Source organism: Paenibacillus sp. WC2504, from assembly GCF_052682475.1.
The window spans coordinates 690,120-747,790 of record NZ_JBQZFH010000001.1; the positions used below are offsets into that span (position 1 = coordinate 690,120).

Genomic DNA, 57,671 nt, shown 5'->3' on the forward strand with positions numbered 1-57,671 from the left:
TTTCTCTGCTGATTTCTCATCTGCTTTGGCAGCTTGTTCTTTCAATGTTTTTGCGAAGTTGCGCAGCGATTCCGTTTCTTTTTTGTAATCCGTGAGCAGCTCAGGCAACAGGCTTTGGATCGTAGCTGCATCGACAGCTTCGACAGCTTCCGCTAGCTTTTGTTGGCGCTTGAACGCTTCGGATGATTCTGCTTTAATTATATCACCAGAGATAGCTGTTCCCTCAAGTGGAAGTGCTTGGATGGTCGCGGTAGCGTCCGCGCCGTCTTTGATAACGGTGAACTTCATTGCTTCTTTACTTGGGAGCAATTGAGCCGCTTCGCCGTCAGGTAAAGTTGGAGCCGGTTGAGCAGGATCGAGTTTGAACATTTTAGTTTCCAACGTACCTGGCGTAGCTGGCTGAATTGTAGCTGCGCTTTTGATCACCATTGTTTTGGCAAAAGCAGGCTTCGGCATCTCGCTTTCAGCTTGTTTCCGATCCTCTAACGCTTGTTTCCATGCAGTCAAGCTCTCCGGAGCATAGTTGCTGACCAATAGCTTCAAATAGTTACGCTCATGAGCTGGTTGCAGCAACAGGCTGCCTGAGACCGAGTGCAGCTGAACCGCGCTGGTTGCCATTACCGGTGTTGCTGATGTGATTGCAGTGCTTGCTTTCGTATCTGTTGTAGTCGTGTCAGCCGCTGATGCGCTGCCTACTGCTCCGAAAGCCATTGTTACCATAAAAGCTAGCAGACTAGCTTGACTTGCGCGACGTTTCCATTGTGTTTTCATTGTAGAAAACTCCTCTCGATTTTGGGGTATGTAGGTGAGGTGCCTCTCCCTTACAACCTAAATGTACCGTAAGATTATGGACATCCTATCGTAACATTGTGGGAAATTATGTGTTGGCTTGAATCACCTGAACTAAAAAATGTAGTAAACTGTATGCTGAAACAGAATAAACAGGGGAGTGTCTACATGAAAGAAGTGCTGTTAGGGCCTGTCGAAAGTTTCACCAAGCTGCCCGCAGAAGTTGTGTTCGATAAGAACTTGTATTGGTTAATTCAAGCTGAGGATCAAGCAACGTACAGGCTCGTCTCCAGCCGATGCCCGCATGCGGGAGCTATTGTGGAGGCTGAAAAAGGGGAATTCGTATGTTCGATGCATGGCTGGACATTCGATCTTCACTCAGGCGCGTGCCTGAATGTGCCGACCAAAAGCCTTACGGCCTATGACGTTACAGTCAAAGAAGGCCAGCTTATTGCGCATGTGTAAAAACAAAAGGACCTGCCTTATCCGTTGAACGGTTAGGCGGGTCCTGATTTTTTTATAAATTCAAATGCAGCTTACGTGTGTTCAGCATACCGTCCAAACCGGTAGGGTCTTGGCTGACTTTATATTGTACAAAAGCTTCCGCCGCCTCTGAAGTGCGAATGCGCAGCGGTTTCGGATCCATTTCCATCAGCTTCACCATGACTTCGGCGACCGATTCCGACGTTTGGGGCACCGAGTTCCGTTTGGAGAAGGCGTCCAAATATTGCGTGATGATCGGTTTATATTCATCTTCCAGAATGCCGCCGGTTTGTTGGACATGCCCAAGGACCGTCTGGTTAAAATTAGTTGCAATCGCGCCGGGCTCAAGCAGCGTAACATCAATGTTGAAGGTTGGCTTGTAGTACGTAGCTAAACTTTCTAATAAACCTTCAACGGCAAATTTAGCCGAGCAGTAGATTTCATTGAAAGGTTGTCCCACTAGACCGCCAACGCTTGTTGTGGCTACCAAATGTCCGGCGTCTGATTTACGCAAAAGCGGAAGTCCAGCGCGGATCGTATGCATAACCCCATACACATTCGTATCATAAACCCGATGAATATCTTCCATCGTCGCTTGTCCTAATGCTCTTAAAAAACCAAAACCAGCGTTGCAGAACAGGACGTCCATGTAACCGTGATTCCGGTCGATCACAGCAAAAGCTTTCTCCAGCGACTCAGGGCTTGTTACTTCCATCTCTATAAAATGAAGATTCGCACGGTGCCCATGCTGCTCTTGATCACGCTCTACATGGCGTGTTCCAGCATAAACCGTCCAGCCTAATTCTGCAAATTTCAGGGCGGTCGCTAACCCAATGCCAGAGGAGGCGCCGGTAATCGCGATAACTTTGCTTTTGCTCATCATTCACCACTCCAAATGTTAATGTAATAAACTGTTTAATAACTATACAGTATGTTAATTCAACAGAATAGTCAAGTCATTTAAAAAATCCCAACATGAGTAAGGTCGGGATCTTCGTGCTATAGCGGCAGCTTCTCCAATAGCTTTTTGAGCTGCGCAAGCTCATCTTCGGTATATGGCGTGAAGAGCTGTTCAATTTTGTTATTATACGCTTCCAAGATATCGTTTATCAGCTTATTTCCTTTGTCCGTTACTTGCAGCAACAGGCTTCTGCGGCTAGTAGGGTGAGGCTTGCGAATCACTAGCTCCTGCTCTTCTAATTTATCCAGCAGCTGGGTAATCGCTCCCCGAGTTAGGCCAAATTCATTGGCCATATCAACGGCGATGCAATCCGGATGCTTGCGAAGAAACTCTAACGCATACATCATGATCGGTGAAATGTGAAAATGGGGAAGCACTTGCGTCAAATAGGAGGAGAGGGCATTTTTAATTTCGCGAAATTTGTACGTGATGAGGAGATCTTGGTTCATGGTTCAGCCGCCCTTTTTGTTTAGTATCTATACATTATAGCAAGGTCATACTTGGGATCCAAGCAGCTGGAAGGAAAAAAAGAGACCCACAGCAACGGGCTGCAGGTCTTAAGTATATATATTTTAAAGGGGGGTTGAGACTTATTATAGGCCCAGTTCATTAAAAGCAGATGAAAAACACATTTCATTTTCATTACATTTTTTCTAATGATAAAATAGAGAGATCAAGGAAGGGCGGGGAACGCTTTTGAAGCATTATTCCATGCGATCACATTTGACGGTAACGTTTGCTATCATGGCAATGATTCCGGTTCTGATTCTTGGCACCTTTCAGGTTTATCAAATAACGCATATTACGCAGGAGTCCAATAGGAACCAGCAGCTGACGACCTACCGTCTGGGGGACGCTGTGCAGGATTATATGTACTATCACCGCAATGCGGTTGAAACGCTGGCGGCCACGATTTCAGCCTCGGATGCGGCCTTTCGGACGCGCGAGAGCTTGACGTTAAAGCTGCAATCGCTGCAGCAGAACTTGGCTGGTTTCTCAGGTATTTATGTGGTTGATCAAAATGGTTTCATTAAGGCTACGCATACCACGGCCAATGATTCGCTGATCGGTACAGATGTGAAAGATCGGGACTACACCAAACGGGTGCAGACCGCCCATAACACCATCATCTCTTCGCTTTTCATCGGACCGGAAGGGCTGAACCAGCCGGCTGTCGCCATCGCAGTACCCATTTATAAAGGTAATAAACAGCCTGATGGCTTTGTGCTCGCTGTGCTGGAGCTTACGCCCATCAAAGAGCTTGTGACGAAGTACGATTACGGAAAAGAAGCATATCCCGTGGTACTGGATCATGCTGGCAAGCCCATTTATCATCCGAATGAGGCGTTGACCGCAACGTTGGCGGATTTATCGCAGGAGCCAGTCGTTGCAGACGCACGGAGTCAGAAGCAAGGCGAAGGAACCTATGCATTAAGCAATTCCAAGCAAAAAGAACTGATTACTTACAAAGCCATCCCCGATATCGATTGGATCGTTTGGGTGAGCAAATCCAAAGCTGCGGTTAATGCCGCTTTTACAGAGTCGCTAAGTATTACGATCTTCCTCTTGGTGGTTACGCTTATTTTGACGGTGCTGCTCGGCAGTCTTTTGGCGAAAAGGTTGAATGGCACCATCCATGCTTTGGTTGGATACACCCAACGCCTGGCAGGAGGAACATTCGTAGAGCCGGACAGCAAGGTCGTTCCGCAAGGGGCGCCTCTGGAGCTGCAATTGCTGGCAGATGATTTCTTCAAGATGGCGGAGCAGATCAAAGAGAATCAAGGCGCGCTGCTGCAGCTCAACAGTGAGTTGGAGGACCGTGTCGAAGAGAGGACCCAGCGGCTGCAGGATGAGCATGCGACTTTGAATGCGGTGCTGGAGAGCATGTCCGATGCCGTCGTATTGATCGATATGGCGCATCAAGTGGTATATGCCAATCATCGGATGGCTGAAATTTTCGCTATTCCGATGCCTGAGCTGGCGATTATGCAGGAATCGGCGTTGTTTGATCGTATTGCGCTGCTGCTGCCTGAACGTCAGGATGAACTGGAGAAGTTGACGGCGGGGCCGAGGGTACAAGGGACTTTTACGGTAAAAAGTGGTCAGGGTAAAAAACGTTTTATGATGGTATCGGCTTTTCAGGTGGCTAGAGAAGGACGGGTTTTTGGCCGAGGTTATGTGTGGCGCGATATGACGAAGGAACATGAAATCGATGCTTTGAAAAATGATCTGATCTCACTCGCCTCCCATGAGTTCAAAACGCCCATCACCAGCATACGCGGCAGTGTAGAAACGCTGCTACGAGTCGATGCGAAGTGGGAAGAAAGCTTTAAGCAAGAGCTGCTAGAAGGCATTCACGAGGATATCGGGCGTATTCAGGACCTGATTGACGACTGGCTGGATATTTCCAAAATCGATTCCGGCGCAATGCGAATCAACCCGCTGCCGCTACGTGTGGAGGCCGTTGTCGAAAGCGCGATGCGAAGACTTCCACAGCAGGCAAACGACATGCATACGCAATTTGAGGTGAACGTGGCGGAGGATACGCCGCTAATCTATGTAGATAAACTGCGAATGGAGCAGGTGCTCGTGAACTTGTTCACCAATGCCGTTCGGTATAATACGCAGCACCCGATTATCCGAATTTCGGCTCATGCGGATGAGCATTTTGTCTATTTAGATGTGCAGGACAATGGCATTGGTATCGCTGCGGAGCACGTGGACAAACTATTTGACCGGTTCTACCGGGTGGATGTTTCTTCGAGAAGTCAATCCGGAGGGACAGGGCTGGGGCTGGCGATCTGCAAAGGCATCATGGATGCGCACGGCGGAGAAGTCCATGTGGCAAGCAAGCTTGGTGAGGGAAGCACATTTACTCTCTCCATACCGAGGTTTCTAGGGGAGGAGAACGGACATGAACAAGAAGAAAATCATGATCGTCGATGATGAACCGAAAATTGTGCGTTTCATTGCGGCGAATCTCAAATCATTGGATTTTGAAACCTTGACCTGCCAAAGCGGGGCGGAGGCGCTGGAAAAAGCCGAGGAGTTCGATCCGGATTTAATTTTGCTTGATCTGATGATGCCGGGCATGGACGGATTCGATGTGTTAAAAAGGCTGCGCTCCTACTCCAGCGTTCCGGTCATCATGCTGACCGCGCGCAGCAATGGAGCGGACAAAGTGCAGGGGCTTAACCTCGGGGCGGATGACTATTTGACCAAGCCATTCTCCTTAGACGAGCTCTTCGCGCGAGTGAATGCCGTGCTGCGGCGCATGGATGGCCGCATGGCACCGCCGGTCACCACGAGCGAGATCACGCTCGGCCCTGTGACCGCGAACCTCGCCCAGCGCCGTATTTGGCTGGGCGACACCGAGGTGAAGTTCACGGAGACCGAGTACAACTTATTTGCGCTGCTTTTGCAGCATGCGGGGAAAGTCATGACCCATGAGCAGCTGCTCAGCGAGGTTTGGGGAAGCGAGTACCGCGACGAGGTCGAGTACCTGCGGGTCACCATCGCCCGCATCCGCCAGAAGATCAAAAGCGCAGCGGAAGGCGCTGCTGCCGAGCTGATTGTAACCTACCCGGGGGTAGGTTATATGGCGAAGCAGGAGTGAACGCAGAAGCCCCCTTGTCTGATTGTTATCAGATGAGGGGGCTTTTTGTTTGATGTTGGTGAGGGAGGGAACTACGGTCCTCTATTTTGACGATTATGGAGGGGGTGGAGCCGGGAAAGGAACTACAGGGCCTTATTTGCACGGAATTTCTGGGTTTCCCTTCGAAAGGGTGCAAATAGCGGATCGTAGTTCCCTCTCAGCTCGAAACTGGGTGCTTTTCGAAGAAATAGCGCCCTGTAGTTCCCATCCGGGAGGCAGTTTCGGTTGAAGATGAGTACAGACGTGCCAGAAAAGTTGGCCGAGAGCGCACAAAAGGCTGTCTCACCTCGAGAAAAGTAGCTAAATACAGTCGAGACAGCCGAATAGGCCGTCTCGGGGGAAGAAAGTGTGAATGGTGCAGCGAAAGTTGGCCGAGAGCGTACAAAAGGCTGTCTCACCTCAAGAAAAGTAGCTAGATACGGTCGAGACAACCGAATAGGCCGTCTCAGGGGAAGAAAGTGTGGATGGTGCAGCAAAAGTTGGCCGAGAGTCTCACTCCGAAAGCAGTTGCACATCAAGCGGATAATCCGGCACCACGAAGTCGCGGACAGCGCCAGAGACGAGGTCTACCACGGTCATCCCGTTCCAACCAGTATCTGCATAAGTGACACCGCCGGTGAGGTAGGCGTAACGCCTATCCGCGCTCGCGGCGACCATTTGGTGCATCCGCTCCAGCGGGATTATCTTCTCGGCGTACGTCTCGACGTCGAGCACCGTCAAGTTAGGCTTGCCGGTTACGCTTCCCGCAGCGCCAATGCCGACGATGAGCAGCTGCTTACCATCCGCTGTCAGGGCCACACCCTCTTGGTGCGTGTTGCCTGTCAGCGGCTTTGTCTCGTACTTGCCGCTAGTTGGGTCAAGCACGACCAGTCCTCGCCCCTGATACGGCAGGAGCAGGCGGCCATCAGTACGAACCGCCGCGTAATGCGGCTTCTCGAAGCCGCCTTTGCCGAAGGGAGCTACTTCCAGCGTGCGAGCTTTGAGCTGCAAAGGATCGACAGCGGTCACGGAGTAGGAATCGTGATCGATGCTGTAGACCTCCCTGCCGTCAAGGCTAGTCACCACATCGAATGGCCGAACGCCAACAGCGACACTGCCTGTCATGGCGAGTTTCTCTGCATCCATGATCTCCAGTTGGCTTTTCATCCCTCTGCCACCACCAGTCACGTACACACCGACATAGACGAATTTGCCGTCAGGAGATACGGCAATTCCCATACCGCCGGGACGGTATTCACCAAATTGAGGCTTGCCGATGGCGTCAGCTGCCTTATATGGTACTAACGCAACACGTTTGCGCTGCTGCGTATCCACGACAGCAACACCTTCCGCGGTGGATATGTAGGCGAGATGGTTAGGACCTTCAGCAATGGCAAAAGGGGCCTTGCCAACCGTCAGCTTTTCGAATTGACCCGTGGCTGGATCAAGGAAAGACATATAATCACTCTTGGAGTGAGTTACGAGTAGGCTTGATTTCCCTTTTGACACAGGCGGTTCAGGAGCAGGCATTGTTGTAGGTGTTGTTGATGGTGCTGGTGCTGGTTCTTGCGTTTGTGTAGGAGTTGGCGTTGGCGTTGCAGTTGGTATCGCAACAGGCGCAGGACGCGAACTGCAGCCAACCATGAAAAGAACTAACGTCAGCATCGAGAATAACGCACGATTTTTGAAAAGCATATATCAATCACCTCATTGGAATGAATGGTAGAACAAGAGGAGCACCTCATTCAAGGTACTCCTTCCCAATACGCTTCATAAAAATTTATTTCGCTACAGTCAAACTTACTCCCGCAGCCGTAGCCCACTTGCCTTCTGGAGCGACAGTATAAGTCATACCCGGCACAAGCTGGCCGTTATTTAGCAGAGCGAAAGTACCTACAGCACCTTTACGTGTGGTAATCGTGTATTCTGCTGTCAGTACAGTACCGTCTGTACCCGTCAAAGTAACACGGCGTGAAACGAAGATTTCATCCTTTGGATCCTGGGAAAGGGCCACATTAATCGTTTTCGCATCCACTGCGGAAGAAGATTGAATCGTTAGCGGCGCGATGTCTTTCGCTGTAAATGTAGCATTTTTCAAAGTAGCCCAGTCCGCAGAAACTGTGTAAGTCACGCCCGGCTTCAACGTTTCGCCGTTAGGCAGAAGGAATTTAGGCGCTTGACGACCATCCGTTGCCTGTGTGAAAGGCAAATAGGTGGCCGTCATCGGTGCACCTCCCTCAGGCGTAATTTGCACCACACGGTTCCGCATCGAAGAAAGAATTTGATAGGTCATGCCATTGTATTGGTTCTTCTCATCCACGATAAAGGCACCTGGACGACCTTTGGCATAGGCTGCAATGACATAACCGTAGTCCGCTACGCCATCAGTCAAATGGGACTCGACCTCAAAAACGTCATTGGCCACTTGCTGCGTGGAATCCAAAGCAATTTTCTCTGTGCTCGCTGTAAAAGTGCCTGCAAGCTCACCTTTATATGTTAGTGTGTAGGTCGTGCCGGCTTTTTGTGTTGGAACTGGAACGATGTACGTTGAAGTGGAACCTGTTTTTAAACGTGGAACGTTGTTAATAGCCAAACCATTGTCAAAAACAAAGTTTTTGGACGCAGGTTCAAGTTCTAATTCTGCCGTAGGAATCGGTGCAGAGAAGGTGACTTGCAAGGTAATTGCGTTCAAAACCACCAGCTTAGTCACATGGATAGGAGCTAATTGCTGCGCTTCGAAAATGAGTAGAGCGGCCTGACCACGTGTCACGGAGTTACCTGTCAATGACGAATAGCTCGGTAATTGCTGTACTGCGGCAGCATCAATTTTTAACACCTTCGCAATAACGTCTGCCAACTGCTCGGAAGAGATTGTAGAGCTGCCTTGGAATTGACCGTTAGTAGTAGAGATAGCTCCAACAGATTCAAGGGCAGCAGCGTAAGTGTAGAACCAATCTCCTTTTGTTACATCGCTAAATGTAGTCGTTGCTGCTGTGTCCACGTTGACGTGTAAAGCGAGTGCGGCCATTTTGGCGATTTCAGCGCGAGTTACAGCCTGATCAGGAAGAAAGCTATGATCCTCATATCCGGAAAGCACTTGTTGTTGAGCCAATTGTTCAATAGCAGCTTGTACTTTGGAAGAATTTGCGGCATCAGCGAAAGGGTTCGCGGCCAAAGCATTGAAAGGTAGAATTGCGGACAAGCCTACAGTTGCTGTAATGGTCAAAGCGGCGATTACTTTTTTGTTGTTTTTCATCTATAACACTCCTATTCAATATAATGGCGTTGCTAGGTTTACATAGTTGCTTTTTGCTTCATGTCCATGCGTCTGCATGGTACTTCTTGCGTCGTGCCTGCTTACAAGATCAAGCTTACACGTCAGAGCATTACAATCGAATAAAAAATCAGACCTGCACATTACAAAAACGTAAAAATCACATCACTACATGCCAAGCAAGCATAAAAAAACCTCACCGCTCAAAGAAATGAGCAGCAAGGCTGTAATTTAACGATTTGCGATTAAGGGACCGCATTAGATGTTTACATTCTGACATCCGTACGCTGCACAACGCTGTGCGAAGAGGACCCGGTAAGCCGCTCTGGGGAAAACACTTGCCGAACCGGCACAATGATCAGCACAGCAACCGCAGCTTTGATCGCGTCCCCGATGAGGAAGGGGTAACAAGCCGCTGCCATCGCTTTTGCAAACGTATAAGTCGGTACTTTGTACATCAACCACGGAACTCCGGCAAGGTAAAGAAGCAGAGAATCGAAAATCTCAAGCACGAGGAAGGCAGCTAGGTAGCCCATAAAGCCTTTCACACGAACACGCGGCAGGATCATACCAATCAGCATAGCGGAGAACGGCCAGATCATAATAAAACCACCCGTAGGTCCGAGCACGATGCCTAAACCTCCATTTCCATGAAGCAGAGGAAACCCGATTGCCGTCAGGATCACAACGAGAGCCATACTGAAGAAGCCGTAACGTGCTCCGAGCAAGCCGCCGGCAAGCATAACCGCTAGCGTTTGCAGAGTAATAGGGACAGGTGTAAAAGGTAGTGAGATGCTTGCAAAGCTGAATAAGACAAGAATTGCTGCAAAAAGTGCACTGAAAACAACGCCGCGCAAAGTGAGTTTCATATTGTCCATCGCTCCTGTTTCTGTTATTGTTTATGTATTGTCAACTTCAATTTATATCAATGGTTAACAATAAATCATTCAGATCATAGCACATCTTTTATGAAAGTGGAAGGACATTTTATATATGGCAAATCGAGAAATTGTGGCTTCTTTGCGGAATGCCTCCGTCGTCTATCGAACACAATCGGAAGAAGGGAGGCGGGTATGGTCGGACGTCTCTTTAGATATTCATAAGGGTGAATGGATGGTCGTCATCGGGCCGAATGGCAGCGGCAAAAGCACCTTAGCGAGCAGTTTACTGGGCTTAAGTCCCCTCTCAAGCGGTGAATTGATCCGCAATGAGTCTGGGCAAATTAGAGGCGTGCTTCAATTGCCGGATGCTCAGTTCGTAGGAGAAACGATTCAAGAGGAATTCGATTATCTGCCTGGTAAACAGGATTTAACAATAGAAGAACGCAAAGCCTGGTATCTCCAAAGCTTGTCAGCTGTGGGCTTGTCGCTCCCGCTCGAACGAGCGCTTTCCACTTTATCCGGGGGGCAAAAGCAGTTGGTTAATTTGGCGGCTGCCCTTGCGGTTCAGCCTGAAATCTTGGTACTGGACGAACCAACGGCGATGCTGGATCCAGCGGCAAGACAAGGAGTCCGACAGGCTGTGCGCGAAGCCCATCAGCGAGGTACTACCATTGTATGGATTACGCATCGGCTGGAAGAAGTGGCGGATGCGACGCGCGTCATCGGGTTTGGTGACGGACGGATCACGTTTGATGGGGGACCCCGGGCTTTCTTTTATGGAGAGAGTGAAGATAAGTCGTTAGAGAGGTCGCCATGTACCGAGTTAGGTCTCGACTCGCCCTATGTGGTGAAGACAGCTTTCGGTTTGCTAAAGTACGGCTGTGAGCTTCGCCTGCTTCCCTTGGATATGGATGAGCTGGCAGAGGCGGTGGCAAATTCATGTCTATAGCCCTGCAAAATATTCAAGTCAACGCCCCGGACGATCCTGGTCAGCAGCTGTTGAAAGATATCCGTTTTGAGCTTTCAGACAGCTCCGTTACAGTATTAATCGGACATTCAGGCTCGGGAAAATCGACGCTCCTTCAGGTCATGGCAGGTATTTTGGAGCCAGCTTCAGGAGTTATTACTCTTGATGACCAGCCTTTGTGGCATAAAAGAAAGGTAGACCAAGCGCATCTTTTGCGGCTGGGTTTGATTTTTCAATTCCCGGAGCAGCAGCTGTTCGCCAGCAGCATTCGCGGGGAATTCGCCTACTCGCTGCGCCCTTACCGGCTTGCGGAGGACGAGCGCGAGCACCGCATCCGAGCCGCTTGCGCCGACCTCGACCCCCGCGGCGTCTTCGCCCTGGAACGCTCGCCGTTTGGCCTAAGCGGTGGCGAGCAGCGCCGGCTGGCGCTGGCGACAACCTTCGCCACGGCGCCGGATTGGCTCCTCATGGATGAGCCAACCGCCGGCCTCGAGGCGACGGCCGTTCGCGAATTGCTGCGCATGATTCGCGAAAGGAAGCGTGGCGGCTACGTCATCGCCACGCACGACCTGGACACGTTCCTGCCGTTGGCAGACCGTGTCCTCGTGTTAGACCGCGGCGAGCTCGTCTTCGACGGGTCGCCGGCAGAGCTGTGCCGCGCGCCGGAGCTGCTCACGCGCGCGGGTGTCGGCCTCCCGAGCTGCGTGGAGGCCGCTCAAGCCCTTGCGCGACGCGGCATCGCCATCGCGCCGGATTTGCTCGCGCCGGAGCTGGCTGCGCCGGCGATCTTGCAGGCGCTGCGCGAGCGCAGCAGCGCAAGCCCGGGGCCGGCGCCGCAAGCGGCAGCGCCGAAGCCCGCGCGCGTTGCGCCAGCGGCGCCGCCGCAGGCCGCGTGGCTAGCGCGGGATCCGCGCGCGAAGTGGCTGCTCTACCTGCTGCTTGTCATCGGAACGATGCAGCTGCAGGTGTGGAGCGGCCTCGCGGCTTCTGCGCTGCTCTTGGGCCTTTCGTCCCTCGGGCTTCCACGCGCCGCGATTCGCGGCAGTTGGAAGATCGCCGTCCCGTTCGTGATCTTCATGTTCCTCTCCATTGTGCTGGCCGGCTTGGAGTGGAGGACGGCCGACGGGCCATTCCCGCTTGGCTTCGCGTCAGAGCGCGCGTGGAGCGCGGGCTTCGTCCTCACGCGCTTGTTCCTGATCCTGATGGCCGGCTACTGGCTGGCCGTGTCTACGCCGTATGGTCAGCTTGTGCAGGGACTGAATTGGGCGCTGTCTTTTTTTCGCAAAATGAAGCTGCCGGTGGAGTCATTTGCTTTGGCAGTCTCGCTCTTGTTTCGGTTCATCCCGCTTATTTTGCGGGAGTGGCAGCGATTTTCGGCGATAGTGAGGGCCAGAGGCAAAGCAGCGATCAGACCCGGCATGGTACGCATGCGAGATATCCCGGCGCTGGTTGTACCGCTGCTCCTCGCCATGTTTCACAAAGCTGAGCAAATGACCGTAGCGATGGAAATGAAAAAAATCGACGGCAAGCAGCAGCTGCTGAAAAAAAGCACACTGAGCTGGCAGCCCAAGGACACGTTGATCGTTATTTGGAGCGTAGTTGTTTTTGGTGTGCTGATCGTTATGCGTTACTAATAGGGAGAGAGCAGCTCATTCTGGAGGAGCTGCTCTTTTTGTGCTTGGCGGCTGTAGATCGAGGGGGAATCTTGAGGACGCAAGCCCCGTATACTATACTTTGACTAAGAAACTCGGACGGCGGTGACAAGCATGAAATTTTCTGATTACACCATCTATGAGCAGCAAATGCTGCGTAAAGTGAAGCTCTGGGAAATACGTCAACAGAAAACCCCAAATTTGCTTGAAAAAGCCTCGAAATCCGTCTCCACAAACATCAATAAGCTCATCCCGGAAAAGGTGCACAAAACGATCACGGCCACCGTCAGAGGGATGTTTCAGACGACATTGTTCGGGATGAACTATATCCCTCAGAATGACCCGCTTGTAGGCGCTTCTCTAGCTGAAAGTGATGCGAAAGCAGAGGAACTGCTGTCGCTTTATAAAAAGATTGCGGCTGCCGAGGGAGCAGGTACGGGAGCGGGAGGAATTCTGCTCGGCCTGGCGGACTTCCCGATTCTGATAGGGATCAAGTTGAAATTTCTGTTCGAGCTTGCGCACGCCTATGGCTACTCCACGAAGGACTATAGAGAGCGTTTGTTTATCCTGTATGTGTTTCAAATCGCGTTCTCTAGTCCAGCGAAAAAACCTGCTCTATTAGACACGATCAAGAATTGGCACGAGGTCGCAAGCGGCTTTCCGCCGTCTGACGCCTATATGGATCAAGTGGATTGGCAGCAGTTGCAGCAGGAATATCGGGACACTATTGATTTCCGTAAAATGCTGCAGCTTGTCCCCGGCATTGGAGCTGTCGTAGGCGCATGGGCGAATTTTGGCCTGCTGGAAGAGTTGGGCGTGGCGGGCATGAACAGCTTTCGCTTGCGTCGGTTAGAGGATAAAACCAGGTTGGAGGCTGAGGGTGAGCAGTGAACGGGTGGATTCCCGTTGGAGAAAATCCAATGAAAGTGCGAATTTCCTTGCTAAAATGCTGGTTTGGTTGGATGAAATCCAATAGGTAGGGGGAAATTGGCATCCTGTGGGCTGTTGCGGCGTGCTTCGTTGGATTTCATCCAACGGAACGCGGAAATCCGGCCTCAAAAAGGAGTTCTCATTGGAATTTATCCAATGAGAAGAGGCGAGGCATCGCCAGCCCGCGGTCCAACTCCTTAGCCCCTCCACGCGCTCGCCACGCCGTTCAATGTCTTGGTCCGCCACGTGCCCGCCACGCGCTCTCGCCCTACGTCCCGCATCCCCTCGCCCCGCGCACTTATGCCGCTGCACCCGCCCCCCATACCACACAGCCTTTTTTGACCAAGCTAGGCAATGTTCCAGTGATTTTTAGGAAAGAGGCACATATACTAATGATGAGCCAAACCATGTGTACGCCCTGAACGAGTATGTGATTTTTTTCACATGACAACCCTGGATGGTTTGGTCGATCTTTTTCACCAACGATGGTAGAGAAAAAAGATGATGTAATCGGAGGAGAGGATTCAGATGAGTAGACCGAAGGTGGTTATTCTGGGAGCTGGGTACGGTGGGCTTGTAACGGCAATAAGGCTGCAGAAGCTGATCAAAGCAGATGAAGTGGCGGTCACGCTGGTGAACAAACACGACTATCACTACATGACGACACATCTGCATATGCCGGCAGCCGGCACTGATCATCATGAGAATGCGCGTGTAGCAATTAAGGATCTGATCGATGAGCGGAAAATTCATTTTATCAAAGCAACGGTTCAGCAGATCGTACCTGAGGAAAAAAAGGTGGTTCTGACGGACGAAGTCCTCACCTACGACTACTTGGTCGTGGGGCTTGGGAGTGAGACGGAAACCTTCGGCATTCCGGGATTGCGCGAGTATGCGATGACAATTAACAGCATTAACAGTGTTCGCTTCATTCGTCAGCATACACAGTATATGTTCGCTAAATATAAATTGGATTCCAAGCATAAGGAATATTTGACAATCGTTGTTGGAGGCGCTGGTTTTACAGGCACGGAGTTTGTTGGGGAGCTGGCTGACCGAATTCCTGATCTTTGCCACATGTTTGACGTCGATCCTTCCCTTGTTCAGATCATCAATATCGAAGCATCGCCTACTGCTTTGCCGCCAGGATTGCCGAATGACCTCGTGGAATACGGCATGGACGTGATGCGCCGCAAAGGGGTTCAATATAAATTATCTACCGCCATCAAGGCATGCGAGCCCGGCGGCGTGCTGTTGGGAGACGGCCAATTCATACCTGCCGGCACGGTCATTTGGTCGGGAGGTGTTCGTGGGAATTCCTTGCTGCAAGATGCGGGCTTCCACGTCCAACGCGGCAGGGTCAAAGTGGATGACTACTTGCGTTCCTTGCAGTTTCCCGATGTTTTTATTACGGGTGATTGCTCGATTGTCATGAGCCCGGAAGGCACGCCATACCCCGCCAATGCCCAAATCGCCGTCCAACAAGGTTGTAATACGGCAAAAAATTTATACTATTCACTGAGTGGAAAGCCATTACGACCTTTTGCCTACGATTACAAAGGCACGGTCGCCTCGCTTGGTCGCGGAGAAGCAATTGGTATCCTGAAGGTCAAAAAAGTGAAAGGCAGGCTGGCCGCATTCCTCAAAAAAATAATCGATGCCCGCTATTTATTTCTCATTGGCGGTATCCCACTCATCTTCAAAAAGATGATTTTTAAGCAAAAACAAGCCACAAGGAAGCGTCATGTGAGAAATTAATTTTGCTGAAATACCCGAAAATCTAATGAATCAGACAATAAGCTAGTAAAACAGAGATACTGAAAGGATTACATCATTGTAAGCGGATTATCAAATGAATGCGGGGAGGGAATAATCTTTTTTAAGATTATTCTCTCCTTTACTATGAGCCAATAAGAGAGTAGTATCAACTCGTACGTTAACAGTTGAATATTTCGCTTAATTTTCTAATTAGAAAAGCGGGGGAACCATAGGTTTCAACGGGGTGAGTAAGGTGTGTCTTGTCGCATGCGGCAGCTACCTTTAGGGCAGATTTCTCGCAGCCCGAACCCGTCAGCTAACCTCGTAAGCGGTCGTGAGAAAGGAGAACATGTGGCTAAGCACAAGGTCTATCCTTGTGTTTTTTTGCGCCTAAAAAAGGGAAATCAAGCTGAAAACTAGGTTATTTGGAGGAATTTCACAGCATGACAAGTGACTCATTGAAAAAGATTGTATTCGGCAAACCGCTGAAATCAGCGGAGCTGGAATCTGAGAAAATGCAGGTATGGAAGGCTCTGCCCATCCTGTCTTCAGATGCCCTGTCTTCGGTAGCCTATGGCACGGAGCAAATTTTGCTAGAGCTTGCAACTGTTGGGGTTGCTGCTTTTGCTTTCTCATTGCCGATTGCAATCTCGATTATTGCTTTAATCATGCTTCTTGTTTTAAGTTATCGCCAAGTGATTGAGGCCTATCCAATGGGCGGCGGAGCTTACATGGTGGCCAAGGAAAATTTGGGCATGATGTCGGGAAGGCTCACCGGAGTTTCACTGCTGATTGATTACACGTTAACCGTTGCGGTTTCGATTTCAGCAGGCGTGCAGGCGATAACGTCGGCATTCCCGGTTACAGTGCCTTATATTGTCCCCATAGCCTTAGTGCTTGTCTGGTTGATGGTTTGGCTGAATTTGCGGGGCACTTCTGAATCCGGAACGGTGTTCGCGATTCCAACGTACTTTTTTATCCTGTGTATTTTACTGCTGATCGGCAAAGGGATCTTCGATATGCTGACAGGATCCATGAATATGCATGAATTCCAAGTTGTTCCCAGCTCGATGACGAGCTCATTGACTTTGTTTGTTATTCTAAAAGCCTTTTCATCCGGCTGCTCGGCCGTGACAGGGATTGAGGCGATATCCGATGCGGTGCCGCATTTCCGTACGCCATCTGTCAAGAATGCCAAGAGAACCCTGGCTTCGCTTGGTACACTATTGGCGATTGTCTTCGGGGGCGTCACCTTGCTGAGCTTGGGTTATGGAATTGCACCTGACCCGCATGGACATACTTCGGTCTTGTCGATGGTTACGGAGCAAGCGTTTGGCCGTGGCGTCATGTATTATGCCACACAGATTGGCACCATGCTGATTCTAGTATTGGCTGCGAATACGAGCTTCAACGGATTTCCTATTTTGGCATCCATTATGGCTCAGGATAAAAACTTTCCGCGCATGTTCTCGTATCGGGGAGATCGGTTGTCGTTTCACTACGGGATCGTAACGTTAGGTGTTTTGGCAAGTATCTTGCTCGTCATTTTCAAAGGAAAAACCGATGCACTTATTCCACTTTATGCGATTGGCGTCTTTTTATCTTTTACCCTTGCCCAAAGCGGTTTGGTCCGCAAATGGTTCAGAGAACGTCCGGCTGGCTGGATCGGCAAGTTCGTTATTAATGGGTTAGGGGGAATCGTTTCCCTTGCCGTTCTTATTATTTTCTGTATCACCAAATTTAGTGAAGGCGCTTGGATTGTTATTATTGTGACGCCGCTATTGCTTTGGGGAATAACCAAAATCAGCAATCACTATGATGATGTAGCCAAACAACTGCGCATTGATATCACACAAGAACGCGTATGCGTGAAGGAACCTGTAATCATTGTACCTGTTGCGGGCATTCACCGCGTTGTAGCGCAGTCTTTGAACTATGCCAAATCTTTATCTCCCAATGTCATTGCTTTCTACGTCTCGTTTTCGGATGAGGATGAAGAAGCGATGCAGGAGAAGTGGGATAAGTGGGATCCGGGCGTTCGGCTTGTCGTGTTCAAATCCCGTTATCGGACCATTTTGAAGCCGCTGGCTGAGTTTATTGAAAGAGTCGATACCCATGTTTCGGAAAAGCAATCGATCATGGTGATCCTGCCCCAGTTCATGCCGAAAAAATGGTGGCACCGCCTGCTCCACAACCAGTCTGCCGCACGTATTCGCTCGAAGCTGCAAGCCGATAAAGATATCGTCGTTGCGACGGTGCCCTATCATTTGCATGAGTAGAGGTGTACAATAAAGGGGTAAACCGGATGTAGAAATGGAACAGAGGTGAACCTTTTATGGCAAAAAAGAAATGGTCAAACACTACCGCTGAACCTAGCGCGCAAGATAAACCTGCGACACTCAAAGATTTGCTGCGCCCTGATATCGTAGCGGGGCTGAAGGCTCAGGCTGATGCGATGAAAGCTGAGGAGCAGGCTCGCAAAGAGGCTGCCAGAGCTGAAGCAGAGGCTGCGCGCAAGGCGGAGGAGAAACGGCTGGAGAATGATTTCGGCCACTTGCTCGAGAAGAGCAAGCTGGATTGGAGAAAACACAAATGAGGAAGCGCTTGGTGTGCTTCCTTTTTCTTTCGGGTGCGTTGATAGCGCTTACAGGTTGTGGGGTGGAGAGAGGGCCGATGAAGCTTGCGGACGAACCGGCTGTGTCGGGAAGGCCGGATTCTGTTGTATCTGCAGCGCCGGTTGTGCAAGGCGCCGTCACTCCGGTGCCCACTTCGAAAGTAATACCGACAGACATATCAGCGCCAACTGACGCACCACTCTTACCTGCAAAGTTGCCTTCGCTTGCCCAGACCTTAGTGGAACGCTATCATAAGGCAGTTCCGGCAAAATGGGGCGAGAACATCCCCGGCGTGCGGACACATCTGGTGACGCAGGATAAGGTGATCGCCCTGACCTTTGACGCTTGCGGCGGCAAAGAAGGCAGCGGTTACGATGAGAAGTTAATCGATTATTTGATCAAGGAGCAAATTCCGGCGACCTTGTTTGTTAATGCGAGATGGCTTGCCGCGAATCCGGACATTTTTGCCAAGCTGGCGGCGAACCCGCTGTTTGAAATCGAAAACCATGGGACCGAGCATCGGCCGCTCTCTGTGAATGGCAGAGCCGCATATGGCATCGCAGGAACCAAAGATGTAAGCAATGTGATTCGCGAAGTAACGGAGAACGCCGATGAAATCGAGAAGCGGACGGGTAGGCGGCCGCTATTTTTCCGCTCAGGCACGGCCTTCTACGACGATATCGCCGTTGACATTGCCCACGACCTGGGTTTTCAGTTGGCGGGCTATAACGTACTTGGCGACGCTGGAGCTACATTTAACACGGAGCAGGTCTACCATGCGCTTACTAAGGCCCGGAGCGGTTCCATCATTTTGGCGCATATGAACCATCCGGAGAAAGACACGGCTGAAGGTGTCATGAAGGCGATACCTGTTATGCAGAAGGCGGGCTTTCGATTTGTTCATCTGTCAGCCTATCCCGTAGAGTGAAATAGATGGACTTCCTATCGTTAATCTGCGCTGTTCATCACCTTTTTTTCATCTCAAAAAACTCGCACTCATTCCGATCATAGTAAGCTAAATCAGCAACACGCGATTGCAAAACCACGGTTGTTTCGCTGAAACGAAGGACGATCGCATTCGAATCGACAATATGATCGTCTTTGAAAACACGGACAAAAACGCCTTTTTCCACAGCTTCCTGAAAATCGGAATCCGTCACTAATCGTTGGTTACCGGCCATACTCAGCATTCTCCTTGCATGTATAAAATAGTTCTTCAATTGTACCACAACGCGCCAACAATCTCCCGTTCTCCACGAACGCCTACTCTTCGCCCGGCATAGAATGTAGCACCAAAGAGTCTATTCCTTGTCATTGACGAAATGGACTCCCAAATGCTGCATAGGCAGAGAGGATGCGTGATCCCGATGGACATTCAATTACTACCGATTCATTGGGTATATCTAGTATTTATTGGTTTTATTCTTACGTTTTTAATTAAACGCAGAGACACCACGATGATTTGTGTGGTTGGGATTTTTGCGCTGGGCTTGCTGGCAACGGAAACCCTAAGCGGTTCAGTATCCGGGGTGTTCAACAGCTTTATTTATGCAACCAAAGAGTTGATGGGAACGATTATGATTATCTCGATCATCGTAGCGATGAGCCGTGTGCTGATTCGCACGGGCATCAATGAAACGATGGTTGCTCCATTAACTCATTTTCTAAGGACGCCGGCGCTTGCTTTCTGGGGCATCGGGATTATCATGATGGTAACTTCCTGGTTCTTCTGGCCGTCTCCAGGTGTTGCACTCATAGGGGCGGTATTGCTGCCTGTGGCGGTACGTGTGGGTTTACCTGCATTAGGTGCAGCTATGGCGATGAACTTGTTCGGACACGGGATCGCGCTGTCAGGGGACTACATTATTCAAGGGGCGCCCAAATTAACAGCGGATGCCGCCGGGTTGCCGGTAACCGCGGTGATGGAGGCAAGTGTGCCGCTTGTTATTGTCATGGGGCTTGTGACAACGGTAACTGCGTTCTGGATGATGCGGCGGGATATCAAAAATGGGACATGGCGCGACGGTCTTGTGACGAGCGGTAACGGGGACAAGGATTCGCTGCTCTCCTCCGAGCAAGATGCCAAGTCCAGTATGTCTTCAAAAATGAGAAAAACACTCGCGGTTATCATCCCTGTACTCTTCGCTTTAGATGTGATTGCGATGTTCGTCCTTAATCTGCAAGGTGGGGACGCGACCGCGCTTGTCGGTGGAACCGCCGTGTTCATTCTCATCGGCGTTACGCTGCTGGCTCATCGCAGCAAAGGGCTGGAGCAAACGACTTCCTACCTCATCGAAGGCTTCGTCTTCGGGTTCAAAGTCTTCGGTCCCGTGATTCCAATCGCCGCGTTCTTTTATCTCGGCGACGCTGCTTTCACGGAGCTGTTCGGTAAAATACTGCCGGCAGGCTCGCACGGCATTGTGAACGACCTCGGCGTCGCGCTCGCAGGTGTCGTTCCGTTGAACGGCGCGGTCGGCGCCGTGACGCTCACTGTCGTGGGCGCGATTACCGGCCTCGACGGTTCCGGCTTCTCCGGCATCTCCCTCGCGGGCTCGATTGCGCAGCTCTTCGCAACCGCCATCGGTTCCGGTGCGGCGGTGCTGACCGCGCTCGGGCAAGTAGCCGCCATCTGGGTCGGCGGCGGTACGTTGATTCCTTGGGCGCTTATTCCGGCAGCGGCCATCTGTGGGGTTAGTCCGTTCGAGCTGGCGCGACGGAACCTCCTGCCTGTGCTGATCGGCCTCGCTGTAACGACAGTTGTCGCTATGTTTTTGGTGTAGATTGCAGCAAGGGCCTCCATTTGGGAAATGTCTTTAAGAGCAGCTTAATGACATTGTCCAGTTGGGGGCTCTTTTTCTGCCTTTTGACACTGCTGAATTAGCCCAATTGGGAGATATCACAAGACTAGCGCAGATAGTATCTCCTAAAGCGGTTACAATGAACGCAGAACGAACGGGATCGGATTTGCCTATCCCTCATCGGAAGCAGTAAGCTTACATACAGATGACTACATGAATTTGGAGATGAGACGAATGGAAGCAAAGTTTTGTATGACATGTGGAGCTCCAATGGAGACGCGCGATGTGGATGGTACGATTAGAAGAGCTTGTACGGCGTGCAGCTTTGTACACTGGGGCAACTACAGTATTGGTGTAGGTGCACTCGTTACCAAGGATGAGAAAATATTGCTTGTACGCAGAGCGCAAGAGCCCGGCAAGGGGAGATGGACGAATCCCGGCGGCTATATTGAGCAGCATGAGCTGATCCAAGATACCATTGAGCGGGAAGTGATGGAGGAGTGCGGCATTACAGCCAAGGTCACTCGACTGGTCGCTGTGCGGGATTTGCCTAGAAACATTCATAATGTGTACATAGCTTTTGAATTGGATTATGTCAGCGGAGAGCCTGTGCCTGATGGGGTAGAGGTGGATGCGGCAGGCTTTTACAGCCTTCAGGAGATGGAATCGATGCCGGTAGCGGATTTCACGCGCTGGTTGATCGATGTTGCGCTGCATTCTACGACCGTTGGTCTCGTTGAAGATAAAGAGCCTATTGTAAAAATGGACGGGTACGGTTTGTACCGCATCCCCAAGGTCCAAGTATGACGAAGCCGATCGGTCTCCGGGGGCATCATCTGCTTTGTTTGTTAGGGTACCGGGGAATGGGATATTCCAAGGATTTCTGTGAAAATATGACGCATGTATACGAAACTCTGCGAGAACAGCCGGAGACGATCATTCGTGTCGTCCTTGGTCCCGATGATCTATGCGCAGCCTATCCGACGAATGAGGTGCCGCATTGCGAGAACAGAACGGTCTATGATCGCGATGCAGAAATCGTAGCCAAGCTTGGCTTGCAAGTGGAGATGGAGCTAAGTTGGTCGGAGATTTGCTCAAAAGTAGCGGGTTATGTGATGCCGGAGGACATTGGCCACCTGTGCGCCACATGCCGTTGGGAGCCTTATGGCGTATGTGCCGAAGGCGTGCGTTTGATTGGGGAGGGTGGCGAGCTGCCGCCAGTTTCTAGGTAATAAGTGGCAGGTTCCTATTTCGGCACCGAATCGCAACTAGCAACCGAAATAGCAACCGATACCGCCACCGCCAACGAGAGTTAGAGGAGCTACAGTCCTCTATTTTTCCCAAAAGCGCTCATTTGGCATGGCAATGGGAACTACGGTCCGTTATTTTGCAGATTTCAGGCCAAATTCAAGCTTTGCGGGCAAATAAAGCCCTGTAGTTCCCCTCCAGCTCTAAAAGCAGCAAGTTTCGCTGAAATAGCGTCCCTTAGTTCCCCCCACTATGCCACACAGCTCCAGCAGCCATAACACACAAAAAAGCGATACAAGAATCATTCTTGTATCGCTTTTTCTTTTAGGCCAATACGCTGATGTCCGAGCCCGTCTCCAGCTTCTCTGCCGGAGAAGACAACACATTCGCCACCATAAGCAGATCATCAACGGGGCGAAGGAAAGAGCGGAGCAAACGACTGTCCTTCATGTCGGGATCCAACCATTTATCGGCCTGCTCTTGATCAAGAATGGCAGGCATGCTGCCATGGTAAGGGGAGACCAACGGGTTCGCTTCTGTCATCAGCATCATGCAGGTGCGAAGCTCCTCCTCGCCGCTCGGCGCCCGCCATACATCGTATAAGCCCGCGATGCCGAAAGTGCCGCTGCGCATTTTGAATTTCACCCATTGGGTCTCTTTGCCCTCCGTTACACGGATATAGAACCCGCTGCAGGGAAGGATGCAACGCTGTTTTTTGATAATGCGCTCGAAGGCTGTGTTCGTAAAGATTGAATCACGCTCCCCGCAAACAGCATCTTTGGCCCAAAATGGCATAAGCCCCCAACGGAATTCATCCAGAAGACGCTCGCCCTTTCGATTGATCATGACAGCGGAAACCGACTCCGTCGGCACGACCTCATACCGATTAGCGGTATAGGACAGCAGGCGGTCGATACGAAATTGTTTCATGACATCATTGACGTCAGCAAGAATAGATACGGAATGACACATCATTATTCACCTCATTTGATTTTGGTTATTATTTTCCTATTTCACCAAAATCATGTATGCGAATATAAAAAAACTGAGAGCTTTACGCCCTCAGTTACCCCGTGTATGGATCGGATAAATAGGTATGAATGCAATTTTTTCCATTTCTCTTAGCGATATATAAACACTCATCCACCTGTTGAAACCAGGCTTTCTTCATTGTGTTGCGGTTATAAGGCGCGAGTCCTATGCTCATCGTCAACGGCCGCCCTGGCATCTCCGGGATTTCGGTTTCACGGATGATCTGCATGAAGGATTCGCATACTGCCAGTACTTCCTCGTGGGTCTTGCCTACAAACAGCACGGCAAATTCCTCGCCACCGTACCTGAACGACATATCGTCTGGCCCCAGCATATCTTTGAGCAACCCGCCAATCGTTTTGAGTACAACGTCCCCGACCCAGTGTCCGTAAGTGTCATTGATTTTTTTGAAATTATCGATATCCATCAGGGCAAGCTCCAACGGCGTATCATAGGGCATATGCGAAATGAGATGGTCCGTGTGCTCTTGAAAGGAGCGGTGGTTGAACAACTCCGTTAGCGCATCTACCTTGGAAAGCCGGTCAATCATGACGTTGCGAATGAGCAGATCCTGCTCACGCAGAGTGGAGGCTCCAAGTTGTGCATGCAGCGTGCGGCCTTTCCTCATAATGGCGAAGCAGACAAGTGCTGTAGCGGATAGAACGGTGAGTGTAACGATAAGTTCAGAAGGCGTAATGAGATAACCTTTGTACACCTGACTAGGTACTAAGGCGGTTAAACTTGCAAGACCTAAACTATAAGCGAAAATAATATACTTCTTTTGAAAATAAACAGAGGATAAAATAATCGGAATGCTAATTAATTCGTAAGAGCTCATCAGCTCAGGGATACACATAATATAGATACAAACCATGGTCATGGTCCATATAATCATGATAAAATCACTGTATCTTTTGAGGAAATGAATGGCCAGATAACCGGCGCCCATGAGGGCAAGCTGCAAGCCAGTCGGAATGACTTGAAATTGCAGGAAGCTATGAAGCCACTGGGTAGGCTGTCCATAGATATCAAAGAGAAAACCGATCATAGCTGCTACTTCATAGATGAGCAAGATCCACCATAGAAGATGGATGAGTTTTCGGTTCCAAATATGATCGTTTTCCGGAAGTTGTTCCATCAGAAAAAGGCCACTTTCCTTTCATGCTAGCAAATAGTGGAAATATTTTTTGTGCCTTGTGAGACCATTGTAAAGAATAACCACCCGATTAGGCAAGCGATGAAAATTATTAATAGAAACACCAGGAGGGCTATGGCAGCTCAAGGTTATATACACGCATGGGAACATTATAAAGACGAGCTCGTTTTGCTGGATAAAAAGCTGGAGCTTCTCTATAAACGTCGGCAGAAGCTTACCCCCGATCCGCAGACGGATTCGTTTCGCGGGATGTTTGTGTCCGAAGATGAATTCATTCGTCTGATTGGCGAACAGGAGACAGACGAGGACCTCCTGGAGGAGGAACAGGTTCTCTTGGAGGACATTCATGAGATGGAAGCTTACATAGCCGGAAGGCTTGAAGAAAGCCGGAATACAGGCGTATTTCTGCCATTGTCGTATGCAGCCTCCGTGTTCGGGCTTTCCGCAATGGAGGAGCGCTTCGTCATGTTAGGGCTTGCGGTGGAATTAGACCGTAAATATGAACGTATCTTCGGTTTCTTGCAGGACGATCTGACCAGTAAGACGCCTAATATCTCTTTGGCGCTGCAAGTTGCATGCAGCAGTCCGGAGGACATGCGGGCTGCGCGAACAACTTTCATGGCTCCTGAAGGAAAGTTGGCGCGGTACATGCTGCAGCGCGAGGAGCAGGAAATCAGAGGCCAGTCGCTGCTCTCTAAGCCGCTGCTGCTGGACAAACGAATTATAGCCTTCCTGCTCGATTCCGGGGAGGTCGACCCGAAGCTAAAACCGGCGGTCGAGATGGTGTATCCGGACGACGAGCTGGCCCCCTTGCTCGTTCAAGAGGATTTTCAGCAGCGACTGCAGGGCTTCATTCGCGAGGAGCAGCAACTGCCGGCAGCTGAGCGCAAAAGGCTCGCATTCCACCTCTGGGGGAATGCGGGCGCAGGCAAGAAGCTGCAGGTCAAGCACTTCAGCAGCCATTTCAACAAGCCGCTGCTGATCGCTAATCTTGCGGATGTGCTGCTGCACGCAGCAAGCTTTGAGGAGCAGGTGAGCGCCATCGTGCGCGAGGCGATCCTGCACCAAGCCGTGCTGTGCTTCACACGGCTGGAAGAGCTTTACCCCGAAGAGCCGGATCTTGCGGCGCAGCAGCGGCTCGGGCGGTTTCACGAGCTGCTCGACGGCTACGGCGGCATGATCTTTTTGTTAGCCGGCAAATACAGCCGGCTAAACTGGAAGCCCAAGGAGAGACTGCTCCTTGAGCATGAACTGCAAGTGCCGGACGAAGGCGGGCGCGAGCGCCTTTGGACGGTATTCGCGCGCGAGCTCGGAGTGAGCGCGGGGCTGGATGCCCGGGTGATGAGCGGAAAATTCCGCTTCACCCCGGGGCAAATTCATCGCGCGCTGACGCTTGCGCGTGGATACTCCGCCTGGCAGCGTGAGCCCCAGGCGGAAGCCAACCCGGCGGCGCTGCGCACCGATGCGCTCTATAAAGCGTGCTACCAGCAGGTGCAGCACAAGCTGGAGCGCAAGGCGACACGCATTGAGCCTCGCTATCAGTGGGCGGATATCATTCTCGCCCCTGAGCAGAAGGATCAGCTTCGCAATGCGTGCAATCAAGTCAAATACCGTGGCGTCGTGTACAACGACTGGGGATTCGAGAAGAAGCTGGCCTACGGCAAGGGGCTCAGCATGCTGTTCGCCGGGCCGCCGGGCACAGGGAAAACGATGTCTGCGCAAGTGGTGGCCGGCGACTTGCAGCTTGAGCTTTACAAAGTCGATCTGTCGCAAGTGATTAGCAAATATATCGGCGAGACGGAGAAAAATCTGCATGAGATTTTTGAAGAGGCGCAGCTTAGCAATGCCGTGCTGTTCTTCGATGAAACCGATGCCCTCTTCGGCAAACGGTCGGAAGTGAAAGATTCGCATGATAAATATGCCAACATTGAAACGGCCTACCTGTTGCAGAAGATGGAAGAGTATCAAGGCATCACGGTCCTCGCTACGAATCTATTAAATAATATTGATGAAGCGTTCCTGCGCCGGTTCAACTACGTGATTAAATTTCCATTTCCCGATAGCGAGTATCGCGAGAAAATTTGGCAATCCATGTTCCCACCGGCGGCGCCTCTTAGCGATGATGTCGATTTCCGATATTTAGCGCAACGGTATGAAATTGCCGGAGGAAACATTAAGAATGTCGTCCTCTCGTCCGCCTTTCTTGCCGCAGAAGCGGGCGAACCGATTCGGATGCAGCATATTATTAAATCCATTCGCCATGAGCTTCAGAAGTCGGGTAAAATTTTGGCCAAACAGGAATGGGAAGATTATTAGAAATTAATATAACTTTCTATAGTCAGTCTAGCGATTTGCAATTATAATAGAAAAAGGTACACGATGTGACATATTCCCTACCATTTCAACACATTTCATAGGTATTTTGAGGCAGGGAGTGATTCCTATTGGTGATTATTCAGTCATTGCCGATGTAAGCGCATCTTTAGTGAAGCTGCTTAGAGAAAACATGACACCGGATCCCATTCCGCAACCGGAAATGATCGGGCTTGCTTCGCCTGTCGATAAAGGGGATTTCTACTTATCTCTTTATTTGTACAACGTTCGCGAGAGCGGGGATAACCGGCAGACCCACATGATTGCCCGTGGGACGACACAGATTCAATATCCTCCTATGGTGGTGGATCTCAGCTACTTGCTGACGGTGCATTCACCGGCTGAACTTCAATCCAGAGCGCTCGATGAGCATCGGATTTTGGGACGAGCCATGCAAGTGCTCTATGATCATTCTATTCTTAGAGGTTCAATGACCGTAGGAACGCTTGCTGAGAAAGACGAAGAAGTTCGCATCGTGATGGAGCCGCACAAAGGCGAAAGCATCCTGAATATGTGGAACTTCGCAGACACCCCGTACAGGCTTTCTGTCAGCTATACAGTGGGACCTGTCAATATTGATTCAACCCGCATCAAGACCACCAAAAGAGTTTCGGAAACCGATTTTCGCATACAAGGCTAGGGGGCAATGGTTGTGGAACATATTCGCGTATCACGATTGAAAACCCGTGTATCCTTAGTAGTCTGCGTAATCGATGGCATGACCTCACAAACTCCTCTTGGCAACAACACGACCACCGTATTTCTAGAAGGCACCCGTTCGAAAGCAATTAGTAAATCGAATGGTTCCTATATATTTAATGATTTACCGTCCGGTGAATACCGTCTTGTGGTAAGCAGCGAGCACTATTTTCAAGAACAGACTCTAATTACTATAGGAACCGACAATTTAATAGAGGTTGTTCAGTTAAAACCGCTGCCTTCCTATCCGTTTTCCCAAGGGGCTGGACTCATCCGTGCCATGCTTCAGGATGCGGATGGAGCTCCAGAGCGTAATGCCAGTTTGCAGGCCACGATTCTAACCGAAGAGTGCGCAAGGGCTCGCGTTATGGCAGAACAACTGGATAAGGGAGCGGAAGAGATAACACTAGGGGCGTTTACAGGTGTTATTTCTGCAGGTGATACATACATACTTCGAGGACGAGGTGCTAAAGCCGCAGAGGAGATCATCCAGATTGCGGAAGTTGTCGAGCATCAGAAACGCTTTCGGTTGAAGAAAAAGCTGACTAAAGCGTTTGCTAGAGGCTCCCTTTTGCTGCCTGTCCAAGAAACACGAGTTACAGAACGCGGAGAGGCTGTGATTGCTTTTCGTGGCAATCGAGTTTCGGCTTTTCAGACAGCATTGGTCATTACATATGGTTCTAACAAGCATTTGACGAAGGAAGTTCTTGTAACGGAAGGAACGACCGCCAATCTTGGCGTTATTCGTCTGACCTAACCCTAATTAGTAGAATGGACACGTCCATCTTCTATACAAAAATGACAAGCAGAAAGGAGAGAACTGGTTTCACGTCTATGGCTGCGCAATTGATATGAATGCCATATTGACGGAACTGGGGAACAATGGCTGACTATTTATCACCTGGAGTCTATGTGGAAGAGTTTGACAGCGGTGCACAACCGCTTGAAGGTGCAAGCACAAGTACGGCCGGGTTTATAGGGCTTGCGCAAAGAGGGGAAATTGAAGGTGTCCCTCAATTGGTAACGAGCGTAGCTGATTTTCATCGTTTATTCGGCAGCTACTTGTCCGAGAACGAATTCGGCGAGTATCGCTTCCTTTCTTACGCTGTTGAGCATTTCTACTTAAACGGAGGTTCCCGCTGTTACGTTATGCGTGTAGCGCCAACCGATGCCAAAGTAGCAACGAACAAAGCGGAAAGCAACAAAGAATCCGCTGTTCTCCAAATTGCTTCCAAAAACCCTGGAACATGGGGCAACCAAGTTCGTATCGTTGTTGTGCCATCGAGCAAAGCCAAAACACAAATCTACGAAGTGCTCAGCGAAACGCAATACCGTGTGAAAAATAACGCTGGCTTTAACGTAGGCGACGTTGTTGCTTTCGAAGCGGCTGGCAAAAAGCAATACAGTAAAGTCATCGCATCCCAAGATAACATCATTGAGCTTGCTGTAGAACTGGAAGGCGATGTTGTAGACGCTGGTCTGCTTCCTGCTAAAGTTTTGACGACTTGCGAATTTACTTTGCATGTATTCTACGGCGATGAAGCTGAGACTTACGAGAAAGTATCCTTGAACATCTCAGCAGCTAATCATATTGAGAAAATCGTTTCCCGTTCCAACATCATTACGGTGAAGGATTTGACGGAGGGTAAAGATCTTGGCGCTGTCGCTCCTTTCGAGGTGCTTTCCGGCGAGGATGAATCCGTTGGGAAATTCCAAATCGCCCTGTCAGGCGGAAGCAACGGTTCCATCGCACAAGTAACGCCTGATATCTTCATGGGTGTAGACCGTGGACCTGGTAAACGTACAGGAATCCAGTCTTTTATCGACAACGATGTTGTCAGCATCATGGCTATTCCTGGTGTAACGGAGCCTACCGTTCAGCTTTCTCTGGTTGCTCACTGTGAAAACCTAGGCAGCCGTTTCGCTGTTCTTGACATTCCGCGCGAGAAAACCAAAGTTGCCGACGTTATGACGCACCGCAACATTTTTGATAGTTCTTACGCAGCGATGTACAATCCATGGCTTCAAGTGTTCGATCCATTAGATAAAAGAAATATTTCCATCCCGCCATCAGGGTCTGTTATCGGTATTTACTCCCGTTCCGACCAAACGCGTGGCGTACAAAAAGCGCCTGCTAACGAAGTCGTTCGCGGTGCCGTTGGTCTGGACTGCCAATATAACAAAGGCGAGCAAGATATTTTGAACCCGCAAGGCGTTAACTTGATTCGTGCTTTTGCCGGACAAGGAATTCGCGTATGGGGTGCTCGTACAACGTCCTCTAACGGATTGTGGAAATATGTTAACGTTAGACGTTTGTTCATCTTTATTGAAGAGTCCATCAAGAATGGCACGAACTGGGTCGTTTTCGAACCGAATGATGAACAGCTTTGGGCTCGCGTACAACGTACCATCGATGCGTTCTTAACGCGTGTTTGGAGAGACGGCGCTTTAATGGGCGGAAGTCCGTCCGAGGCGTTCTACATTAACATTGGCCGCAGCACAATGACACAGGATGACATTGACAATGGCCGACTCATTTGTGTGATCGGGGTAGCACCGGTGAAACCTGCCGAGTTCGTGATCTTCCGTATTACTCAGAAAACAAGAGAAGAATAGTTGAAACGTTAGATATTTCTTACATTAGGAAAGGGGTATAACATGGCTGGCGAACGTAGGGATCCATACCGCAATTTTAGATTTAGAATTGAAGTAGAAGGAATTCAGCAAGCTGGATTCAGTGAAATCTCCGGATTTGACGCTTCCCTTTCGGTAATTGAATACCGTGAAGGCAATGAAACGATTACACCTCGGAAGCTTCCGGGGCTTGCAAAATACGGTAACATCTCACTGAAGTGGGGAGTTACGGACTCCATGGATATGTACAACTGGATGTCCGAGTCCATTCAAGGGAAAGTTTCCCGTAAAACGGTTACGATCATCGCGATCAACGAAGAAGGCGGCGACGTAGCCACTTGGCAGGTTATTGAAGCATGGCCGTCTAAGTACTCAGCACCAAGCTTCAAAGGTACAGGCAATGAAGTTGCCATTGAGAGCTTAGAGCTTGCTCATGAAGGTATGACACGTACGAAGTAACGATTGTTAGAGTAGGCGCCGGAGCAGCAGTCTCCGGTTCCTATCTCTTCTTTTTTTCAGCTTAAAGCATAAGGAGGAAACCATCATGGCTTTCAAAACAGAATACGAATTCGAACTGCCTAGAGGATATGTCGATGAGAATGGTAACCTGCACAAAAGAGGCGTTATGCGCTTAGCGACAGCTGCAGATGAAATCCTGCCTATGCGTGATCAACGCGTTCAGCAAAACCCCGGTTATCTGACTATTATCTTGTTAACGCGTGTCATTACGAACCTTGGCGATCTGCGTGCTATTGATACAAGAGTCGTTGAGAAATTTTTTACGGCGGATCTCGCATTTTTGCAAAATTTTTATCGTCAAATTAATGAAATGGAAGTGCCGAGAGTGCACACGAGTTGTCCGAAATGTGAGCATGAGTTCGATGTGGACGTGTCTTTTTTGGACGAGATGGCGGGGGCATAACCGGATATCCCATTGACAAGATCTATGAGGAAGCGGGCTTTATTGCTTACTATTTTCATTGGACGCATGATGAAATCATGTCAATGGAACACAAGGAGCGCCGAACGTGGTGCGAGGAAATTTCCCGCATCAACCGCAATTTGAATGACGAGGGTAAAAAGCAGCCTGACAATCCGTTTGATGTGTTCGGTAAGAGGTGAGTAACAAGTGAAAATATCCAAACCGCATAATGTTGGCAGCGCATTTCGATTTGTAGTAGAGCTTGACGGGCTGATCGTTGGAGGTTTCTCTGAAGTGACCGGCATGAAGTCGGAGACGGAGGTAAAGCCGTTATGGGAAGGTGGCGTCAATTCGCACCCCCACTACATGATCGAACATACGAAGTATCCGAACATTGTGCTCAAAAGAGGCATCACCAATTCCAGTGAACTGTGGGATTGGTACGATAGCGTTACTCAAGGCAAAATCAAACGAAAAAACGGCTCCATTATCCTGCATAATCAGGCGGGAACGGAGATGTGCCGTTGGAATTTCTTTGGGGCCTTTCCCGTGAAATGGAACGGACCGGATTTGAACGCCACCAGCGGAAGTGTAGCAATCGAGTCTATCGAGCTGGTACATGAAGGTTTGAAGACGATTTTTAAAAAGTAAAGAAGACGCAAGTTAACGCCACAACGCTTAGGGGGATTGTTTATGAAATCTCGACAATCAAATAAACCCCAGGTGAAGAGGAAAAAGGCCAAGAAAGCTATTTGGCAGACTTCGACGGCGAACAGCAGCTCCGCAGGTCGTACAGCAAGGGAATCCAATCAATTTGCGACAGGGATTGTTGGCAAATATGGTTTTTGGCGAAACAACTATTTAGGATTGCTAGCCCTTATTTTTAAACAAAATGGGAAGCACACCCGCAAACAATTAGCGGCATTAACAGATCCGAGTGATCGAGCATGGGTTATCCAGTTGGAAATGCTTTTGCAAAGCTTGCAGCATCCGGAATCGGCACCGCTCATCACGAAGCAACAAACCATTCGTCAGATTGAGCAACTTATGACGAATGCCGGATATAAGGTTCCGGCAGCCCAAGCGTTATCGCACAGATCTTCAAGTCCATTGGATGCAACTTCAGCTCATTTGCAAGATGAGCAGCCGACTGAGAAGCCGGTTAAGAAAAGAGGGCGCAAAAGCAAAAAGCAGCTCGAAACGAAGTCATCCGTTAACCATATAAATGATCCGCAAATGATCCCTGAATTTTCGCATGAGAAAAGGATCAAACCTGAATTAATTAATCACGTTAATAAAGGAAGCTTACCGTTAATCAACCGCTCGATTGGGCAGATTGCTGCTTCGATAGGGATGGTTGGCAGCAACCGGCGTCCGATGCCGGAACAGCAGTCGCAAGTGGTAAGCAGACATCAACATACAACTCAAAATATCAACATACAGCTTAAAAACATCCACCTTTCTCATAGAAATGTCTTCCATGAAAAAGGAGATCAGTCTGCAACTCGCACTGGTTTGAATAATGCAGCTAAGACCAGTCATATTAACGTGGCTAATCATGTAGAGGCTATTCAACAAACCTCGCGTTTACTCGAACAGTTTCAAGAGGGCAAGTCATCTGTGGGAGTTTTGGAAAAACAAGGTGCTGCTTCTTTTACTGTGCCGAGTGTAAGGGTAAGTTCGAGAGCAAATGGAAGTGCAAGTGTAAATGCAAGTACAAATGCAAATACAATTGCAAGTTCCGGTCAGCCTTCTGTTTTGCAGATAGCCAAACAATATTTAAATGGCGTAGTTCAGCCTCGGTTGGTCAGTAAGATGCAGCATCAGCAGGCATTTGAAGACGTGGCAACTACAAGCTTACAGGCATCGTTTCCAAAATCACTGCCAAAGCTTGGTGAAGGCCCCTTTTCGACAGGGACAGCACCAGCTACCGTACAATTTATCAATAGTTTGCTAGTAAGGAATGCTTCACAGGAGGCGGCAGCTGCGGCTTCAATAGATTCAATTCCGACATCTCGTGGAAGCGATGTGAGAGAGGCTTCAACATCCAAAGGTTTCCTGACAGCGAGAAAGGTTCCTGTTGCCATCAATGCGTCTCGCTTAACATCAACCATTCCCTTTGCTATGCACGCAACAGCTAATTTAACTGCAAGCGCTGAAGCTTGGGGAGGCGCGCCGAGTTCACAACGTGTGTGGCGAAAGCCACAAGGACAAGAGCAAGCACGGATGGATGCACAAGTTCAAGCGCAAGAGCAAACACGCATGCAGGAACGATTGGACATGCAGGTGCTTGAACGCGAGAAAGTGCGGGTGCAGGAGCAAGAGCGGCAGGAACAGGAAAAACAACAACAGCTGCAACAACAAGAGCAAGATCAGGCTAAAGAACATGAGAGAGTGCTTGCCCAGCAGAGTGTAAATAATCAGCATGCCGCACAGCTTCAGGAGCAATTGCAGAGTTTGCAAGAGCAAATGAGTCACGGGGATGAAGCTCAGAAGCAGCAGAATCAGGCCGAAACCAATTGGCAAGTTAGCGTAAGCGATCAAGAGCAAGGTGCTGTTCGAGATCAACGACTAGCGCAAGAGCAAGAGCGCGCGAGAGATCAACAGAGGTTGCAAGAGCAAGAGAGAACGCTAGAGCAACAGAGGTTGCAAGAGCAAGAGAGAACACTAGAGCAGCAGAGAGTACAAGAGCAAGAGAGAACGCAAGAGCAGCAGGGAGTGCAAGAGCAACAAAGTGCACGAGAGCAGCAGGGAGTGCAAGAGCAAGAAAGAGTACAAGAGCAGCAGAAAGCACAAGAGCAAGAAAAAGCTCAAGAGCAACAGAGAGCCGAAGAGTTAGATAAAACACAAGAGTTACAAAGCGTGCAGGAGCAAGAGAAAGCTCGGAATTTAGTGCAAATTGATGTGCAAACGGAAGCTCTTCAGCAAGGAAACAGGCAGCGGTCTAAACAAGTGTTGAATCATGCAGATGATGATCCGACGATTAGGCAGAGAAATAGTGAGTCAAGGAATGTCGGAGCAATTTTCAGGAATGGGAAGCTCACTGACGAAGTAAGCGCAGTTCACCAAATGGTACGCACAGCGGGCAAAATGGGACAGCGTTCCATAATGGAGCACCCCGAGCAGCCTGTGGCTAATCATGTGATTGGACACAAGCTTATTCATAGAAAGCCCAGCGCCATGGAAAATGGTGCAGAAGCAGCTGTGAAAATCCAAAGCAATGAAAAAGTGCTGCAGCAGCTTCTCCATAAACAAAGACAGCAATCTTCTAATGATTCAATTGTTGGAAGTACATATACAAACCCTAATCTTTTGATTAGAGATAGATCTGATAGAATTGATTTTACCGCCATGACGACTCACAAACCGCGAATGTTGCGGGGGGAGAGCAATCAGCGGAAGCATGAGATGACTCATGTTGAGAACAGACAGCTGATTAGTCAACCAAGCCAAATGGGTAGGCCAATGGATTCGGTGAAACAAGTCGGGGGAAGTCGACCTAAAGCGGGGGATATTGTATCCTCAGGACAAGGTGTATACCAACCTTCAAACATAACTTCTGAGATATCTGCAAATATAGCTAAAAAGGCTGAAAACAGCGTAGTGAAATTGGGTTCAGCAAGTCCGCTTGACGGTTACCGTGCTAGTCTGCAAGCAAGTACGCGACTTCAGGAGGCAGAGCGCATTTTCCGCTCTCCAGCAAGTAATGAACGAAGCAGCGCCCATCTCGAACAGCATGTCGAAAACCAAGTGGCTGAGCGCGATGCTGATGTTGTGCAAAGCACCTTATCGCCTGTCAACTTAGCTTCTGAGATATCTGCAAAAATCGCAGAATCCAGTATCTCGAAAATAGGTTCCATGTTTACCGAGATGTCGGCAATAAATGATGGAAAGAGACGAAATGGGCGCATAGTCGATGAGAATTTTGAACGGTCCACTGAAGGTACTAGAGTAGATCAGGCAAGAGGATCAAATACTTTTGGGCGGATGGTTGAAAGGATTTTTCGTAAACCGGCTGAGCAGCCAACCGATTCATCATTACCCCATGAACAAGCTGGACGTAGCCAGTTAATAGTGGACTCAAGTGAAATAGGATCGAATGATTGGACTCAAAACGGCCGGTCTTCGGGAGATTTTGCAGCTGAGATTGCTTCCAAAATAACGGAGAACAGCTTGAAAAGCATGGGGCCAAGTCTTGCACCGGCAGCAGCGGCAATAGGGATACTGCGGAACAGGCAAGCAGATACAGTATTGGTACAGCAATCACCGGTATCGGCTGTCCAAGCCATTTGGAGACAAAGAGAGGGACAGTCTTCTCTGGATAGAAAAATGGAACCTGAAAGCATTAGCCGTACAGTCTACGTTAAAGAATTTATAGAAACAGCAGCCACAGCTGCAAGCGACTCATCTCCTGGAATCGCTCGGAGAAGACCCTCCAGTGCCGCTAGAGAATTGGAAACTTCAGTTTCAATGGTAGGTAGAGCGACCAAAGGTTCACCGGATGAGCGAGCTTCAACTAGCCTAGGCCGAGTAGAGACGTTAGGCTCAAATCTGGTGGATGCAAGCAGATCAACCGAAGTGCATCGACTAATGGAAGCAGAGGCACGTGCGAAGCTTCAACTGCAGGCAGGGAGCGCAATTCAATCGCGGAAGCAGCCTGCCATGGGAGTTAGGCGCGGTGCGCAAGTGGAGCACATTCAGCGGCAAACCATAGCCGCTGAAAGCGAACGCGCGCTGCGCGCAAGATCTGGTTCGCTCAATCAGTCGGAAGCCGGCAGCTTCCTGTCTGATTCCGTAGAGCGAACCATCAGGGCCATGAGCGCGCTGGAAGAAGCACGCGCTCAGGCGGAGCAGCCCGCTGCCGCTTCGCGAGCAGCGGCAAGAGCAGACGCGCGCACGCCCCGCGCGTCGATGGCTCGCCAGCCCGCCAGCATGACACCGCGTGTCATGCCGCTGCTGGCGAGCAGCGCAGGAGCGCGCATCGCTGCTCCTGCGGGAAACGCTGCGGCTTCGCCTGCCGCAGCGGTACACCTCCTGCCCGCCCACGGGACGGGCAGCTTCACACAGGCGGCTGCCCTAGGCAGAGCCGCCGCCAGCACCGGCGCCCCGCAAGCGGGCGGCGCGCCAAGCACCCTGCTGCCTAGCTTAGGCAGCATCGCATCTGCGAGGCAGGAGCACCTGGCCTCGCACCTGCCAACGCTGGAGCACAAGCAGGCTCCAGCGGCTCCTGTACCGAACAGCGCGTTGGCGGATGCCCCGCTGGAGATGGACTGGCTGCGCACCAAAGCGAGCGCAGATGAGGCCCAAATCCCGGCGGCGCCGGTTCCACAAGCGCCGCCGGAGCTGAGCAGCGAGCAGCTGCAGGAGCTCATAAAGCAGATCCCGCAGCTGGATGTCACGAAGATTGCGGATAAGGTGTTCCGCGAACTCGAGAAAAGAATGAAGTTCGAACAGCAGCGGCGTGGACTTTAACTTTTAACCATAACTGTTTACATAGAAGAAGAGGAAAGGACTGACACCTGTGGCACTCAAGAAAGCAATGATTATCGTAGACAAGGGAAACAGCAAAGAGAATGTGCAAGTTTTGTTTAATCCGGGTGAGTATACACTTGATACGAGCAACAGCTATTCTTGGAATACGGTGCCGGGTCTGTCCATGCCTATCGGCCAATTCGTAAGCGGTGGGACGACCACGCTCTCCATGGATTTTTATTTTGACACCTACGAAAAAGGGACCGACGTCCGTGAATATACGAAGAAAATATCCGGTCTGTTAGATGTAGAGAAGGAACTGCATGCGCCTCCGATTTGCCGGTTTGTCTGGGGGTCTCTGGACTTCAAAGGCGTTGTCGAAAAGGTGAATCAACAATTCACCATGTTCCTCGATACGGGAGTGCCGGTTCGTGCCAAACTGAAGGTTACCTTTCGTTCTTGGCACACGAAGAAAGAGCAGCTGCAGACCATTCCCCGCCACTCGGCGGACCGAACGAAACAGAAGATGTTGAAGCAAGGGGAGCAGCTATGGATGATTGCCGCCCACGAATATGAAGATCCCAGCTTATGGCGGGAAATTGCCAAAGCCAATCAGATCGATAATCCGCTAAAAGTTGTAACGGGACGACGTATTGCAGTCCCAAGATTGGACTGATCCGATGGCGACTCTAAGCTTGGAATCCAGTACATTCACCTACGATGATTTAGCTAAGAAGTACAAAGAGTTTTTCGCGCCAGCTTATTTAATTACAGTTGATGGGGCGAAACTTTCTGATAATGTAGCCATATCCACGATACGCGTGGAAACTTCGATTGATGGAACGGCGGATTCTTTTTCATTCCGAATTACGAACGCTTATGATGTGACGAATAATGATTTTCAGTGGCTATCGGATTTTACATTAGGGAAAGCCATCGATATCAGTCTTGGTTATGTGGATAAATTCACACCGGTTTTTACTGGATTTATCACATCCGTCGTTGTTGATTTCCCAGAGGACGGCTCACCCGGTCTCATTGTACGAGGGATGGATTTCTCGTATTTGATGATGAAGGGGACGAAGTCCCGCTCGTGGAACAAAAAGAAATATAGCGATATTGTAGAGGAAATCGCCAAGACCTATGGTGCCAAAGTTCATGTTGATGCAACGACGACGGAATATCCGGTGATTGCGCAAAGCCAGATCAATGACTTTCATTTTATTCAAAATTTAGCTAATTTGGTCAACTATGATTTCTTCGTTGTAGGAAAGAACTTGTATTTCCGCAAGCCGTTAACCGAGATGTCGCCTGTAATGACGCTGGAAATGGGCAAAACGTTGAACAACTTAACCATCGACATGAATCTTGCCGAGCAGATCACCAGCGTGAAAGTACGGGCATGGGATAACAAAGAACTGAAAGTGATCGAAGGAGAGTCGGCCACCATTGCGAAGCTTGGCAGTAATTCCAAGACTGGCAAAGATATACTCGCAGCCAAAGGGGATTTCGTCGAGCATGTTTATACGAATGTTACCTCTGTGGAGGAGGCCAAAACGTATGCCAGTGCCTTGTTGAACAGACGAGCGATGAAGCTGATCAGTGGTTCAGGAGAATGTATCGGCATCCCGGAAATTAGGGCAGGACGGTATATCAAGCTTGGCGGTGTAGGCAAAAAGTTTGATCAGCCCTATTACGTGACCGGCGCTACGCACCTGATTAATGATGACGGTTATACGACGCGCTTTCAGATAGGAGGGAATGCAGTCTAATGTTTAAACTTCCCGATATCACCCTAGGCGGTGTTGCCAACTTCGCCTCCCAGAAAATCGGCGGTGTGATGGTCGCGGTTGTGACCAACAATAACGATCCCGATAAGCTTGGGCGGGTGAAGCTGAAGCTGCCCCTGCAAGAAACGGAAACCGAAACGGATTGGGTTCGCATTGCCACGATGATGGGCGGCAAGGAGATGGGCAGTCTTTTTATCCCGGAAGTGAATGACGAAGTGTTAGTCGCTTTCCATCTCGGGGAGCTGCGTCAGCCTTTCGTGATCGGCATGTTGTGGAATCCGAAGAACAAACCGCCGGCGCCGGCGGAGAAGAACGATCTGCGGATGATCAAATCGCGTTCAGGCCATGAACTATCTTTCAATGATAAAAGCGGTGACGAGAGCATCACGATCAAGACCAAAAAAGGCCAAATCATTGAGTTGAAGGATAAGGACGATAGCATTTCAATTGCCGATCAGAGCGGGAATAATAAGATTTTGATCAAAGGCGGATCGGCTAATGAGATTTCGGTTGTCAGCCAAACGTCCAAAATTACCCTTAACGCCAAAGGCGATGTAGCCATTGAAAGCTCAAAAGAAATCAAAATTAAATCAACGCAAATTAACATAGAAGCCTCCGCAACGATGGCTCTTAAAGCAGGGGCTACACTGGATTTGAAGTCAGACGGCATTATTAATATCAAAGGCAGTATGGTCAAAATCAACTAAACCAAGGAGCGTGGACGGATGTCGGAAGCATTTTTGGGGCGAGGCTGGAAATTCCCGATTCAAGTCGACCCTGCGACAGGGCGAATTCGGATGTCCGAATATGAGGAAGACATTGCTGAAGCGATCCGCGTTATTTTGGGCACCACCCAGGGAGAACGGGTGATGCGTCCGAGCTTTGGCTGCGGCGTGCAGGAGTTTATTTTTGGCTTAACGGACGATACCTCCCTGCATCTGCTGGAAAGCAATATCCAGGAGGCGATTCGCAATTGGGAGCCGAGGGTCCATGAGGTGGATGTGAAGGCTGTGCCGGAAGCGGATGATCCGGGTAAAGTCATGATTCGCATCTCGTATCTGGTGCGTACGACGAATAACTTGTTTAACCAAGTGTATCCTTTTTACTTATACGAAGGTTCGAAATAGAAAGAGGCAGCGGAAACGATGATCATACGTGCAAGAGAGGAGGTGGAGCTGAGCGATGCAACCTCCCAAAATTGACCCTAGAGATATACCGGATCTCATAGCGCAGATGAAGGAAATGGCGCCTTATTACACGCCGGAATGGCGCTTTACGCCTGAGAACCCGGACCCGGGTTCAGCGTTATTCCTTATGTTCGCGGACATGTTTCAAGACAACATCAAACGTTTGAACCGGGTGCCTACGAAAAACCTCATTGCGTTCCTCAACATGTTCGATGTCACACTGCTTCCGGCAAGACCAGCCAGCAGTTATTTAACTTTTGCGCTCAACGAGGGAACGAAAGAGTCTGTGTTTATATCGGCCGGAACGCAGGTTGCTGCTTCAGTAGAAGGCAGTAATATTTTGTATGAAACCGCCCGCAGCACACTGTTGACGCCTGCCCTGCTGACGGATGCTTACGTGACAAGCCGTAAACAGGATAAGATTATTCGCATAGCGGAGGAATTTTTGACCGCCTCCCGGCAAGGTTTGGCAGCCCCGACAAAGCTTTTCCGGCTGCAGGGCGACAACTTGCAGGAGCATGCCATCTTTTTGGAGCATAACGCTCTCTTCACCTTGTCCAGCACGGCGGAGATTGAAATTGAATTCCGCAACTCCAAACGGCGGTTCGAAGAGCTGGCGTTAGCCAGCCAACTGGCTGACCCACAATTCACCGAGTGGTTGTATGCCACAGCGGATGGATGGATGCCTTTTGACCAAGTAAAAGCCAAAGGCAATCGGGTCATCCTTTCGAAAGCGCACGAGGGAGAACTTGGCCTGAAGGAAGTAAACGGAAGAGAAGGCCGATGGATTCAATGTCGGTTGAAGCCTCTTCTGCCTGGCGGGAAAACATTGGCGGACAGCCAACTGTCCATGGACCATATTTCGTTCAAAACCGATTATGTCGATTCGCTTGAACAAGGCGGCATTCAGCCAGATCTCATGTTTTACAATGATATTGCTGCGGATCCGAGCGGTTTCTATCCATTTGGTGATCAGTTTGCGTTGTATGGCAGTTTTTACATCGGCAGCCAGGAAGTGTTCACGAAAAAAGACGGCGATATAAAGCTGAGCTTTGGACTGCAAGCCATTGAGAACCGATTTGGAGCGGAGCCGACGGAAAATATCGATTGGAAATTGGTAATGAAAAAGTCCAAATTCGATAAGCCGCCTGTCGTCCATATTACGGTGCTGCAGGTCGCTTGGGAGTATTGGAATGGTACCACTTGGGTGCGTCTTGAGGTGGGAAAAGAAGCGGAGAAGCTGTTTTATTACCCGAAGGAGCAGAAAGTGCGTAAAGACATTCGCTTCCGCTGTCCGCTTGACCTAGAAGCTACTTATGTGAACGGCAACGAGAACCATTGGATTAGAGCAAGGATTTTACATATCGAAAATGCGTACGTGGCGCAGGCGCTTTACTTATCCCCGTGGATCGATGAGGTCTCTATGACCTATGAATACGAGGATCGTCTTTATCCTGCTGAGCGTTGTTTGGCGCTGAATAATACGGTATTTGAAGATCGAACGCGGCACAGCAAGCAGCTCGAAGGGGGCTTTGAGCCATTTCAGCCGCTAGAGGGCAGCCATCCGGCTCTGCATCTATGTTTTGATTCGCCGCCTGTCAAAGGGCCGATTTCGCTGTATGTTTCGGTGAAACAGCAGCGGTTTGCTGAGCAGGATTTGCCATTGTTAGAGTGGGAATATTTGCGTGCTGGCTTAATGCCCGGACACGCTTCAGAGTGGGTCACACTAAAGGTGATCGACGATACGAACGGTTTGACGCAGAGTGGTACGGTGCAGTTCGTAGGTCCATCTGATTTTGCTGGTGAATCTTTGTTCGGCCGAGAGGGATTCTGGATTCGTGCCGTGAATCGAGACGATAAATACGATGATCTAACAGGACGGATACAGATTCCAACGCTACATGGACTCTACATGAACACCGTTCAGGTGCTCCAACAGGAGACGATTATCGGAGAAGTTCCTGAAGCCAAAGGGTTGGAAGAATTGGAATACCAGCTGAGCCGTACCGGCATCGTTTCGGAAGAAGTCTGGGTCGATGAGACGGAATTTGTAATGGAAGAAGAGATTGCTGAGTACGAAAGAGCTGGCTTGCCACAGATGGAAATTAGCCGAGATTCGGAGGGCAATTTGCTGCAGTTGTGGGTTCGCTGGGTGGCCGTAAGTCAAATGGCCGATTCAGGAAATAAGGATCGCCACTACATGATCGATCGTACGTTTGGCCGGATTCGTGTCGGCGACGGTGTTCATGGCATGCACCCGCCAAAAGGCGGATTGGCGCAGCTCAAAGTGACGTATCAAGTGACTTCGGGGCAAATAGGCAACGTAGGAGCACGTGAAATTAATCAGATGCAGGATTCAATCGCATTTGTCGGCGAAGTGTATAATCCGGAGCCGGCCTCTGGCGGCTGCCAAGCCGAGAAGCTGGAGTCGGCCCTGCAGCGCGGTCCTGAGATGCTGAAGCATAGAAACCGTGCGGTCTCAGCCAAAGATTACGAGTGGCTTGCGCGCGAAGCGTATCCGAACATTGCCAAAGTGAGCTGTATCGCCAATCGAAATGCTTATATGCAAAAAGAGATCGGCGCGATGACACTTGTCATCTTGCCAAAAGAAGGCCAACAGGGAAGCCTTGCGTTTCCTGTGCTTAAGAAACAAGTTGAGCGTTACATTATCGAGCGCGCATCGAGTCTCGTTGCTTTCCCGGAGCGACTCCAAGTGATTGAGCCGGTGTATATGGAAATTTCCGTTTCGGCCATCGTGGCTGTTGAAGGCATGGATGCCGTCGTTACGACGGAAATACAGGCAATGGATAAGCTGAATCACTTCTTGGACCCATTGACGGGGAACTTCGACGGCAAAGGTTGGGCCATCGGTCAGCAAATTCATCCATCTGTATTTTATGCGCTGCTGAAGACGATTCGAACGATCAGCCATGTAGAGAAGCTCTACATGACGGTTTATAAGCTGGAGGACGGCGAGCGCGTCGAGCTGGATGTGAACCGACTCCCGGCTCTCCCGCACGGCATTATTGTGAGCGGCAAGCATAAGGTGGTCGTGAACGCTTTGTAATAGGATGATTAAAGGAGGTGAGCACAAGTGCTGCCAATCCCTAATTTGGATGACCGAATGTTTGAACAGATGGTGATGGAAGCGCGGAAGTCGATTCCCAAGCTGTTTCCCGAGTGGACGGATGAGAATGAACATGACCCTGGGATTACGCTGCTGGAGTTGATGTCATGGATGACCGAGATGCAGCAGTATTACTTAAACCGCATTACGGAGAAGAATGAGCGGAAGTTTCTGAAGCTGCTCGGCATTCGTCCGCGCGAAGCGGTGTCGGCTGTTTGTCATGTGGCATTTTCCAACGTGGATCAGCCGCTTGTGCTTCCGAAGGGAACGCCGCTGAAAGCGATGGATCAGCGCTTCGAGACGGCTCGCACGGTACAGCTTGTGCCTTCGACGCTGGAGAAGGTGCTGGTGCGCACAGAGACGGCGGCTGGCGATTTTACATCCAATAATCAGGCGAAGATTGCTTATTATGCCTTTGGATCAGATGCGATCAAAGGAGCACATCTGTATCTTGGGTTCGATCGGGCGCTGCCGGTGGAAACAGAGGTTTCCTTGGCTTTTCAGCTATACGACCGCTATCCGGTCCGTGTGAGTCATCGGGAAGATGAGGCGGCAGCACCCATCATATCATCCGCAAAGGTCGGATGGACGTTCGCTGGAGCAGGACAAATTGCGGGACAGGGTCAGCGTGGACAAAGCGAGAGCTGGCTGCCGGTGGAAGCGGTAAGCGATACGACGGTTCACCTGTCACAGAGCGGTGAAGTGCGTTTCCGCATCACTTCCGAGATGACGCCCATGGCGCTTTATCCAGCTGACGACCGCAGCCGCTACTGGATCTGCTGTACACTGGAGGAGGACGGTTATGAGCTTCCGCCCAAAATTGAGAAGGTAAGCCTGAACAGCGTGCAGGCGGCAGAGCAGGAAACTTTCAGTGAAGTGACGGCATTTAGCAGTACGGGAGAACCTGATCAATTGTTCGAGGTCAGTTCTTACCTCGCCTTTGGCGGGCTGCACACGGTGCAAGTACAGAATGAGCAGGGCCGTTGGCGCGACTGGCATATCGTCGCTGAGCTTGCGGACTACGGACCGGAGGATCTCGTCTGTCAGCTGCTGCAGGATTCGGCCCGCCGTACAACCCGTCTGCGCTTCGGCGACGGGGTGAACGGCAGCATCCCGCCGCAAGGTGCGCAGCGGGTGCGGCTTATTGCCTACACGGCCGAGTTCGACTACGGCCGTTATATTGGAGGCAGCAAAGGTCTGCCGGGGCAGACCTTTGAGGTCGCTCGCGGCCGCACGTTCAAGCCCAGCAGCATGCTGCTGCAGGTAGGGTATTGGCCGCGTGGGGGAGGCAGCGTCGTGTGGGACGACTGGCAGTCCGTGGATGACTTCGATAATTCGAAGTCCACGGACCGCCATTACGTCTACGACGCTGAAGCCGGAACGATCCGCTTCGGCAATAACGAAGCGGGGCTTGTCCCGCCCAAGTCGGCGGAACCGAATATTCGGTTCCTGGCGCTGCAAGCGGGCGGGGGTGAGAGGGGCAACGTGAAGGACGGCCTCGTGACCGGCTTCACGGAAGAGCACGGCGTGAGCGTGACGAATCCGTTCCCGGCGCGGGGCGGCCTGGAAGCGGAGACGCTCACGCAGGCCAAGCTGCGCGTCCGGCGCGAGCTGGACACGCCGACAAGAGCGGTGACCGGCGAGGACTACGAGCGCATCGCCAAAGCGACGCCGGGTCTGCGCGTCGCGCGGGTGAAGGCGATCCCGCTGTACAAGCCGGGCATGCGGGATTATCCCAAGGTCAAAGCGCCGGCGCAGATGACCGTCGCGGTCGTGCCTTATAGCGAGAGCGATAAGCCGAAAGCAGGCAAGGGCTTTCTGCAAACGATCAAAGGGCATCTGGATCGACACCGGCTTCTGACGACGGAGCTTCACGTGATTCCGGCGGAATATATCAAAATCACGGTTCACGCCGTGGTTGTGATGGAGCCGAAGTACAAAAACGAGCAGCGCCGCATTACCCAAGAGCTGAGACAACTGCTTCAGCCGATGGATCACGGTCAGGGATCGGAGGGCTGGCGTTTCGGCCGGACGGTGTACAAAGGCGATATATACGGCGTTATTTCCCGGATCAAAGGTGTCGTGTATGTGCAGGATCTTTGGCTGGATGCTGAAGGCACCGGTTTTCAAAAGGATGGCGCCGGCGATATTCACATCCCTCCTTATGCGTTGGTCTACTCCGGTAATCACGAGGTGGAGACGATTAGCCAGACGGATCTATAGCTGCTGCAAGGAGCGCTTTGTTGGTAACGCATGTTACATGAGATGAGCACGTATACGTGCATATGTATGTGCATGTGTATGTGTATGAGCAGTACGGGCGGACGCTGAGAGGGAACTATGATCCCTTATTTTTGCGATTTACTGCGAAATGTGCTGGTTAGCGGAACTACGGGGTCTTATTTGCACCCAAGGTGGGTTAAATACAGCAGCAGCGTACAAATAGCGGCCTGTAGTTCCCTTTGTTGGCGGAACGGGTCCTGAATGAGTGGAATAGCGTACCCTAGTTCCCTTTCACACCGTGTACGGAGGCTTAAGGTAGTGCATGGTTGAGGTAACACAGTGTACATGGTAACGGGGTTCAGGGATACGACAGAAAAGAGGTGACGGACGATGCAGGATGGTCAAACGTTTTTTTCATTGAACAAACCGCTCGATTGGGAGCAGGGCTATGAAGCCAACATCGACATGCAGGAGAAAGGCTTTTCGATTCGGCAAACAGAGAAGTACAGCATTCATCGCATCGTTCGCACAGACGAGTTGGAAGGCATACACCCGATTCATGAAATGACGGTTGGCGCTGGAAGGAAGCTAATTCTGCTGGACGAGGCCTCGAATGTGTGGATCTACGATGATCAAAGCCGCCATCTCGAGTCATTATTTCGGCACGGGCATGGGCTGTTCAGCCATCAGGCGAAGCTGGCTTCCATGGCGGACCTTCTGGTCATTGCAGACAGTGAGCAAGCAACGGAAAGAAGGATTGCTGTATATTCCCTCTCCAATGGTCAGACCATGTGGGCGGTTGATGCGTGGCAGGGGCTAGAGCTTTATCCGCTCTCAGTCAATTCCAAATTAGCGACGAAACATACGTTTTATACGACAGTTCCTTTGGATATTGCGGTTGGTATGAATGGAAGTCCGGAAGTTCCTAAGGGCGGTAGGATTGGCATCCTTCAGTGGAGCTCGGCCGGCGAGGTTGTGCGCGTATATGAGCATGACATGCACCGCATGGAAGAGGCGGTTGAACTTACTGCACTGAAGGGGCGCTATTTCACTGCTGCGGCAGACGGCACTTTGGCTTTATTGGATGCGCACCTCAGAACCGTTACGGTATTCCATGAAGATGGCCGGGAGCCGCTGCATTTTAAACTGGAGCAGGAAGGGCGCTTTGCTGGCATTTCCATTGATACGAATCATAATCTCTATATAGGGGACAGCGGATACGCACAACTAGAGGGAGTTACCGAGCGGTTTATTCTCAAATATCTCGGAAACGGCGAGTTTTTCGATAAAGTTACGAACTTCCGTGGCCGAGTTGATACGTTAGTGCACGACAGCCGGAATCGGCTGTATGTGTTTGACCGAATTAGCGGTCAGATTAGCTTGCTTGATCTTCGGGCCCGGACGATGCTGCTTGAGGGGACTCAACTGCCGGAGGCGGTTTATTTCTCGGGAGACCTGGACACGACAGAAACCGAAACGCAGTGGCACAAAATACGACTGGAAGCCGATATTCCGGAGGAGACGCAGGTTCGCTTTTCCTATTTTGCCTCAGATGAAAGTGAAGGGTTGGTAGATGGCGACTACGTAAATTATACAAGCTACTTGACGGATCCGGGGATTGGGGTGCGCGAAAAGCTCGCAGCTACCCGCGATTTGTGGTCAGAGCCGATTCTCAATCCGAAAGATGCGCTGCTGAATGCGAGGGGCCGTTATCTCTGGTTCAAAATGGAATTGATCGGCAGCGAGCAAAAGTCGCCGTACATTCGCAAGCTGCGCGTTTACTACCCAAGAACGTCGTTGATTGACTATCTGCCGCCGATCTATCAGCAGGATGAGGAGCATAGCCCGTTTCTGGAACGTTTTCTGGCGATGTTCAGCACGTTTTTTGATGATATGGAGGATAAAATCGACCATATTTCCGCTCATTTTGACCCGGATGCGGTAACGGGCACTTATCTCGAATGGCTGGGCCGATGGCTGGCGATCACCGATCATGAAGCATGGGGCGAGAAGAAGCTGAGGGAATTGATGAAGCAGGCGCCAGAATTGTATAAATTACGCGGCACTCGCGAGGGTTTGATTAACATGCTGAAGATTTATACGGGCACGGAACCCTTTTTGCTGGAATATTTTCAATTCAAGCAGATGCAGGAGACCTCGGAACTGCGGCAGCTTTTTGCCCAATTATACGGGGATAATCCTTACTGCTTCTGCATTATGCTGAAGCCTGAAGTGGTGCGCACCGACGCACAGCGGCTCACGATCGAGCAAATCATTGAAGATCAAAAGCCTGCCTATACCGAAGGCAAACTGATCGTGCTGCAACCGTGGATGTACGCGGATATGCATACGTATCTGGGAATTAACACTTACTTATCTGAGCCTACGTTATTAACGCTCGACCAGCGTTCCTCGATGCCTTACAACACGGTGCTGATCGATGTGGATCGCGATAAACGCATGGATATACATACCAGGTTGGAACTGGATTCCGAAATCGAATAAACGAACGAAATGAGCCTTGGAAGGTGAGGGGATACTTATGAAAAAAACACGCTATTACCCGTTTGAGCGCAATCGGTATTTCTATGGAAAGCTGCTGACGGTCAGGGATTTTGAGTCCGAGCAAAAGTATTTCAATGACAAGCGAAGAATGATGAATCGTCTCCTTCATGGGTCTGGTGTGCTAACGGGCCTGCAAGTCGTCGCTGTGGATGAGAAGTCGGTTTCGGTTGAAATGGGAGCCGCTATTGATGCGCTAGGCCGGGAAATTGTCGTCCCTTCCCCCATGACATTGAAGCTTTCGATGATGGATGGGTTCAGCAACAACGAATACGCGAAGAACGTATACCTCTGCATAGCTTATGATGAAAAGGAAAAAGAGCCCGTTCACGCCGTAGCCAATTCCTCCGTTCGTTCGGATGAAATTAATGATTATAACCGCGTGCTTGAGAGCTACCGGCTATTTATTCGTGAGGATGCGCCGGAACCTTCGAAGCTGCCTTTGGCGAATTTGACGGACCAAACGATTGTGCTCTACCAGGACGCGCATGTGCGTGTACTTCAAACGACACCTCGCTACGTGAATCCGGGTCAGTTGTTTGAGATGAAGCTGCGTTTTGAGAAGACGTTGCGCGTAGGGCGGATTTCTTTCCAATATGAGCTGGCAGCTGATCGTGTTGAAGCGATTGACGGCAATTCGATCTTGTTTGAAGAGCCGCAGGATGTGCAAGAGAGTGAGTACGAAATGACCGTGCTTCTGCGGGCGGATAGCAGCGTAGGTGTGAAGGCGACGGTCGGTGTGCAGGCGAGCACGGCTGCCTTGAAGCTGGACGATAAGCAGCTTGAACTGCAGGCGCAATCCGTCGGCGAAATTCAAATTATCGGTGATGCCGTTCGTGAACGCTTGATGACGGATTTTGTGAAACAATCGTTGGAAGCCTCCTTGGAAGCTCCATCGGAGCCTTGTATTTATTTGGCCAAAATCTGCCTCATTCAAGTGGGACCGACTTATGTCATTGAGAGTGTGGAGCAAGTACCGTTTGGCGAGTATGTGTACAATTCATCGGTCATGTACCGACTTGCCAGAACAAGCGAATACCGCGATGAAACGACAGGCCAGTTTGTAACGAAGTCCAAAGTGAAAACATTGGCACCGGGGCAGCCGCCGGAATTTAAAGTTAATTTCAATAAAGCGATTAGTGAGCTTTCGTTTGATTTGGGGATTCCGGCTGGTGGCGGAAGCGGTATTGCCGGCATCGTGAGCGGTGTCGTGGACATTCCGGTGGAGCCGTTCACGAAGATTGCGGTGTCGCCGTTCGGGAAAGCGACGAAAAGCTTTTTCTCCGGCGAGATCGTGCACGGACTTGGTGAGGGCAACGTTTTGATCATCACGAGCTTGGAAGAGAGCAGTGCGGATGCCTTCTCCGACATCCTGTCCAGCGGGGAGCGCGTGTATGGTGGAGCATCCGATGTGTTCAAAGGCACGGAGTTTGAGCCGGACACGCCGGAAGTGAAGATCGGCACGATCGCCTATCCGCAGAAGGGCACCTTCCGGATCGGTGTGAAGGTGCAGCAAACGTCCGAGCCGTCAAATGTGCGCGTGCGCTGGTGGGCGTACAGCGCTGAGATGGCGGGTGCGGTATCCGCTTCAGCGGGGAGTGACTCGCTGGACCAGGCACTGTCCGCGATGCGGGAAGCGGCTTCGGCGGGTAGCGGTACGGAGTAATGGAATAATGAGACAAGGACCTCTTGGGGTCCTTGTTTTTTTTAGGAGTAACTGCAACTATGGCGCCTCAGTGGAAATAGATGGAAAGCCTACCGCTAATCCGTGCTGCAAAGTGGCTGTGAGCAAAATAACTGCAGAATCTCCATCTTAATCGCCAATTGCTACGTGAAACTTGCTAGATTTGGCGATATCAGCGGTAGAATTTCCAGTTAATTGGGTAAAAGTGGATGATTTGCAGAAATTAACAGGAGTAATCGGCGTTAAGCGCAAGTAATTCATCTACTCCTATGCCCGAGCAGCGCTCGTCTATGGCACCTCAGCCGTAATTGATAACCTTGATCGATCTAAGCAGAAACAGACCTCGCAGTACCCTGAGCACCAGCCGCATGATTGGCTTTATCCCCTTCACGCACCCTACCAAACACAAAGTAAAACACAGCCCAAATCACAAACGACAAGCCGGCAAGCACTAGACTAATATTGCTAAAAATAAAGCCGGAGGAATAACGGTACAGCGGATTCCAGCTCGCAAAACTGCCAAGATCAACGGCTTTGCTGTAGACGCCAATTGCGATGCCTTGCGCAATGAAGTTGATCATGGCGAGCATGCCCATGCCGACGCCAACCTGCTCCGCCTGCAACGTTCTGGACACGGAGTTGGAAACGGCGATGACCAGGAAGGATTGCCCCACGTTGCCGAGAATCAGGAAACCGGCAATAAGCAGCGGAGAGCCGCCGGTGAAAGTGGAGAGCAGCAGGAAGCAGCCCACTAATAAAATAGCGGCCAAATAAGCGACAAAGGAGTTGCCTCTGGCATCCGCAAGTTTCCCGCCTTTGCGCCCGAATATAGCCGCTGCAGCGGCGGCCGGGATCATCATGCAGCCGATCCAAATGGAAGGCAGCTTGTGAACGTTGGCGAACAGCAGTGGGCTAAGCACGTAAAGGGAGCAGCAGGTGCCGTTCACAAGGAAGGAAATTGTAAGCCCGAGTGTGTACTTGGCATTCCTAAATAGCTTCGGAGCAATAAAAGGCTCAGCCGCCTTGTTGATCCGAACAAGGAATAAGGCCAAAGCGAGCAACGCGCCGAGAGCAAGCCATAATCCTTTGGATACGCTCATCAAAAGCAAAGCAATGGCAGCGGCGAGGATGATCCCGCCAAGCCAATCAAAAGAGCCGCCGCTCCCAGGCAGCTCCTCGCGCAAATAGCGGCGGTACAAAGGGAGTACCGCCAGAACCAGCAGCGGCACCGCGAACAGCCACCGCCAATGGACGGTGCTGATGATCAAAGCCGCTACCACAGGGCCCAGCGCGTTGCCGAAGGCGAGTCCAACGGCTGTCATGCCAAGCGCGGCGCCCCGGCGCTCGGGAGCGAAATACCGCAGCGGGATGATCATCGCAATGGCGGGAATGACGGCGGCTCCTGCAGCCTGCAGGCAGCGGCCGATGAGTGCCATCGCGAAGGTTTGCGACGCGAGCCCGATCAATGAGCCGGCAGCAAACAGGAGGAGCCCGAAGGTGACGATGCTCTTCAGCGTGTAGCGGTCGGCCAGCTTGCCGTAAGTGACAGCGCCGATCGCGTAGATGAGTATATAAGCGGAGGACAGCCAGCTTACTTGGGAGAGGCTGAGCGAGAATTGCTCGCTGATTTTCGGTAGGGCGATATTGAACATGATGCCGGTCATCATGGAAATCGTTAAAGTGAACATGAGAACACGCATTAATTTGTTGCTGTTTGGCTGTGTTCCGGCTGCAAGAACAGATGTTGTTGCTGGAGCTGCGCTAATCATAGGGAAGACCACGTCCTTTTCCGTTTAAAATGACTGTCAGTACTGACTGACATATAGGGGGTAAAAAAACTAGGGCTGCAATGCCCTAGTAAACACTCTTACACTCTCAAGTACGAATGGTTCTAACCTGATACTGGAGTAATTCGTCTGGCTGTCAAGATCATTCATGAACGCGCCGAACTGCATCATCATGAAGGAGAAGGCGTGAAGCTCCGGGTTATCGGGGATTATTTTGCCTTGTTCCGCCATCGTGGTGAAATAATCAGTTAGGAATTCCAGTAGTTGCTGTGGATGTTTTTGGGTGCGCTCACGGAATCCCGGCAGTTGTCCGTCTTCTTTGAGCGAGATCTGAATCATTTTCCGATTGCGGTTCATAATCTCGTGATAGGTCTTTGTAATGAGCAGCAGGTCGGTCTCAAGCTCCCATACCAGCTTTTCGGCGAACAACTTCTTCATTTCCTCCGCATAATGATAGCGGTCATAAGCCGCTTCAAGCAGCTTCTGCTTACTGCCGAAATGGCGGAATAACGTCTTCTCGCTGAGGCCTGCCGCGGTGGCAATCTCGAGCGTGGTTACCCCGTTATAGCCCTTTTCGGCAATCAAATTGAGCGCGGATAAAAGCAGTCGATCACTGCTGCCAATCTTGCTGCTGGTGCTGTTCATGGCAATCCCTCTTCCGAAACAATGTCAGTACTCACTGACATTTATCTTAAGGGACGTCGATGAGAAAGTCAACCAAAGAATCCAATGAGCAGAATACCCAGTGTGATGAGAATGGAGCAGGTGATTCGCTTCTTGCCTTGTTTTTCTTTGAGGACGACAATGCCTAAGATGGTGGCGAAAACCGTGCCGATCTCTCGAATCGGTGAGATATGGGCAACGGGTGCATATTTCATGGCGAATAAAAACAACAAATAGGACCCCGGATTCAATATGGCTCCAAGCAAAATAATGCGGGTGTTCAGCTTCCATTCAAGCCGCAGCTGCTTGGAAGCGATGACGATCGGCGTCAGCGCAGCAACGAATCCGATATTCGTCACTTCGAGCAAGGAAATGGCCGAAACATGCTGCAAATTTAGCTTATCGACGAAGACGTAGCAGGTCGTGCATAAGCCTACGCACAGAGCCATTAGGAAAGGCTTAATATTCCTGCAAGATGCAGTTCCCGACCTTTTACCCACGAAGATGCCACTGAGTGCAAGGAAGCCAGCAACCATAAAGAGCAGCCCGAGCCAGCCGTAGATGGATAATGACTCTCTAAGGAACAAAACCCCTACAATAGGGATGAATAAGGTGCTGGTACCGCGCATGATCGGGTAGATTTGAGACAAATCACCCATATTGTAGGTGCGTGCCAAGAGCAGCGCATAAACGCTCTGAAAAGCTGCTGACAAGAGCAGAAGCCCGTAAGAAGATAAGGATAAAGGATGAAGCCATAATTCTCTGATCAAAAAAGGAAGCAAAACCACGGTGGTCACCATAATGATTGACCAGAGGAAGACACTTTTATTGTTGCTGCTTTTGGTGAATAAGCTCCAAATGGCATGGGTTAAGCCGGAAGCTATGACAAGTAAGATTGATACGATAACCAAGCCATCATCTCCAAACAAAATCGGTAAAATTATTCGCCTGGCGTATGCTCAGCTTGCTCGCTCACAACCGTGCCATCGGCTAGTCGCAGCCAGGTTTCGAAATTGCGCTCCCCTTGGCGAAGCCGGATCATCCGCGCGCCGCGGGGAAATCCCTCTTTGCCGTACGTGTTATACCCGGTGGCACGGCCATAGCAAAGCTCAATGCCATGCAAATTGCCCCGATAATCATTGACATGGTCGTGGCCGCAGAAGGTGCCGATGACATCGCCCATTTCCACCATGGCTGCAAAGAGGCCGGAGTTAACAGGTGCGCAGCACACAGGTTCATGCTTGCTGCCATAACAGATTTCTGTGTCCCAGACTTGCTTATACTCCGGAAGCGGGATATGGAAGAAAGCCAGTGCAGGCAAGGCATGCTCAGCATTTTCTGCTTGCAGCTTTCTCGAAGTGTCTACGTACCAACCGATTTGGCTGCTGCGAATCCAATCGTATCCTTGAATATGCGGCACGGGGGATTGGTTGCCCGAGTCAAAAAAATACAGTGCAGCAGCATCTTCTCCGTCAGCACCTTGAATGGATAACGCGTAGTTGCCGGTTCCATGAATATCACGCGGGCCGCGCTGTGTCACGGTATGCGATTGTTCCAACACGGCTTGCATGAGGTCTTCACGCGTAATGATCGTTTCCGTATCGTGGTTGCCGAATACAACCGCCCAAAGGATTCCGCGTGTTTCTACGGCGTGGACGGCTTCCCGAAACGCATCCAGCGGCTGTTCGCATCCGGGTTCGCCGGGAGTCACGTATCCGGTGTAGATAACGTCGCCTGTAAATACAACCAGATCAGGCTTCTCTGCATCCAGCACATCTTCCATCAGTTTCCGTGTCTTCTGATCGAGGGGGCCGCCATCGATCCAATGTAAATCTGTAAATTGAGTAATCGTAAAGGTCTGATCTTCACGAAAGAGCAGTTGATGCTGCATAAGTGTATTCCTCCATATTTTTTTATGTGAGTGTTGTTTTCGTGTGGTTTTTTATTAAAATGTTGTTGTTTGTTGACAATTGTATAACCGGCGCTCTGGAACTGTCAATGAGAAATTTACAAATCATTTACTTTTCATTCCATCAATCGAATCCATTCAGATCAATCGTCTTCTGGCATCGCGTTGACAGGCTAACCTCCGGCTTATACACTAGATGAAAACAACATGAAACATCACGATATTGCTATCATCGGTCATAGGCAGGAGGTTATTTATGTCATTAACATTCGAGGATCGCAGGATGAAGATCCTGAATCATTTGGAGTTGGAAGGAAAAGTACAGGTTCTTCATTTGTCTGAGCTCCTCAGCGTTTCGACCGAAACAGTCCGGAGGGACTTGGATCGTTTGGAGAAGGAAGGCAAACTTCGCAAAGTGTACGGCGGCGCAGTCAAAATGCGCATGGAGCTTGTCGAGCCGCCTTTTCTGAGACGGACGCAAATGATGAAGAAAGAGAAAGCGGCGATTGGCAAGGCGGCTGCTTCCATCGTGCAGGACGGGGAAACGATCATGCTCGATAACAGTACGACAACGCTCGAGATTTTGCCTTACTTGAAGGATCATACGAATGTTACCTTGATCACGCACTCTGTCCCTGTCCTTAATTTGGCGATGGAGACTTTTGGCGGCCGAATTATTTTCTTGGGCGGAGAAGTCAGTCTGGAACTCAAAGCGGCCACGGGCTCCCTTACGGATCAGATGTTGGATCAATTTAAGGTGAACAAAGCGTTCATCTCGGTTGGCGGTATTTCACTTGCCGATGGGATTACCGACTTTCATTTGGCCGAAGCGGTCATTTCACGAAAAATGATGCAGCGGGCGGAGGAGGCGATTCTGGTGGCAGACCATTCCAAATTCGGCATGTCGACTTTCGCCCGAGTGGCCAAGCTGGATGAAATCTCGATGCTGATCACGGACTCAGGCTGTCCGAAAGAATGGATCGACACCATCGAAGCGTTGGGCATTGAAGTGTTGATTGGCGAATAACCCCGAGCCATTTCATAATCGCTACTGAACCGCTTGCATATAGCGGGGAGGTGGCGATTTTTCCTTTGTTTTTCAGGGAATTCTCATAAAATGAAGATGCTACAAAAAGAGGCGACGACCTTTCTTAAGAAAACAATATGACTGAAAAATAAGCGATATACGGCTTCCACCTTTACCATGTATGCTTCATTCACAGGCTAATCCGCATATGGCATTAGCGCCAAATGATCAATAATCATCCAGGGGAGTGTTTCTATGAAAAGAAATAAAGCATTCAAAGTGCTTCCTGTACTTGCCTCCGCGCTCGTACTATCCTTAGTAGCAGCTTGCGGCAATTCAGGTACAACCAAAGAAGCAAACGGAAGCGCATCGCCGGCTACAACGGCATCCGTTTCTAAAGATCCTGTGAAAGTAACGTTATGGACACCGATGAATCCCAACGCGAAAGCGGTTGTCAAAAGCTTGAACGAACTTCCTATGGTCCAGGAATGGGCGAAAAAGACGAATGTGTTGTTTGACTTCCAGCATTCCTCCGGAAACACGCCGCAGGATGACGTTCAGCAGTACGGCGTAATGGTTGCTTCTAATAATTTGCCGGATTCGATGCTTTGGAACTGGAATAGCGTGCAGGGTGGAACCGCTAAAATGTTCAAAGACGGCACGATCATTAAACTCAATGACTTAATTGAGAAAAATGCCCCGAATTTGAAAAAAATCTTGGATGCCAATCCGCAAATTGCCAAGCAAATTAAAGCGGACAACGGCGATATTTACGCGCTGCCCCACTTGAAGGTCGGCGAATACGGCCAATACAAGACGTTTAGCGGTATGGTGATTCGCCAAGATTGGCTTGAGGAGCTTGGTTTGCAAGCGCCGGAAACGGTCGACGAGTGGGAAGCGGTGCTAAGAGCTTTCAAAGAGAAGAAAGGCGTGATTCCTTTCACTCTGAACAAAAGCTATCCGCTTTCCTTCGCTGACTTCGCAGGTGCCTATGGTGTTGCGGGCATGTCGACGATTGCCAATGCAAGCTCTTTCTATATCGATGGAGGCAAAGTGAAATTCGGTCCTACCCAGCCGGAGTTTAAGCAATATTTAACGACGATGCAAAAATGGTACAAAGAAGGTCTGATCGATCCAGACTTCGCTTCGAATGATACGAAGACGATGGATGCCAAAATTACCTCCGGTAAGGCGGGCGCATTCTATGGCTTCATCGGCGGCAGCATCGGGACCTACACACCGGCGCTTCAGAAAACGGATCCGAAAGCGAAGCTGGCGGCTGTGCAGTATCCGGTTCTGAAAAAAGGCGACGAGCCGAAGTTCGTGCAAGCGTCATGGGAATATGACAATATCGGAACGGTCATTACAAGTTCCAATAAACATGCGGCAGAAACGGTCAAAGCCATCGACTATTTGTACAGCGACGAAGGGGCCATGCTCAAAAACTTTGGCATAGAAGGCCAAACGTATACAAAAGCTGATGGTCAGCCGAAGTATACAGACTTGATTTTGAAAAATCCGGACAACCTGCCGATTTCCCAAGCGATGGCCAAATATTTTATCGCCAACTACGGCTTCTCCGGTTTGGATGATGACCGTTACAACGATCAGTACTACCAATTGCAAGCACAGAAAGACGCAGTGAAGCTGTATGCCAAATATGCGAACAACGCGTATAAAGTCATGCTTCCGCCAGTTGTTCTCTCGACCGATGAAGCAAAAGAGTCTGCGAAGATTCTGAATGATGTCAGCACACTGCTGACTGAACAAATCACGAAAGTCGTGATGGGCACTGTGAAAGTAGAAGACTACGATAAAACGATGGAGCAAGTAAAAAAGATGAACATTGACCGTGCGGTTGAGATTTACCAAGCGGCGACGGATCGTTATAACAAACGTTAATATAAGGCTGGAGTAAGGGGAGCTCAGCCTCCCCTTTTTAATACATCAATAAGGAAGTGAGAACATGGCGAATTCCATTCGGGGTCTACTCGACGACATTAGAAAAAATCGCGCAATCTACCTGATGGTATTGCCGGTTGCGCTGTACTTCTTCATTTTTAAATATTTCCCGATGTACGGAGCGGTCATCGCTTTCAAGGATTTTAGCCCGGCGAAAGGGATCTGGGGCAGTGATTGGGTCGGCTTTGCACATTTCAAAGATTTCTTTCAAAGCTATTATTTTGTTCGCGTGCTGCGCAATACGTTCTTAATCAGCTTCTATAATCTGATTTTCGGCTTCCCGGCACCGATTATTCTCGCCATTTTGCTCAATGAAATTCGCCAGAAGATGTTCAAGTCCATCGTACAGACGATTTCCTATTTGCCGCATTTTATTTCCATTGTCGTTATCTCTGGATTGATTATAGATTTTACAAACCGCGGCGGCATTGTGAATTCGATCATTATGTTCTTTGGCGGTCAGGATTCAGCACTCATGAATAATGCGGAGAACTTCCGTACCATTTTCGTTTCCACATCGATTTGGCAAGAACTGGGCTGGTCATCCATTATTTATTTGGCTGCGCTTAGCGGGATTAACCCCGAGCTGTACGAAGCTGTTCGTGTTGACGGGGCGGGAAGGTTCCGCCAAATCTGGAGCGTAACGCTGCCAGGGCTCATCCCGACGATCATGATCCTGCTCATTCTTCGGATCGGCGGCTTGATGGAGGTCGGCTTTGAGAAGATTGTCCTGCTTTATAATCCGAATACGTATGAAACGGCGGATGTGATCTCATCTTTTGTTTACAGAGAAGGGCTTGCCCAAGGGAATGATTACAGCTATACGACGGCTGTGGGGCTGTTCCAATCGATGATTAACTTTGCCTTGCTTATTAGCGCTAACAGCATATCCCGCCGATTCTCGGGCAGCCGGTTGTGGTAGCCTAATCTTACGACGCCGGCTTTTCTTACGAAAAGCTCTCAGGAGGTAACGAACGATGAAACTAAGCGCAACTGAGCGTCTATTCGATATCGGTAATGCGATTCTTATGATCTTATTAATTATTTGCACTGTGTACCCGTTCTACTATGTGTTCATGGCCTCTATCAGCGACTCAAACTTGCTAATTCAGCATACGGGGCTGCTTCTTAAGCCGTTAGGTTTTAACTTAAGCGCCTTCGAGAAGGTAATTGCGAATCCAAACATTTTGAGCGGGTATGGGAATACACTTTTAATTTTGATTCTAGGTACGGCGGTTAATCTATTTTTTACAACACTAGGCGCTTATGCCCTGTCCAGAAAGTTTGCTTTGCGTAAATTCCTGATGATCAGCATTGTGTTCACGATGTATTTCAGCGGGGGGTTGATCCCGACATATTTGCTAATCAACAATTACCTGCACATGGGCAACAGCTATCTGGCGCTGATCGTGCCAGTAGCCATATCCACGTGGAACTTAATTATTATGCGGACTTCGTTTGAAGCCATTCCG

At 50.2% G+C, this 57,671-nt stretch carries 47 protein-coding genes and 1 riboswitch (2 of these 48 cut by a window edge); of the genes, 34 read left to right on the plus strand and 13 right to left on the minus strand.

Annotation, left to right across the window (positions count from 1 at the left end; all coding sequences use genetic code 11):
• Positions 1–771, minus strand: partial view of a hypothetical protein gene (locus tag ACUN27_RS03230; RefSeq protein ID WP_445558366.1) — the 5' portion only. Its footprint begins 18 nt before the window's first position; only the first 771 of its 789 coding nucleotides appear in the window; the start codon lies at positions 769–771; its stop codon lies beyond the left edge, outside the window.
• Positions 772–957: 186 nt separating this feature from the next.
• Here ACUN27_RS03230 and ACUN27_RS03235 point away from each other — a divergent pair, with 186 nt between their 5' ends.
• Positions 958–1,254: a Rieske (2Fe-2S) protein gene (locus ACUN27_RS03235; RefSeq protein WP_127456847.1), complete on the plus strand. Its 297-nt coding sequence runs from the start codon at positions 958–960 to the stop codon at positions 1,252–1,254.
• A gap of 52 nt (positions 1,255–1,306) precedes the next feature.
• Here ACUN27_RS03235 and ACUN27_RS03240 read toward each other — a convergent pair whose 3' ends face one another.
• Complete coding sequence (locus ACUN27_RS03240; protein ID WP_315952934.1) at positions 1,307–2,152, minus strand: SDR family oxidoreductase; 846 nt, start codon at positions 2,150–2,152, stop codon at positions 1,307–1,309.
• 119 nt (positions 2,153–2,271) lie between these two features.
• Positions 2,272–2,682: a MarR family winged helix-turn-helix transcriptional regulator gene (locus ACUN27_RS03245; RefSeq protein ID WP_315952935.1), complete on the minus strand. Its 411-nt coding sequence runs from the start codon at positions 2,680–2,682 to the stop codon at positions 2,272–2,274.
• A 262-nt stretch (positions 2,683–2,944) separates the two neighbouring features.
• Between ACUN27_RS03245 and ACUN27_RS03250 the strand changes: the two genes are divergently transcribed.
• Positions 2,945–5,179 carry an ATP-binding protein gene (locus ACUN27_RS03250; protein WP_315952936.1) on the plus strand — a complete coding sequence of 745 codons (2,235 nt, stop codon included), beginning with the start codon at positions 2,945–2,947 and terminating at the stop codon, positions 5,177–5,179.
• On the plus strand, positions 5,148–5,849 hold the full coding sequence (locus ACUN27_RS03255; protein WP_315952937.1) for a response regulator transcription factor: 702 nt from the start codon (positions 5,148–5,150) through the stop codon (positions 5,847–5,849). Before ACUN27_RS03250 ends, ACUN27_RS03255 begins: the two co-directional genes overlap by 32 nt.
• Before the next feature lie 531 nt (positions 5,850–6,380).
• Here ACUN27_RS03255 and ACUN27_RS03260 read toward each other — a convergent pair.
• From ACUN27_RS03260 to ACUN27_RS03270, 3 genes are all read right to left on the minus strand, one after another.
• Positions 6,381–7,562 (minus strand): YncE family protein, encoded by a 1,182-nt coding sequence (locus ACUN27_RS03260; protein ID WP_445558367.1) that lies wholly within the window; start codon positions 7,560–7,562, stop codon positions 6,381–6,383.
• Positions 7,563–7,647: 85 nt separating this feature from the next.
• Positions 7,648–9,123, minus strand: a complete 1,476-nt coding sequence (locus ACUN27_RS03265; protein ID WP_445558368.1) for an S-layer homology domain-containing protein — start codon at positions 9,121–9,123, stop codon at positions 7,648–7,650.
• A 284-nt stretch (positions 9,124–9,407) separates the two neighbouring features.
• Entirely contained in the window at positions 9,408–10,010 is a 603-nt protein-coding gene (locus tag ACUN27_RS03270) for a biotin transporter BioY (protein ID WP_445558369.1), read from the minus strand.
• A 124-nt stretch (positions 10,011–10,134) separates the two neighbouring features.
• Between ACUN27_RS03270 and ACUN27_RS03275 the strand changes: the two genes are divergently transcribed.
• The 7 genes from ACUN27_RS03275 (at position 10,135) to ACUN27_RS03305 (ending at position 18,872) form a co-directional block, all read left to right on the plus strand.
• Entirely contained in the window at positions 10,135–10,971 is an 837-nt protein-coding gene (locus ACUN27_RS03275) for an ATP-binding cassette domain-containing protein (protein WP_445558370.1), read from the plus strand.
• Positions 10,962–12,623 (plus strand): ATP-binding cassette domain-containing protein, encoded by a 1,662-nt coding sequence (locus ACUN27_RS03280; protein ID WP_445558371.1) that lies wholly within the window; start codon positions 10,962–10,964, stop codon positions 12,621–12,623. The genes ACUN27_RS03275 and ACUN27_RS03280 overlap by 10 nt, the downstream gene beginning before the upstream one ends.
• A 132-nt stretch (positions 12,624–12,755) precedes the next feature.
• The gene (locus tag ACUN27_RS03285; RefSeq protein WP_315952943.1) at positions 12,756–13,532 is read left to right on the plus strand and encodes an EcsC family protein; all 777 of its coding nucleotides are present in this window, start codon (positions 12,756–12,758) and stop codon (positions 13,530–13,532) included.
• Positions 13,533–14,099: 567 nt separating this feature from the next.
• Positions 14,100–15,329, plus strand: coding sequence for an NAD(P)/FAD-dependent oxidoreductase (locus ACUN27_RS03290; protein WP_315952944.1), 1,230 nt, complete (start codon positions 14,100–14,102; stop codon positions 15,327–15,329).
• Between the two features lie 185 nt (positions 15,330–15,514).
• A riboswitch (cyclic di-AMP (ydaO/yuaA leader) is annotated at positions 15,515–15,675 on the plus strand.
• A 97-nt stretch (positions 15,676–15,772) separates the two neighbouring features.
• Positions 15,773–17,608 carry an APC family permease gene (locus ACUN27_RS03295; RefSeq protein WP_315952945.1) on the plus strand — a complete coding sequence of 612 codons (1,836 nt, stop codon included), beginning with the start codon at positions 15,773–15,775 and terminating at the stop codon, positions 17,606–17,608.
• A gap of 56 nt (positions 17,609–17,664) precedes the next feature.
• Entirely contained in the window at positions 17,665–17,925 is a 261-nt protein-coding gene (locus ACUN27_RS03300) for a YqkE family protein (RefSeq protein WP_315952946.1), read from the plus strand.
• The gene (locus ACUN27_RS03305; RefSeq protein ID WP_315952947.1) at positions 17,922–18,872 is read left to right on the plus strand and encodes a polysaccharide deacetylase family protein; all 951 of its coding nucleotides are present in this window, start codon (positions 17,922–17,924) and stop codon (positions 18,870–18,872) included. The genes ACUN27_RS03300 and ACUN27_RS03305 overlap by 4 nt, the downstream gene beginning before the upstream one ends.
• A gap of 37 nt (positions 18,873–18,909) precedes the next feature.
• On the opposite strand, the gene ACUN27_RS03310 is transcribed toward ACUN27_RS03305, so the two are convergent.
• A complete protein-coding gene (locus ACUN27_RS03310; RefSeq protein WP_157324031.1) occupies positions 18,910–19,125 on the minus strand; it encodes a hypothetical protein in 216 nt (71 codons plus the stop codon).
• Between the two features lie 186 nt (positions 19,126–19,311).
• Between ACUN27_RS03310 and ACUN27_RS03315 the strand changes: the two genes are divergently transcribed.
• The 3 genes from ACUN27_RS03315 (at position 19,312) to ACUN27_RS03325 (ending at position 21,974) form a co-directional block, all read left to right on the plus strand.
• On the plus strand, positions 19,312–20,724 hold the full coding sequence (locus tag ACUN27_RS03315) for a hypothetical protein (RefSeq protein WP_315952948.1): 1,413 nt from the start codon (positions 19,312–19,314) through the stop codon (positions 20,722–20,724).
• A gap of 252 nt (positions 20,725–20,976) precedes the next feature.
• A complete protein-coding gene (locus ACUN27_RS03320) occupies positions 20,977–21,549 on the plus strand; it encodes an NUDIX hydrolase (RefSeq protein WP_315952949.1) in 573 nt (190 codons plus the stop codon).
• A complete protein-coding gene (locus ACUN27_RS03325; RefSeq protein ID WP_445558372.1) occupies positions 21,546–21,974 on the plus strand; it encodes a DUF1284 domain-containing protein in 429 nt (142 codons plus the stop codon). The genes ACUN27_RS03320 and ACUN27_RS03325 overlap by 4 nt, the downstream gene beginning before the upstream one ends.
• Before the next feature lie 340 nt (positions 21,975–22,314).
• Here ACUN27_RS03325 and ACUN27_RS03330 read toward each other — a convergent pair whose 3' ends face one another.
• Positions 22,315–22,962 carry an SOS response-associated peptidase gene (locus tag ACUN27_RS03330; RefSeq protein ID WP_315952951.1) on the minus strand — a complete coding sequence of 216 codons (648 nt, stop codon included), beginning with the start codon at positions 22,960–22,962 and terminating at the stop codon, positions 22,315–22,317.
• Positions 22,963–23,056: 94 nt separating this feature from the next.
• Complete coding sequence (locus tag ACUN27_RS03335; RefSeq protein WP_445558373.1) at positions 23,057–24,160, minus strand: GGDEF domain-containing protein; 1,104 nt, start codon at positions 24,158–24,160, stop codon at positions 23,057–23,059.
• A 51-nt stretch (positions 24,161–24,211) separates the two neighbouring features.
• On the opposite strand from ACUN27_RS03335, the gene ACUN27_RS03340 reads away from it, so the two are divergent.
• The 17 genes from ACUN27_RS03340 to ACUN27_RS03420 all read left to right on the plus strand — a co-directional run bounded on the left by ACUN27_RS03340 (position 24,212) and on the right by ACUN27_RS03420 (position 48,833).
• Entirely contained in the window at positions 24,212–26,494 is a 2,283-nt protein-coding gene (locus ACUN27_RS03340) for an ATP-binding protein (RefSeq protein ID WP_445558374.1), read from the plus strand.
• Positions 26,495–26,612: 118 nt separating this feature from the next.
• Complete coding sequence (locus ACUN27_RS03345) at positions 26,613–27,191, plus strand: DUF4255 domain-containing protein (RefSeq protein ID WP_246069387.1); 579 nt, start codon at positions 26,613–26,615, stop codon at positions 27,189–27,191.
• Between the two features lie 12 nt (positions 27,192–27,203).
• Positions 27,204–28,007, plus strand: coding sequence for a hypothetical protein (locus tag ACUN27_RS03350; RefSeq protein WP_445558375.1), 804 nt, complete (start codon positions 27,204–27,206; stop codon positions 28,005–28,007).
• A gap of 125 nt (positions 28,008–28,132) precedes the next feature.
• Positions 28,133–29,866 carry a phage tail sheath family protein gene (locus tag ACUN27_RS03355; protein WP_315952955.1) on the plus strand — a complete coding sequence of 578 codons (1,734 nt, stop codon included), beginning with the start codon at positions 28,133–28,135 and terminating at the stop codon, positions 29,864–29,866.
• Positions 29,867–29,908: 42 nt separating this feature from the next.
• Positions 29,909–30,343 carry a phage tail protein gene (locus ACUN27_RS03360; protein ID WP_127458508.1) on the plus strand — a complete coding sequence of 145 codons (435 nt, stop codon included), beginning with the start codon at positions 29,909–29,911 and terminating at the stop codon, positions 30,341–30,343.
• An 85-nt stretch (positions 30,344–30,428) separates the two neighbouring features.
• Entirely contained in the window at positions 30,429–30,806 is a 378-nt protein-coding gene (locus ACUN27_RS03365) for a phage tail assembly protein (RefSeq protein ID WP_127458507.1), read from the plus strand.
• Between the two features lie 20 nt (positions 30,807–30,826).
• Positions 30,827–31,006, plus strand: a complete 180-nt coding sequence (locus ACUN27_RS03370) for a DUF6760 family protein (RefSeq protein ID WP_315953119.1) — start codon at positions 30,827–30,829, stop codon at positions 31,004–31,006.
• Between the two features lie 7 nt (positions 31,007–31,013).
• On the plus strand, positions 31,014–31,457 hold the full coding sequence (locus ACUN27_RS03375; RefSeq protein WP_127458505.1) for a phage tail protein: 444 nt from the start codon (positions 31,014–31,016) through the stop codon (positions 31,455–31,457).
• A gap of 42 nt (positions 31,458–31,499) precedes the next feature.
• A complete protein-coding gene (locus tag ACUN27_RS03380; protein ID WP_445558376.1) occupies positions 31,500–36,278 on the plus strand; it encodes a hypothetical protein in 4,779 nt (1,592 codons plus the stop codon).
• A gap of 49 nt (positions 36,279–36,327) precedes the next feature.
• Positions 36,328–36,954: a CIS tube protein gene (locus ACUN27_RS03385; protein WP_174806852.1), complete on the plus strand. Its 627-nt coding sequence runs from the start codon at positions 36,328–36,330 to the stop codon at positions 36,952–36,954.
• Complete coding sequence (locus tag ACUN27_RS03390; protein WP_326061649.1) at positions 36,932–38,050, plus strand: phage late control D family protein; 1,119 nt, start codon at positions 36,932–36,934, stop codon at positions 38,048–38,050. The genes ACUN27_RS03385 and ACUN27_RS03390 overlap by 23 nt, the downstream gene beginning before the upstream one ends.
• The gene (locus ACUN27_RS03395) at positions 38,050–38,775 is read left to right on the plus strand and encodes a phage baseplate assembly protein V (RefSeq protein WP_127458140.1); all 726 of its coding nucleotides are present in this window, start codon (positions 38,050–38,052) and stop codon (positions 38,773–38,775) included. Before ACUN27_RS03390 ends, ACUN27_RS03395 begins: the two co-directional genes overlap by 1 nt.
• Before the next feature lie 18 nt (positions 38,776–38,793).
• Positions 38,794–39,195, plus strand: coding sequence for a GPW/gp25 family protein (locus ACUN27_RS03400; RefSeq protein WP_079410475.1), 402 nt, complete (start codon positions 38,794–38,796; stop codon positions 39,193–39,195).
• A gap of 55 nt (positions 39,196–39,250) precedes the next feature.
• Positions 39,251–42,322, plus strand: coding sequence for a baseplate J/gp47 family protein (locus ACUN27_RS03405; RefSeq protein WP_445558377.1), 3,072 nt, complete (start codon positions 39,251–39,253; stop codon positions 42,320–42,322).
• Between the two features lie 27 nt (positions 42,323–42,349).
• On the plus strand, positions 42,350–44,605 hold the full coding sequence (locus tag ACUN27_RS03410; protein WP_445558378.1) for a putative baseplate assembly protein: 2,256 nt from the start codon (positions 42,350–42,352) through the stop codon (positions 44,603–44,605).
• A gap of 390 nt (positions 44,606–44,995) precedes the next feature.
• Positions 44,996–47,110 (plus strand): phage tail protein, encoded by a 2,115-nt coding sequence (locus tag ACUN27_RS03415; RefSeq protein ID WP_445558379.1) that lies wholly within the window; start codon positions 44,996–44,998, stop codon positions 47,108–47,110.
• A 37-nt stretch (positions 47,111–47,147) separates the two neighbouring features.
• Positions 47,148–48,833, plus strand: a complete 1,686-nt coding sequence (locus ACUN27_RS03420) for a hypothetical protein (RefSeq protein WP_315952961.1) — start codon at positions 47,148–47,150, stop codon at positions 48,831–48,833.
• Between the two features lie 344 nt (positions 48,834–49,177).
• Here ACUN27_RS03420 and ACUN27_RS03425 read toward each other — a convergent pair whose 3' ends face one another.
• The 4 genes from ACUN27_RS03425 to ACUN27_RS03440 all read right to left on the minus strand — a co-directional run bounded on the left by ACUN27_RS03425 (position 49,178) and on the right by ACUN27_RS03440 (position 53,192).
• A complete protein-coding gene (locus tag ACUN27_RS03425; protein WP_315952962.1) occupies positions 49,178–50,620 on the minus strand; it encodes an MFS transporter in 1,443 nt (480 codons plus the stop codon).
• Between the two features lie 69 nt (positions 50,621–50,689).
• On the minus strand, positions 50,690–51,283 hold the full coding sequence (locus ACUN27_RS03430) for a TetR/AcrR family transcriptional regulator (RefSeq protein WP_315952963.1): 594 nt from the start codon (positions 51,281–51,283) through the stop codon (positions 50,690–50,692).
• Positions 51,284–51,351: 68 nt separating this feature from the next.
• Positions 51,352–52,212, minus strand: a complete 861-nt coding sequence (locus ACUN27_RS03435; RefSeq protein ID WP_326059064.1) for an EamA family transporter — start codon at positions 52,210–52,212, stop codon at positions 51,352–51,354.
• A gap of 29 nt (positions 52,213–52,241) precedes the next feature.
• Positions 52,242–53,192, minus strand: coding sequence for a metallophosphoesterase family protein (locus ACUN27_RS03440; RefSeq protein ID WP_326059066.1), 951 nt, complete (start codon positions 53,190–53,192; stop codon positions 52,242–52,244).
• A 274-nt stretch (positions 53,193–53,466) separates the two neighbouring features.
• Here ACUN27_RS03440 and ACUN27_RS03445 point away from each other — a divergent pair, with 274 nt between their 5' ends.
• The 4 genes from ACUN27_RS03445 to ACUN27_RS03460 all read left to right on the plus strand — a co-directional run.
• A complete protein-coding gene (locus ACUN27_RS03445) occupies positions 53,467–54,237 on the plus strand; it encodes a DeoR/GlpR family DNA-binding transcription regulator (RefSeq protein WP_315952966.1) in 771 nt (256 codons plus the stop codon).
• Between the two features lie 255 nt (positions 54,238–54,492).
• Entirely contained in the window at positions 54,493–56,139 is a 1,647-nt protein-coding gene (locus tag ACUN27_RS03450; protein ID WP_315952967.1) for an ABC transporter substrate-binding protein, read from the plus strand.
• A gap of 64 nt (positions 56,140–56,203) precedes the next feature.
• Positions 56,204–57,121, plus strand: a complete 918-nt coding sequence (locus ACUN27_RS03455) for an ABC transporter permease (protein ID WP_127458127.1) — start codon at positions 56,204–56,206, stop codon at positions 57,119–57,121.
• 55 nt (positions 57,122–57,176) lie between these two features.
• A protein-coding gene (locus tag ACUN27_RS03460; RefSeq protein ID WP_315952968.1) for a carbohydrate ABC transporter permease crosses the window boundary here: on the plus strand, positions 57,177–57,671 show its 5' portion. The gene runs 384 nt beyond the window's last position; the window shows 495 of its 879 coding nt (coding positions 1–495); its start codon is at positions 57,177–57,179; its stop codon lies beyond the right edge, outside the window.

Excerpts from the sequence above, each read along its gene's own strand:
- ACUN27_RS03235 (WP_127456847.1), top strand. The coding sequence starts at position 958 with ATGAAAGAAGTGCTGTTAGGGCCTGTCGAAAGTTTCACCAAGCTGCCC.
- ACUN27_RS03240 (WP_315952934.1), bottom strand. The coding sequence starts at position 2,152 with ATGAGCAAAAGCAAAGTTATCGCGATTACCGGCGCCTCCTCTGGCATT.
- ACUN27_RS03245 (WP_315952935.1), bottom strand. The coding sequence starts at position 2,682 with ATGAACCAAGATCTCCTCATCACGTACAAATTTCGCGAAATTAAAAAT.
- ACUN27_RS03250 (WP_315952936.1), top strand. The coding sequence starts at position 2,945 with ATGCGATCACATTTGACGGTAACGTTTGCTATCATGGCAATGATTCCG.
- ACUN27_RS03255 (WP_315952937.1), top strand. The coding sequence starts at position 5,148 with ATGAACAAGAAGAAAATCATGATCGTCGATGATGAACCGAAAATTGTG.
- ACUN27_RS03260 (WP_445558367.1), bottom strand. The coding sequence starts at position 7,562 with ATGCTTTTCAAAAATCGTGCGTTATTCTCGATGCTGACGTTAGTTCTT.
- ACUN27_RS03265 (WP_445558368.1), bottom strand. The coding sequence starts at position 9,123 with ATGAAAAACAACAAAAAAGTAATCGCCGCTTTGACCATTACAGCAACT.
- ACUN27_RS03270 (WP_445558369.1), bottom strand. The coding sequence starts at position 10,010 with ATGAAACTCACTTTGCGCGGCGTTGTTTTCAGTGCACTTTTTGCAGCA.
- ACUN27_RS03275 (WP_445558370.1), top strand. The coding sequence starts at position 10,135 with ATGGCAAATCGAGAAATTGTGGCTTCTTTGCGGAATGCCTCCGTCGTC.
- ACUN27_RS03280 (WP_445558371.1), top strand. The coding sequence starts at position 10,962 with ATGTCTATAGCCCTGCAAAATATTCAAGTCAACGCCCCGGACGATCCT.
- ACUN27_RS03285 (WP_315952943.1), top strand. The coding sequence starts at position 12,756 with ATGAAATTTTCTGATTACACCATCTATGAGCAGCAAATGCTGCGTAAA.
- ACUN27_RS03290 (WP_315952944.1), top strand. The coding sequence starts at position 14,100 with ATGAGTAGACCGAAGGTGGTTATTCTGGGAGCTGGGTACGGTGGGCTT.
- ACUN27_RS03295 (WP_315952945.1), top strand. The coding sequence starts at position 15,773 with ATGACAAGTGACTCATTGAAAAAGATTGTATTCGGCAAACCGCTGAAA.
- ACUN27_RS03300 (WP_315952946.1), top strand. The coding sequence starts at position 17,665 with ATGGCAAAAAAGAAATGGTCAAACACTACCGCTGAACCTAGCGCGCAA.
- ACUN27_RS03305 (WP_315952947.1), top strand. The coding sequence starts at position 17,922 with ATGAGGAAGCGCTTGGTGTGCTTCCTTTTTCTTTCGGGTGCGTTGATA.
- ACUN27_RS03310 (WP_157324031.1), bottom strand. The coding sequence starts at position 19,125 with ATGGCCGGTAACCAACGATTAGTGACGGATTCCGATTTTCAGGAAGCT.
- ACUN27_RS03315 (WP_315952948.1), top strand. The coding sequence starts at position 19,312 with ATGGACATTCAATTACTACCGATTCATTGGGTATATCTAGTATTTATT.
- ACUN27_RS03320 (WP_315952949.1), top strand. The coding sequence starts at position 20,977 with ATGGAAGCAAAGTTTTGTATGACATGTGGAGCTCCAATGGAGACGCGC.
- ACUN27_RS03325 (WP_445558372.1), top strand. The coding sequence starts at position 21,546 with ATGACGAAGCCGATCGGTCTCCGGGGGCATCATCTGCTTTGTTTGTTA.
- ACUN27_RS03330 (WP_315952951.1), bottom strand. The coding sequence starts at position 22,962 with ATGTGTCATTCCGTATCTATTCTTGCTGACGTCAATGATGTCATGAAA.
- ACUN27_RS03335 (WP_445558373.1), bottom strand. The coding sequence starts at position 24,160 with ATGGAACAACTTCCGGAAAACGATCATATTTGGAACCGAAAACTCATC.
- ACUN27_RS03355 (WP_315952955.1), top strand. The coding sequence starts at position 28,133 with ATGGCTGACTATTTATCACCTGGAGTCTATGTGGAAGAGTTTGACAGC.
- ACUN27_RS03360 (WP_127458508.1), top strand. The coding sequence starts at position 29,909 with ATGGCTGGCGAACGTAGGGATCCATACCGCAATTTTAGATTTAGAATT.
- ACUN27_RS03365 (WP_127458507.1), top strand. The coding sequence starts at position 30,429 with ATGGCTTTCAAAACAGAATACGAATTCGAACTGCCTAGAGGATATGTC.
- ACUN27_RS03380 (WP_445558376.1), top strand. The coding sequence starts at position 31,500 with ATGAAATCTCGACAATCAAATAAACCCCAGGTGAAGAGGAAAAAGGCC.
- ACUN27_RS03395 (WP_127458140.1), top strand. The coding sequence starts at position 38,050 with ATGTTTAAACTTCCCGATATCACCCTAGGCGGTGTTGCCAACTTCGCC.
- ACUN27_RS03400 (WP_079410475.1), top strand. The coding sequence starts at position 38,794 with ATGTCGGAAGCATTTTTGGGGCGAGGCTGGAAATTCCCGATTCAAGTC.
- ACUN27_RS03405 (WP_445558377.1), top strand. The coding sequence starts at position 39,251 with ATGCAACCTCCCAAAATTGACCCTAGAGATATACCGGATCTCATAGCG.
- ACUN27_RS03415 (WP_445558379.1), top strand. The coding sequence starts at position 44,996 with ATGCAGGATGGTCAAACGTTTTTTTCATTGAACAAACCGCTCGATTGG.
- ACUN27_RS03420 (WP_315952961.1), top strand. The coding sequence starts at position 47,148 with ATGAAAAAAACACGCTATTACCCGTTTGAGCGCAATCGGTATTTCTAT.
- ACUN27_RS03425 (WP_315952962.1), bottom strand. The coding sequence starts at position 50,620 with ATGATTAGCGCAGCTCCAGCAACAACATCTGTTCTTGCAGCCGGAACA.
- ACUN27_RS03430 (WP_315952963.1), bottom strand. The coding sequence starts at position 51,283 with ATGAACAGCACCAGCAGCAAGATTGGCAGCAGTGATCGACTGCTTTTA.
- ACUN27_RS03440 (WP_326059066.1), bottom strand. The coding sequence starts at position 53,192 with ATGCAGCATCAACTGCTCTTTCGTGAAGATCAGACCTTTACGATTACT.
- ACUN27_RS03445 (WP_315952966.1), top strand. The coding sequence starts at position 53,467 with ATGTCATTAACATTCGAGGATCGCAGGATGAAGATCCTGAATCATTTG.
- ACUN27_RS03450 (WP_315952967.1), top strand. The coding sequence starts at position 54,493 with ATGAAAAGAAATAAAGCATTCAAAGTGCTTCCTGTACTTGCCTCCGCG.
- ACUN27_RS03455 (WP_127458127.1), top strand. The coding sequence starts at position 56,204 with ATGGCGAATTCCATTCGGGGTCTACTCGACGACATTAGAAAAAATCGC.